This window comes from Marinomonas sp. 63XJN7_7_ISO-PGPR-S23-202, assembly GCF_056173505.1.
The window spans coordinates 2,678,120-2,734,798 of sequence record NZ_CM149677.1 but is presented as its reverse complement, the minus strand read 5'-3'; the positions used below and the strand labels follow the sequence as shown (position 1 = coordinate 2,734,798).

Sequence of the window (56,679 nt, the reverse complement as noted above, 5' to 3'; positions counted from 1 at the left end):
GCGAATGCTAACCGTGCTATGGCGGTTTTGAATCCCATCAAGGTAACGTTAACCAACTACCCAGAAGACAAAGAAGAAATCTTCACGGTTAGTAATCATCCGAAAAATGAAGAAGCTGGTACTCGCGAGGTGCCGTTCAGCAAAAATTTGTATATTGATGCAGCGGACTTTGCGGAAGTGCCCCCTCGCAAGTGGAAACGCTTAACGTTGGATGGTGCGGTTCGTCTGCGTGGTGGTTATGTGATCACCTGTGATGAGGCCATCAAAAACGAAGCGGGTGAGGTGGTTGAGCTGCTATGTCGCTACGATGAGAACACCCTAGGGGTGAATCCGGAAGGCTATAAACCAAAAGGGGTGATTCATTGGGTGAGTGCAAAACACGCTGTTGATGCAACGGTGAATTTGTACGACCGTTTGTTTATTAATGAGGCCCCCGATGCAAATTATGAAGACAAAAGCTTTTTAGATTTTATCAACCCTGAGTCATTGACCGTATTAACTAACGCAAAAGTGGAACCGTCTCTTGTTTCTGCGCAGAAAGGTCAAGGTTTTCAGTTCGAGCGTGAAGGGTATTTTTGTCGCGATTTGAAAGAAGAGGGTATGGTCTTTAACCGTACTGTAACGTTACGTGATTCTTGGGCGAAAATCGAAGCAAAAGGAAAGTAAGAGCATGTTGAAGATTTATAATACCCTAACGGGCAAAAAAGAAATTTTCAAACCCATTGTCGAAGGTAAAGTCGGTATGTATGTCTGTGGCAATACCGTGTATGACTTCTGTCACATTGGGCATGCTCGTGCGATGATTTCCTTTGATGTTATCTCACGTTTTATTCGTCACCTTGGTTATGATTTGACCTATATTCGTAATATTACGGATGTCGATGACAAGATTATCAAGCGTGCGGAAGAGAATAATGAGTCGACTCAGGCATTGACTGAACGCATGATTGCGGCTCAGCGTGAAGATGAGCTGGCATTGGGAAATAAAATGCCTGATCGTGAGCCCAAAGCCACAGAGTTCATGCAAGAAATCATTGATATGGTAAGCGTCTTAGTTGAGAAAGGTTTTGCTTATCAGGGTGCTTCCGGTGACGTGTACTATCGTGCGGCTAAATTCAAAGATTACGGAAAGCTAAACAATCGTAAGCTTGAAGATATGCTGGCCGGTGCTCGTATTGAAGTGGAGGCAGCGAAAGAGCATCCTGCCGATTTTGTTTTGTGGAAGTCCGCTAAAGAAGGTGAGGTTGCTTGGGATTCTCCATGGGGGAAAGGTCGTCCTGGTTGGCATATTGAATGTTCTGCCATGTCAACGAGTTGCCTTGGCAGTCATTTTGATATCCATGGGGGCGGACCTGACCTTAAATTTCCTCACCATGAAAACGAAATTGCTCAGTCTGAAGCCGCGACGGGTAAGGATTATGTTAACTACTGGATGCATTGTGGCGCCGTGCGTGTGAACAATGAGAAAATGTCTAAGTCATTGGGTAATTTCTTCACGGTTCGCGATGTGTTAGCAAAATTTAATCCAGAAGTTATTCGCTACTTAATGGTGTCGAGCCAATACCGCAGCCCAATTGATTATTCGGATCAAAGTTTGCAGGAAGCAAAAGTGGCACTGGAACGCCTTTACACAGCGCTGCGTCAGCAATCGGTTGCTAACTCTTACGAGCCGACAGAGTTCACTGAGCGCTTTGAAAGTGCGATGAAAGACGATTTTAATACGGCGGTGGCGGTTTCTGTTTTGTTTGAGTTGGTGCGTGAATTGAATAAAGCCAAAACGGAAGCGCCGACAATGGCACCTAAGTTAGCGGCGGAATTACGAGCATTAGCGGATTTGCTTGGGCTGCTTGGTCAGGATCCTGAGTATTTCTTACAAAACAGTACTGTTTCAGAAGGGTTAGATGAGGCCGCAATACAAGCTTTGATCGATGAACGTGCACAAGCCCGCAAAGATAAAAACTTTGCTCGCAGTGATGAGATTCGTGATGAGTTAGCACGACAAGGCATTGAGCTGTTGGATAGTCGCGAAGGGACAACGTGGACACGCCATTAGTGGTTTGATGCTTTTTTGTGATATCTGATAGATAAAAAGGCGATGTTAGATAAAAAGGCGATGTTTTTTATTAGCATCGCCTTTTTACTGGGAGCAACCCAAGTGTGGTTGGTTGGAAATATTATTCGCTACGGTGAACGCGAACTGCCAACACATCACATGGTGCACCGTGAAGTACGCCATTAGCGGTCGAGCCTAGTAAAAGAGCTAAGCCATGACGCCCGTGACTACCAACAACAATAACGTCGACTTCTTTTTCCTCTGCAATACGGTGGATTTCGCTTTCGATGCCACCCTGAGTGACACAGGTTTCTTTCACTGGTACATCGATTTGGCTTTCCAAGACTGACATGCGTTCTTTTGCTGTGTCTTTAAGTTGATTTTGTATATCTGTGATGTCAATCGGGACATCGCCTCCATAGGCGTAATTGAGAGACTCAATAACGTGTACAATGATGAGTTCGGCTCCCATGGCCTTAGACAGTTCGGCTGCTTTGTTGGCGACTTTAATGCTCTCGTCAGTTAAATCTATGGCAAGTAGTATTTTTTTGTACAGCATAGGATACCTCCAGTTTGGGTGCTGATTTTAAGTGCTTAAATGCGAATATCAGTTTCTATTTATTTTAGTCTATATGTAACGAGCAAAGTATATGAAATTAGCGATCATTATTTTTATTACATTATCCATTATAGGGGCTGCCTCATGGATTCTCCCTAGCAAACGAGAGCGTCGTTTGGGAGAGTTGCGGATGAATGCGAGACAATTAAAACTTACTGTCCAGCTTACATCAATCGGGCTACCTGACAAGTGGGATAAGTCAAAAGACATGCAGAAATTTTATGCTTATTGCTTATTTCGAGATAAACCATTTGATTTGATTGAAGAAGACCTTTGGTTGATCACTTATGAAGTATGGAAATACCTTCCTGTTGAGCCTGGCTGGTGGATGAGTAAAGAGTTGAATTTGACGGATCAGAATAAGCAGGATTTGCTGGCATTGTCCGGTTTGGCAACCGCCATTAAGGTCAATAAAGATGGGGTGTCAGTTTACTGGGATGAGGAGAAAGGGGATGAGGATACGGTCAAACTGATTGCGAAACTGGCTCATTCTTTGTCAAAGCCTTCCCTGATTTAAACAAGACTTAAGTCTGGACTTTTTCGAGCAAGTTCGCATATGATCTTGCTCGAAAAGACAGCACACTTAATGCTTAATGCTGAGTTAAGTGTGGCCGTCAGCATCCAGTTGGTTATTGATCATGTTGGCCACATCATTGTTTGATTCAATGTTTTGAATCAGTTTGCTTAACACTTCTTCTGGATTTTCGGCATCCTTAATAGCGTCTAGCTTAGGTTGCATAATGCGCTTCATTTTATCCATAACGTAATTCTGTAGTGCTTTTTTTTCTGGTCGCTCAATGGAGTCGGACTTGATATGGGATAAAATAACACCATAGAGGGTCTGAGCGACACGTAAATCGCCGCCATTAAAGTTTTTATTGGCTTGCACCATTTGTCGGTTTAACTGGACCCATAAATTCAGCCAGCGAAGGTAGTCATAGCATAATTTGTAATGAGAGTTGCTAATGCGACCTCGACGACGAAGAAAAAGTAACATTTTGGCTGTTTTCGTCAGGCGTTCTTTGTAATTGGCCTTTTGTTGAAAGCTAAGCGCTTCCGGCTCAGGGTTAAATTCAACAGGTAATGCATTACGATCTTCTTCTGCTTTGGCAATGCGTATTTCTACTTTTTCTGGATCGTCAGAATATTGTAAAAGTTCGCGAAGTGTGTCTAGATAATAATCGTAAAGCACATCGCTCACGATGGTATCCGTATTAATATCTTTTATACCTCGCAAATGGTATTCGGCACGATCTGCTCGATTGGCAAGTTGTAATTGTTTAAAACGACGTTCTGTTAACTCTTTTTCTTTCTGTTGGGCGCGCGAACCAATGACAACAGACAGAACGACTATGATCATTAAAAAAGCAATGGTGAGAATTTGAAGTGTTGCCATGATTGTCCTTGAGCAATGAATTCAGTATGTTAAATAAGAAATACTCAGTTCAGCAAGCGATAATATGCGAAACAATACAGTGATCGCTTGTCATATAAAAGGTGTTTGCTTAATATCAGCGCCCCGAAGACTAATTTACGCAAAACAAATATTTGCAGACGTACTCAAAAAGAAGGCTTATACAGTTCAATGGGAAAATCACTGGTTATCGTGGAATCGCCAGCTAAGGCGAAAACCATCAATAAATACCTAGGCAATGACTTTGTTGTTAAGTCGAGTGTGGGTCACATTCGCGATTTGCCTTCTGGTACGACAGCGAAGTCAACGCCTCAAGAACGTGCTAAGCAAGCGGCTTTGACGCGCAAGATGAGCCCGGAAGAAAAGGCGGAGTATAAGCGTCGTAAATCACAACAGCAGCTTATTGCTCGTATGGGCATTGACCCTGAAAATGACTGGGAAGCCCATTATGAAGTGCTGCCCGGCAAAGAGAAAGTGGTTGATGAGCTAAAACGCTTAGCCAAGAATGCCGATCAGATCTATCTGGCGACGGATTTGGATAGAGAAGGAGAGGCCATTGCGTGGCATTTGCGAGAAGCCATAGGTGGTGATGACAATCGCTACAAACGAGTGGTCTTTAATGAGATCACTAAAAAAGCCATTCAAGCAGCGTTTGAAACGCCCTCTGAGCTCGATATTAACCGTGTTAATGCACAGCAAGCGCGTCGTTTCTTAGACCGTGTGGTGGGCTTTATGGTGTCGCCTTTGCTATGGGCAAAAGTGGCTCGTGGTTTATCTGCTGGGCGTGTTCAGTCCGTTGCTGTTCGCTTGATTGTTGAACGAGAAAAAGAGATTCGTGCCTTTGTTCCAGAAGAGTACTGGGAGTTGCAAGCGTTACTGAAAACGCCGACTAAAGAGACCATTAAGTTTGATGCGGTAAAGTACCAAGGCAAAGAGTATCGTCCAGTTAGTAAGGCAGAGTCTGATGCCCATGTGGCTCGATTGGATGGCGCGAATTATCAGGTTAGCAATCGCGAAGATAGGCCGACCAGCAGTAAGCCTTCTGCACCCTTTATCACCTCGACGTTACAACAAGCCGCGAGCACGCGCTTAGGGTTTGGTGTGAAGAAAACCATGATGCTCGCCCAGCGCTTATACGAAGCGGGTTACATCACATACATGCGTACGGATTCGACCAACTTGAGTGTGGAGGCGGTTGAAGCGTTACGAGAATATATTTTATCGAACTTTGGTGATAAATATTTACCGAAAGAGCCACTACGTTACAGCAGTAAAGAGGGGGCACAAGAAGCCCATGAAGCCATCCGTCCATCGGATGTGAATGTACGACCTGATGATCTGCAAGGCATGGAAAAAGACTCCCATCGTCTCTATGACTTAATTCGTAGTCAATTTATGGCGTGTCAAATGACACCGGCTTTGTATACCTCTACCTCTGTTACGGTAACGAGCGGCGAATACGAATTTAAAGCCAAAGGGCGTATTTTGCGTTTTGATGGTTACACTCGAGCCATGCAGTCGTTCGCGAAAAAGGGCGAAGACAATATCCTACCAGATGTGGCTCAAGGGGAAACCTTGGCGCTTGACTCTTTGTTGCCGGAGCAGCATTTTACTAAGCCTATTGCCCGCTTTAGCGAAGCCAGTTTGGTAAAAGAGTTGGAAAAACGAGGTATTGGACGCCCTTCTACCTACGCTTCCATTATTTCAACGATTCAAGATCGTGGTTATGTACGGGTTGAAAATCGTCGTTTTTACGCGGAAAAAATGGGGGATATAGTTACCGAACGCTTAGTGGATAGCTTCCATTCTTTAATGAATTTTAGCTTTACTGCTGAAATGGAAGAGCAGCTGGATGATATCGCGGAAGGTAAGAAAGATTGGATTAAAACGTTGAATGCGTTTTATAAAGATTTCAGTGGTATGTTATCCAAAGCGGAATCACCGGATGAAGGGATGATGCCAAACGAGCCGACACCGACTGATATTGAGTGTCCGACTTGCTCTCGTCCCATGCAAATCCGTACAGCGAGTACGGGGGTATTCTTGTCTTGTTCAGGTTACTCGTTACCACCTAAAGAACGTTGTAAGGCCACGATTAACCTGGTTCGTGGTGATGAAGCGATTGCCGTTGATGATGAGGAAGGGGAATCTAAAGCCTTAATCGGCAAACGCCGCTGTAAAATTTGTGGTTCGGCCATGGACAGCTATTTGATGGATGAGCATCGCAAACTGCATGTTTGTGGTAATAATCCGGCCTGTTCTGGGTACGAAGTAGAGAAGGGATCCTTTAAAATCAAAGGTTACGATGGCCCTGTTCTAGAGTGTGATAAGTGTGGCTCCGAAATGCAGCTTAAAACGGGTCGCTTTGGGAAATACTTTGGGTGTACAAACGAAGAATGTAAAAATACTCGTAAGCTATTGAAAAATGGTGAGGCAGCGCCACCAAAAATGGATCCTGTTCCCATGCCAGATTTGGCTTGTGACAAAGTCGATGACCATTATGTATTGCGTGATGGAGCAACCGGTTTATTTCTGGCAGCCAGTCAGTTTCCTCGTAAACGAGAAACGCGTGCGCCATTAGTGAAAGAGCTGCTTCCGTTTATGGATCAAATTGATCCTAAATATCACTTTTTCAAAACGGCGCCCGTTAAGGATAATGAGGGGCGTCCTACGGTGATTCGCTACAGTCGCAAAACGAAAGAGCAGTATGTGATGACCGAAGAAGAAGGCAAACCAACGGGCTGGAAAGCGTATTATGTTGGTAGTAAATGGGTTGTTGAAGAGGGTAAGAAAAAGAAATGAGTAACGCGAGTCAAGCAAGCGTTACCAATCAGAAGTTAGACGCAGCACGACGTTTTTTGCAGCAAAGCCAGCAGTGCGAAGAGTCTTGGTTGCTCGCTGGATTAGAAGGGGCGTCTTTGTTTCACCTTCGCAGTGCTTTGAACGGTTTGCTACAAGAGATCAAAACGGCTTATAGTCTGAAATCAGAATTGGATATATTGAAATTACAACATGCAGCGAAAGAGACAGGAGTTGTGGTTCCCACATTGAGTGAGTTATCGGATCTTGCTTTACAACCCCACTCTTGGCTGAATCAATTAGAGCAAGCATTCATTGCTCAGTTGGAATGTCACTATACGTCGTTTTCTGGTATGAGTTCGGACAATATAATTGGTAAAGGATCGGATGCCGGTGCTTCAGTTGGTTTGTACTTGTCAAAGCTTGTTGAGTTGGTGTTGCGTTTTAGAGAAGAATCATCAGAGTATTAATTATGAAAGAATCTTATCTAGAGATTGTTGAACTCGATAATGGCGATATTGTATTGAGACCAGCAAGTGAAGACGGAGAGAGTGTGGAACCGCTGGCTACCTTGGTCATTTCCGATACGACGAAGTCGTATTTGAAAGAAAGGTATTTTGAATTAGCTAAGTGCATGTTCCATGCAGGCATAGACTTTGTATATTCTGACGAGTCAGCGTTTGGGGATGACGCTGAGTATTTGGAAGACATGGATATGCGCCCTAAAATCTTACATTGATCAGAATGAAACAAAAAATGCGAAGCCATGGCTTCGCATTTTTCTTGCTCGTATTTTAATGGATGGTTAGGTTGGCCTAATTTTTATCCATTAGAATACGTGCTGGATTAGCAAAGGCATTAAATCAAACTGTTTGCCTAATGACGCCGACAGATAAGCCTTCGATGGCAAATTCTTCGCTTTCCAGATCAACAAGAATATCGTCAAACTCCTCATTTTCGGGTTGTAGGCGTACTTGACTGCCTTTTTGATAGAAGCGTTTAACGGTAACTTCATCGCCAATGCGGGCAACGACTATCTGGCCATTACGAATAGTGGTGGTTTTATGGACAGCGAGAAGATCTCCTTCCATAATGCCGATATTTTTCATGCTGGTGCCGGAAACAGACAAAAAGTAATCCGCTTTAGGGGAAAACATGCTAGGTGGAACGCTCACATGTGATGCAATGTTTTCTTGTGCGAGAATCGGAAAGCCTGCCGCCACTTTTCCTATGACGGGCAAGCCAAGCTCTTCGTCATTTGCTGCTTCTACAGGGTCTTCAATTAATTGAATGCCTCGGGATGCACCAGAGAGCATTTTGATGGCGCCTTTTTTGGCAAGGGCCTTCAGGTGTTCTTCGGCGGCGTTAGGCGATTTAAAGCCTAAGCGACCTGCGATTTCTGCACGTGTTGGAGGAAAGCCGGTTTCGCTAATAAATTCGCGAATGGTTTCTAGTACGTCAGATTGTCTTTTGGTTAATTTAATCATAGGGCCATCTGGTTGTTTATACAGTAACTGTTATTATATACAGCATCACCAACGATTCTCAATAATTTAAATGCTTTCAGACGAACTAAAAACACAAATTCATCTTGCTTACCGTGCTTCTTTGGAAGCAAAACAGCATAAGCCCCGAGTTGGTCAGCGTCAGATGATCGGCGCAATTGCCCGTACCTTGGGGAATATCAAGCAAGACAGTGAAGGTAACCGACTAGACGAAAAGCACGTGGCAGTTGTTGAAGCTGGAACAGGGACCGGGAAGACTCTGTCCTATTGTTTGGCGGCTATTCCTATAGCCAAAGCCCGAGGCTTGAAACTAATCATTTCCACGGCAACCGTTGCTTTGCAAGAACAAATTTTGCACAAAGAATTGCCTAATTTGTTGGCTCATACAGAGTTAAGCTTTAAATATACCTTGGCAAAAGGGCGTGGCCGCTATCTCTGTCTAAACAATCTTGAGAGTTTTTTAAGCTCGGAAGATCAAGGTATGGAAGACATGTTTGCAGGGTTGTTTGAGCAGCACTTGCAAGCCGATGACGTGAATACGGTGTTGTACCAAGAAATGGATGTGGCGTTATCAAAGGGTGAGTGGGACGGCGATAAAGATAATTGGGAAGGGCTGATCCGAGATCAAGATTGGCGTCGTTTAACGACGGATCACCAACAATGCACGAATAGAAACTGTGCCAATTATTCAGCTTGTCCGTTTTTTAAAGCGCGGGCTGAAATTGAAGTCGCCGATGTGATTGTTGCCAACCACGACCTTGTATTAGCTGATTTATCTCTAGGTGGTGGTGCCATTCTTACACCGCCAAAAGAAACCATCTATGTCTTCGACGAAGGCCATCATCTTCCTGATAAAGCCATTAGTCACTTTCGCCATGAAGTGCGTTTACAGCAAAGTATCACTTGGCTTCGCCAGTTGGAGAAGAACTTGGTGAATTTGAAACAGGAGTTGACCGATGCCGTTAGCTTAACGGGTCAGTTGTTGCTGAAAATTCCCCAACAAATTCAGAGCATTGTGAATTTTATTCAGTATGCTCAACAAGGGTTGGCGCCTTACATACAAGGTTTGGGGTTGGATCAAGACAATAATCATCACCGCTTTGAGTTTGGTGTGATACCTGACGAGTTGCGCCAGTTGGCTTATAGTTTGCAGACCTCCTACCAGAAGCTGTTCAACAATATCGAAAGCATTCAGGATGAATGTAAGAAAACCAAACAGAATGAGGGGATGGGAATTACCTCAGAGACCGCTGAGACTTGGCAGCCGATTCTAGGGGTGATTTTAGGTCGTTTGGAGCAATGTGTTGAGTTATGGCGTCTATACTCCACGGTTGATGATCAAAACTTTCCGCCTAATGCACGTTGGTTAATGGTGATAGGGCAAGGGATGGAGCAGGATGTTGAGCTTGGTGGTTCGCCGATACTGGCGGCGAATACGTTACGCCAACAATTATGGGATAAGTGCTTTGGGGCGGTGGTCACATCGGCCACACTGACCGCGCTGAATCAATTCCATCGCTTTAATATGCGCTCAGGGGTGCCTCGGGAAAGTGAATATTTGCGAGTGTTAAGCCCGTTTGATTTTCAGAATAATGGCCTATTGGTGGTACCCAATATGGAGCATGAGCCAAATCGTGTGGATCAACATACTGCAGAGATAGTGGCTTACCTGAATAAGAATGTTCATACCGATAAAGGAAGTTTAGTGCTGTTTTCTTCCCGTCGTCAAATGGAGGACGTTGCTAAATCGCTTGCTGCTGGATTGCAGGAAATCCTTTTAACTCAAGGAGAGCAGTCTAAACGGGTTATTCTGGATTCTCACCGGGCCAAGATTGATGAGGGTAAGGGCAGTTTGCTATTTGGTTTGGCGAGTTTTGCCGAAGGGGTGGATTTGCCAGGTAAGTATTTGACCTCTGTGTACATTGCCAAAATTCCTTTTGCCGTACCGGATGATCCGGTTGAGGCAACGCTGGCTGAATGGATACAAAAACGTGGTGGGAATCCCTTTATGGAAATTACTATTCCAGATGCGTCTTTACGCTTGGTGCAGGCGACAGGACGTTTGTTACGGAGTGAAAAAGACTCGGGAGAAATTCATATACTGGATAAGCGCCTCAGGACAAAGCGCTATGGGCAACAGTTAATTGATAGTCTTCCACCGTATCGCATGGTATAGCTTTCCATCTTTTTATCCCATGACGGGGTGCGAAAACCAGTAACTTAGTAACGCAAGGGGTGATAAAAACCTATCATTTAGGTACACTCCCCGCAAAGTTTCATAAATTCAAAAATATAGAAGAATATAGATTCCAATATGGAAAACCAAACAACAGACTCCGCTCCAGAGAAAAAACAAAGACCTAAGCGTCCGCGCCGTTCTAATAAGCGCCCGAACAAAAATAGCAAATCGAACAGTGCGCCTGCACAAACAGCTTCTTCAGTGGCGGAAAAAATGGAAAATAACGGTTCAGTGTGGTCAATCGATCAATTTCAAGTGCCAGAAGTAGAAGGCAAATTACGTTTTCATGATTTGAACTTACCTGACCGTGTATTGAAATCCATCTCAGAAATGGGCTTTGAGTACTGTAGTGAAATTCAAGCAGAAACCTTGCCGATGACCATTAAGGGATATGACCTTATTGGACAGGCGCAAACAGGAACTGGAAAAACGGCAGCCTTTTTGATCGCCATGATCAGTGACTTTTTGGACTATCCGCTAACAGAAAAGCGTGCTAATCACTTTGCCCGCGGTTTGATTATCGCCCCAACCCGTGAATTGGCGTTACAAATTGCCGATGAAGCGGTGAAGTTAGCGTCAAATTGCCATTTGAATGTGGTTTCTTTGGTGGGGGGAATGAGCTATGAAAAGCAGAAACAGGCTTTAGAAAACGAAAATGTGGATATTCTTGTCGCGACGCCTGGACGTTTGCTGGATTTTGCCCGCAGCAAAAAAGTTATGTTAAATCAGGTGGAATGCTTGGTGCTAGATGAAGCAGACCGCATGTTATCGATGGGCTTTATTCCAGATGTTAAAAGCATCATTCGCATGACGCCTCATAAAGAAAAGCGCCAAACAATGTTGTTTAGTGCGACTTTCCCAAAAGATATACAGGTTTTAGCGCGCCAGTGGACATTCTTTCCGAAAGAAGTATCCGTGGTGCCAAAAGAAGCGACAAACCAGAATATTGATCAAGTGATTTATACTGTAGAGGCCGAACAGAAATGGCCTGTTCTGCAGCAGTTGATTGAAGGTAACAACAATCAGAGAACGATTATTTTCGCAAATCGTCGTGATGAAACCCGCGACCTTTATGAAAAGCTCAGAAAAGCGAATATTAATTGTGCGATTCTGTCAGGTGAAGTGGCTCAAGATAAACGTGTTAAAACATTGAAAAACTTCAAAGAAGGCATTATTCAAGTATTAGTAGCAACGGATGTCGCCGGGCGTGGTATTCACGTGGATAACATCGAATTGGTTGTTAACTATGCTTTACCTGAAGACCCAGAAGACTATGTGCACCGTATTGGTCGTACTGGTCGTGGTGGGGAAACTGGTAAAGCGGTCAGCTTTGCCAGTGAGGACGACGCCTTTTTGATTCCTGAAATTGAAAAGGTAGTGGGCGAAAGTATACGTTGTGAATATATGGTGAATACGGCACTTTAATACTTTTCTTACATTAAAGCCCATCGAAATATGCGCATAGCGAATGCCATATTGCGATGGGCTCATCAAGTGAGTACCTATGAACTTAGAGCACCACTTTGCAGGTTTGGGTGAGGCATTTTATGCCAAAACACGCATCCAGCCACTTCTTCAGCAGCGCTTGGTTGAATTCAACCAGGAACTTGCTCACTCTCTGTCTATTGACATTAAATCCTCTGAAACCAAGTCTATTTTGAATGGTGAAACGCCAATAGAACAAGCCTTAAGCATGGTTTATGCGGGACATCAGTTTGGCGGCTTTTCTCCTCAGTTAGGGGATGGCAGAGGGGTTCTGTTAGGCGAAGTGCGTGATGATCGCGGGCTCTTGCAGGATCTTCATATGAAGGGGGCGGGGCCGACGCCTTATTCTCGTCGTGGCGATGGTCGAGCGGTGCTGCGTTCTTGTATTCGTGAGTATCTGGCGAGTGAAGCAATGCATGGGGTATCGGTTCCTACTTCCCGTGCTCTGGCCTTGTTTGACAGCGAGCAGCCTGTGTATCGCGAAACGCCTGAAAAAGGCGCTATGTTATTGCGTACGGCGCAAGGACATATTCGCTTTGGACACTTTGAATTTTTCTTTTACCAACGTAGAGATGATGAGCTCAAGACGTTACTTGATTACTGTCTCGAGCATTATTATGCGCAGTGTTTAGCGACCGATGCGCCACTTGAAAATATGCTGATTGAAGTGGTGAAGCGGACTGCCAGAATGATTGCTAAGTGGCAGGCCGTTGGATTTCAGCACGGTGTCATGAATACCGATAATTTTTCTTTTACTGGCGAAACCATTGACTATGGGCCATATGGCTTTATGGAAGATTATGAACCAGACTGGATTTGTAACCATTCAGACTATGAAGGGCGCTATGCGTTTTCTAGGCAGCCAAGTATCGGCTTGTGGAACTTAAACTGCTTGATGCGTTGTTTTTCACGACTGCTTGAGCGTGAACAATTGATTGCCATTTTGCAGCATTATGAGCCTGAACTGCAGTCTCATTATGAAAGTTTGATGAAGGCGAAGATGGGAGTTAATGATACGGAGCGCTTAGAGACTCTGTTGCCGAGTTTGTTTTCTATATTGGCCGCAGAGAAAATGGACTATAGTATCTTTTTCCGTTTATTGAGCAAATTGATGCCTGATAACCGCCATATAATCCTTGATGAAGTTATTGATAGAGAGCGGATGTCTCAATGGCTTACTCAGTACCAGCAAGCTCGTGAGCAGGAAAATGAAAATTGGCAACAAGTCAGTTTGCAAATGCAACAAGTCAACCCCAAATATGTATTGAGAAACTACCTTGCTCATGAAGCCATTGTCGCTGCAGAGGAAGGGGATTATTTGCCTTTTCGTCGATTACTGACGGTCTTAAGTGCGCCATTTGATGAGCATGTGGAGAATGAAAAGCTGGCACAAAGAGCGCCAGACTGGGGCAAATCATTAGAAGTGAGTTGCTCTTCATAACAACAGGAGGGTGGACTCTTTAAGACATCATGCTAGGTCTTCTTAACATATAATTATTGGCTTTCTCAACGCAAAGTAGATCCAGCGTCTGAGAGGGGCAAACGTATAAATTGTAGGAAAAAGGATGATAAAAAAGCACTCTGTTTGTGTATTAGGTGGCGGCAGTTTTGGTACCGCTTTAGCGAATATTATGGCCAATAATGGCCATCAGGTGAGTCAGTGGATGCGTAATGAGCAGCAGGTGGAAGAGATTAACTTGACGGGCTTAAACAGTCGTTATCTTCCCGGCGCGGAACTGCACCATGAGTTATTGGCGACCAGCAACTTAGAACAAGCGATAAAAGACAGTGATACCATCTTTGTTTCAATTCCTTCTAAATCATTTGAGCAAGTGGTTGAGCGAATCGCACCTTTGTTAACGGCTGATAAGATGCTTATTAGTACCACAAAAGGCTTTAACCCAAATCGTTTTGAACTGATGAGTGATATTCTGCGTCGCAATCCAGTCACGCAACAAATTGGTGTATTAAGTGGACCCAATTTAGCGAAGGAAATTGCGTCGGGTCAAATCACTGGGTCAGTCATTGCCAGTGATGACGAGAAGGTTCGTTCTCGCGTGATTGAACTGCTGAAATCAAAGACATTTCGTGTGTATGAGAACGCTGACAGTACTGGTGTTGAGTTGGCAGGGGCGTTAAAAAACATTTATGCCATTGTGTGTGGTTTAGCGAAGGCGCTCAAAGTGGGTGAAAACACCATGGCAATGATTATGACGCGAAGCTTGGCGGAAATGAGTCGTTTTGCCGTGCATTTTGGTGCAAACCCGATGACCTTTTTAGGATTGGCAGGGATGGGGGATTTGATTGCTACTTGTTCTTCTCCATTAAGCCGTAATTATCGAGTAGGGTTTGCGATCGGATCTGGGCAATCCCTTGATTCTGCTGTAGAAGAAATTGGTGAGGTGGCCGAAGGGGTGAACACTTTGCGTATGGTGGTCGAAGAAGCAAGTAAACATCAATTGTATATGCCATTGGCGGTGGGCTTGTCCAAGCTTTTATTTGATGGTGCTAAACTGGATACATTAATTGGCTCAATGATGACAGGTGAGCAAAAATGGGATGTCGAGTTTGCGACAGATAAGGAGGCGAAACATGGCTAAACCAAGCTATACCGATCAAGGGTTCTGGTTACGATTAATTTATATGGTGTTGTATTGGATTATTTTAAACATCGCTTTGACAGTGTTCGGGGGGCTGATAGTAGTGGTTAGCGCTATTAAATTGCTCACTTCCTCAAAAGCTGAGATGTTATCTGCTTGGTTGAAAAGCGTCAGTATATTTATTCGTCAATCATGTCGCTTTTTATCGTTTGAAGACGAAGAAAAACCCTTTCCTTTTCAGCCTTGGCCTAAGGTGAATACTGATGAGCAAAACTAAACGTTTATATGTACTACGCCATGGTAATGCCCAAGCCCATGGTTTTGATAAGGATGCTTTTCGCGAACTGACGCCACGTGGAGTGGAGGAAGTCATTGCGACAGCTGGCGCGTTTCGAAAAAAAGGTGAACAGTTGGACGCTGTCTTTGTTAGCCCATATGTTCGAGCTCAACAAACAGCGCAGCATTTTTTGACGGAGTTAAATCAAGTTAACGACGACAATGGAACGTCTTTGGAGGGGCAAACTTGCTCAATGATCACGCCGAGTGGCAAGGCACTGGATGTGGCGTTATGGCTAAATGAGCAGCCCTATGAGTCTATTTTATTAGTGACCCATCAGCCATTTGCTTATCAGTTGGTTAATTTGTTGGCAGATGGGCCGCTGCCACATGACTTTTCAATGGGAACGGCATCATTAGCCGCCCTTGAAGGGGAGCTTTTTGCTACGGCGTGCTGTCAATTTCGTTGGTTTATCTCTCAGTAAGACGTTCGTCGTTAGAGGTGAAGAAAAGGCCTCTTAAATAATTTTGAATGCCGTGTTATGTAAAAGTTATTTTAAGGAGTAGGTTTCATGGGGAGTGACGTTGTTTTTAATCTAGCCCACACTAAAATTGCAGGGTTGCAGACGTTGTCATCCAATCCTTCGGCAGTCAAAGTTTTGTGTTTGCACGGTTGGTTGGATAATGCCGCCAGTTTTAATCGTCTTACTCCTTATTTGTCTGGTTTTACTTATAGCTCGATTGATCTTGCTGGGCATGGGTTATCGGATCATCGTGTGGCGGGGTCGTTTTACCATCTTTGGGATTACGCGTTAGATGTCGTTTCCATTCTGAATTTATCAAATCAAAGTACTTGGTTGATCGGTCATAGTATGGGCGGTGCTGTCGCGATGATTGTTGCAGCGATTGCGCCAGAAAAAGTACGTGGCTTGATCGTGCTGGATAATATGGGGCCTGTGACAGCGAAGCCCTCGGAGCGTGTTTCTATGTTGCAGCGAGCTATTCAGCGTATGGCGAAACACCGCGAAGGTCGCTTTGCCCGCTACGAGACTCTGGATGATATGGTCAGTGCACGCATGCATGGTTTTACCAGTTTGTCCCGTGAGGCGGCCAATGAGTTGGTTGAGCGTGGGGCGATTCTAACTGATGATGATCGTTGGGGGTGGCGTCATGATCATAAGTTGTCTTTTCCATCCCCTTATAGAATGGACGAAGACGGTGTGGCTGCGCTGATTTCAGAAATAAAATGCCCCGCTTTGTCCTTAGTTGCCAAAGATGGGGTGTATGCCAACCGGGAAGGTGAGGCATTTGTTAATGCTCGCGCTGCTCAATTTCCGTGGATTAAACTTAAATGGTTAGAAGGGAGTCATCATTTTCATCTGGAGCGTGATACGGCGCCAATGGTTGCAGAGGAAGTGAGGAAGTTCATTGATCAAAACTAACACCAATACAATGGTGATTTAGCTGGCAGGTAAGGTTCATGGTCAATTTTAAGAAATTTATAGTCGCATGTTCAATGTTGGTAAGTAGCATTGCGTTGGCGGATTTATCCAATATTGAGCCTTACCGAGGGGCTCAGCTCGTAAAAAGTGGTACTGAGGAAGCCGCTTTAATTGAAGTGCCTTTAGGGAAAATTCGTCGATCTGGTCGGGGCTGGGAGCCAGAATCAGTGATTCGGGTGAAAGGTGAAAGTAGCTACTCCTTGTATAAAATTAATCGTAATGAGCCCCTAAGTAGTGTATTGGCGTACTACAAATCCGTGATGCTTAAGGGGGATAGGCGTCTGTTATTTGAATGTGATGGTCGTAACTGTGGTAGCAGTAACGCCTGGGCCAATAACTTTTTTAAGCAGTATTTATTGTATGGCGCTGATGACAATCAGATGCTGATGTCGTTGCAGGATGGTCTTGGTCATTATCAAGTGTTGTATATTAATCAACGTGGTGCAGGCGACATCATGGTATGGGTAAGCGATATTTCTACCAATACGACGGGCAAGGCGGATTTTGAAGTCGCTGCGCAGTTTGATGTTCAGGATATTCCAAGAATTCGCCGCTTTTTGAGTGATTTATTACCAAATCAGCATGTTGTGGGATATGTCTCCAGTAAGGCAGAAGCGGGTTATAGTGCTATATCGCGAGGAGATCGGTTTATTAAGCAGATACAGCTAGGAATCGGCGAGAGATTACAGTCCAAAGTGCGTTTTATTAACGTGGCTGATATGGGGCGAACGTCGCTTGGTCAGGATCGTGTTTCCTTTGTTTATATTTTACCCTAAGGCTTGTGAGTATGAAGAAAACTGTATCTTTGGTGCTGGGCAGTGGCGCAGCAAGAGGGTATGCACATATTGGTGTCATAAAAGCGATTGAAGATCATGGTTATGAAATTATCAGTGTTTCTGGCTGTTCTATTGGTTCGATCATTGGTGGGGTGTATGCGGCGGGGCGGTTATCTGATTTTTCGGAATGGTCGACTTCTTTAGATAAAGTGCGAGTGCTTCGCATGTTGGATATGTCATTTCGAAATGGGGCTTATATTAAAGGGGATCGTTTTTTTAAGGTGATCGAAGATATTATCGGTCGTCCTACTATTGAGTCGTTGCCGATTCCTTTTACGTCTGTTGCGGTGGATCTTCTCAATCAAAAAGAGTTTTGGTTCCAAAAAGGAGATCTTATTGATGCAATGCGCGCTTCTTCTGCGATTCCTTCTATTGTGTCGCCTGTTGAACTGAATGGACGAGTGTATGTGGATGGGGGGGTGTTAAACCCTTTACCGATCATTCCAACGGTGTCGGCTGGTGCGGATTATTTGGTTGCTGTGGACCTTAATGGCCCCGCGCAAGAATTAACCTCCGAGTCTTTGGTTGAGCAGAGTAATACGCCTGAATGGTGGTTAACCTTTAAAGGGTTGTTTGGTCGTCATAAATCCGATGAGGAGGAGCCGAAAGCTCCCTCAGCAAGCTTGGCTCGCAAAAGTAATGCAACCAGTTGGGGTCGAATTCAAACCGTTAATATGATGTTTGAAACCATGCAAGAATCTTTGGCTCAGTACAAGCTGGCGGGGTACTCTCCCAATCTATTGATTTCTATTCCTAAAGATCTTTCTGGTTTTTACGAGTTCTGGCGAGCCACTGAACTGATAGAATTTGGTTACGAGGTGACCATGAAAGCATTGAAGGAACTTACCTCTGAAAACCCCATCCATTTCTCTTTCCCGAAGGGGATATAACAAGGATGTATGGTGCCTTTAGGAGTCTTGTCTCTCGTTTTTAAGCCTCATGCTTTAAGAGAAAGGCGAGACTCCGTATTGGCGTAGCATTTTACAGAGATTGATTAAAGGGAGGCCGATTAAGCTGGTAGGGTCATCACCTGCCATTTTTTCGAAGAGGGCGACGCCCAACCCTTCGCATTTAAAACTACCTGCGCAATCTAGGGGTTGTTCTATACAAACATAACGGGCAACCTCTTCTCGGCTAAGTTCCCGGAAATACACATGGTATTCACTGAGTGAATAAGAGTGTGTCATTGTGTCTGAATCTAAAACACATAACCCCGTTAAAAAAGTGACTTTTCGTCCACTAAAGTGCAATAATTGATCAATGGCATTTTCTGCCGTATGCGGTTTGCCAAGAATATGATTGTCTAATACGGCAACTTGATCAGAACTGATGATAAGATGATCGTGGCAGTTTAAGTCTTGGCAAACGGCTTGTGCTTTTTGAAGAGTTAAGCGTTTGACTAATTGTTCTGGTGTTTCCTGTTCTTTTGGGCTTTCGTCAATGTTAGGGGAACGGCACTGAAACGTTAAGTTGAGTCGTTTTAATAAGGCTTGGCGATAAGGGGATGAGGAGCCGAGAATGAGTTTTTTAGTCATAAAAAAATCGCTAGTTGGATTAGAGAAGCGTGTTATTTTACGTTTTTTTCAGCTTGAAAGTGAAAAACAGTGAAAAAAAAGCCTTAGAATGCACTTAGACTTTGACAAGACGGGCACTTGTCCATATTATTTGCCGCCATGTTGAATGACTCATTACCTAAATATTTTGACCCTCGCAAATACGCTCACCATGAGTCAGCGATTGAAGGGTACTTGCCCCTTAACCAGCTTAAGGAGCTTTGTGCTGTCTTGGCGTCTGATGAGGGTGATGCGTTTATTCATCTAGACTTTAGAGTTGATGAAGATAGGCACTACATTGCCACAGGTTCTTTAAAGACTGTTGTTCAGGTTGTTTGTCAACGTTGTATGGACACGGTTTCACAGGAGCTGGCGGTCGATTTATCGCTTGCTTTCGTTTATGACGAAGAGCACGCAAAAAATATACCGAATGATTATGACCCTGTTGTCATGACCGATGGTGAAGTAATCTTGGCAGACATGGTGGAGCAAGAAATTATACTCGCTTTGCCTATCGTCGCCTATCATGAAGAAAGTGGTTGCAACCCAACAGCTGTAAAGTATGCCTCGTCTACCGATGACGCACCGGATGACGAACAAAAACCGAATCCATTTAGTATATTGGCTAATTTTAAGCCAAGTAAAAGTTAGGAGCTCCAAAAATGGCAGTACAAAAAAGTAAAGTGACACGTTCACGTCGCGGCCAGCGCCGTTCACATGACGCTTTGACAAGTGCAACTCTATCTGTAGAACAGACTACTGGTGAACTTCACCGTCGTCACCACGTCTCTGCAGACGGTTTCTACCGTGGTCGTCAAGTTATCACCCCTAAAGGTGAGTAACTAAGATACCCATGATCAGGGTAGCTTTAGACGCTATGGGCGGGGACTTAGGTCCCCGCATTGCATTTGAAAGTGCGCTTGAGGTGCTTTCTCAGTATCCTAATGTAGAAATTACCCTCTACTACTCTTCTTATTTAACATCAGAATGTATTCCCCCAATTCGCCATAATCGGTTAATGCTTGTGTCCTGTTTGGATGAAATCCATCCAGAGGACGATATTGTTCTGTCTTTGTTTAAACGTCGGGACAGTACTCTTTATAAAGCGATTGCCAGCTTACATGATGGTGCTGATGTGGTGGTGACGTTTGGCAATACTGGTGCAGTGGTTGCTCTGGCAAGGCATTTGCTAGGTGTGATTCGCCCTAAGCTGTATCCCGCGCTAATTCGCGAGTTGCATGCTGACCCGCTGCGTTGTCTGGTGGATTTGGGAGCAAATGTTCATTGTCCGCCTTCGATGCTGGAGGGGTTTGCACGGCTTGGTGCGGCTTATGTTGAAGCGCTGAGTCATGAAGTCGCGAAAGTCGGCTTGTTAAATGTTGGGGTGGAAAGCACGAAAGGCAGTTCTGTTATTCGTCAAACGGATACATTGCTTTCTGATAAAACTTGGCCTATTTATTTAGGCTACGCCGAAGGAAGTGAGCTGTTCCATGGTGAGAAAAATGTCATTGTCTGTGATGGCATGGTAGGAAATGCAGTATTAAAAGCGTCAGAGGGGTTGTTGTCTTTTCTGATGAAGCAGCTGAAAGCGCAAGGCGGGGATCAATCGTTGTTCGAGACGTTTTACCAAACTAAGCGTCGACATGGGGCTTGCCTTGTGGGGGTGAACGGTAATTTGGTAAAAGGTCACGGAGGGTCGGATTTAGCGGCCATGATCGGGGCGATAGAGTATGGAATTGACATAGCGCAAGCGGATTTGGCTAAGGCTATCACTGCGCGACTTGATAATGAGGAATCTAAATGAGTAATGAGTTAGCTTTTGTTTTTCCTGGGCAGGGTTCCCAGCAGTTGGGTATGTTGGCAGATTTAGCTGAGAAGTATGACATTATCGGCCAGACTTTCGCTGAAGCGTCAGAAGTGCTTGGTTATGACTTATGGGACCTTGTTCAAAATGACGCAGATAAGCTAAATCAAACCGATAAAACACAACCTGCTCTGTTAACAGCCAGTGTTGCTTTGTGGCGTTTGTGGGAGCAGCAAGGGGGGGCAAAGCCTGCTTATGTTGCTGGCCATAGTTTAGGTGAATATTCCGCATTGGTGTGTTCTGGTGTTATTTCCTTTTTAGAAGCCGTGGAACTCGTTAAGCTACGTGGTGAATACATGTTGGATGCGGTGCCTGCAGGTGAAGGAGCAATGGCGGCGGTTATCGGCCTAGGTGATGACGAGGTCATTGCGGCTTGTCAAGCGGCAAAAGGGGTTGTTAGTGCGGTGAATTTCAACTCGCCAGGCCAGGTGGTGATTGCGGGTCACGTTAAGGCGGTAGAAGAGGCAATGGGTCTTGCTAAAGAGGCTGGAGCAAAACGCGCATTGCCTCTCCCTGTTAGTGTGCCTTCTCATTGTGAGCTGATGGTTCCTGCTGGCGAAAAGTTAGCTGAAAAACTTGCTTCAATCGAATTTAATGAGCCAACGTGTACTTTGGTTCAAAACTTCAGTGCTCAAGCGGTATCTGATGCTAAAGTGATTAAGGCCAACTTGGTGTCTCAATTGAGTAAGCCCGTTTTATGGACTCAATCCATTGAGTTGCTGGCCGAATTGGGTGTAAACACTACCTTAGAATGTGGTCCTGGCAAGGTCTTGTGTGGCTTGAATAAACGTATCGTTAAAGGTATGGCTGCTTCGTCCTTAGGGGATTTAAGTGGCTTTGAAGCAGCAATTTCTGCGTAACTAGGGTTGTGACAGAGTTTTTTAGTACCATATAGCAACTAAGTAAATCGAAAATTGGAGACAATGATGAGTCTGGAAGGCAAGATTGCACTGGTAACAGGGGCAACTCGAGGCATTGGTAAAGCCATTGCGATTGCTCTTGTTAAGCAAGGTGCGACGGTCATCGGAACAGCGACAAGCGAGTCTGGTGCTCAGAGCATTAGCGAATATCTTGGTAGAAATGGCAAGGGTTGGGTGTTGGATGTGGCATCTAGCGAGTCTGTTGATGCGGTAATCAAAGAAATTAACGCAGAATACGGGGCGCCTACAATTTTGGTTAACAATGCGGGGATAACTCGTGATAACCTAATGATGCGCATGAAAGAAGATGAATGGGATCAAGTAATTAATACTAACTTAACATCTGTTTTTCGTGTCACAAAAGCTTGCTTGCGTGGCATGACCAAGGCAAAATTTGGTCGTGTTATTAGCATTAGTTCAGTCGTTGGCTCTATGGGCAATGGCGGACAGTCTAATTACTCTGCAGCCAAAGCAGGGCTAGAAGGTTTTAGTCGTTCTTTGGCAGCAGAAATTGGATCCCGAGGCATCACAGTTAATTGTGTTGCTCCAGGATTCATTGAAACGGATATGACTAAGGTGCTTCCTGAAGAGCACAAAGCGAACTTGGTATCAAAAGTACCGGCTTCGCGTCTTGGTCAACCAGAAGAAATCGCGGCAGCTGTCGCATTTTTAGCGTCTCATGGCGCAGCTTACATTACCGGTGAAACATTACATGTCAATGGTGGCATGTATATGTCGTAATTTGAGTTGAATTTTATGTTTAATTCGACGAAAATACGTCTCCGGTTCATGTTGAGAATCACGCCTTTTAGTTTAGGTTGTCGAACATTATAATATTGCTCAAAATGAGCTATTAACGAGTAAAGTAGGAACTTCTAATGAGTAGCATTGAAGAACGCGTTAAAAAAATCGTATGCGAACAGCTTGGTGTTAAAGAGGAAGAGGTTGTCCCTTCAGCATCTTTTGTTGATGACTTGGGTGCCGATTCCCTAGATACTGTTGAATTGGTTATGGCTCTTGAAGAGGAATTTGATACTGAAATTCCTGATGAAGAAGCTGAAAAAATCACTACAGTGCAAGCAGCGAACGACTACATTAACGCTAACTTGTAATTTTCAGTGAATTGAGTTTCCCGAAAAGCCGCTTGTATTCGTTACAGCGGCTTTTCTTATTAATAAGTCCCTGAAGGTTTAGGGCTATTTTTGGAGGAATCCTATGTCGCGTCGTCGAGTCGTCGTCACTGGAATGGGAATGGTGACACCCCTTGGCAACAATGTAAAAGACACGTGGGATAATGTATTGGAAGGGAAAAGCGGTGTCTCTGATATTGCTTCTTTTGATGCTAGTCAATTTTCTACACGTTTTGCAGCTCAGGTGAAAGGCTTTGATGTGACTCAATATATGAGTGCTAAAGAAGCCCGAAAAATGGATCTTTTCATTCAATATGGTATTGCTGCTGCAATGCAGGCTATTGAGGATGCAAAGCTGAATGCAGAAACAGCGGATTTGACTCGCGTGGGCTGTGCTATAGGGTCTGGCATTGGTGGTTTGCCGATGATAGAAAAAAACCTCGACCTTTTAAAAGCATCTGGCCCTAAGCGTATTTCACCTTTTTTTGTGCCGGGTGCAATCATCAATATGGTTTCTGGTCATGTAGCGATACGCTTTGGCTTTAAGGGGCCGAATATTTCTATCGTTACCGCCTGCACAACGGGTACTCATAACATTGGTATGGCCGCTAGGATGATTTCCTATGGAGATGCGGATGTGATGGTGGCTGGTGGTACCGAAATGGCTATCACGCCGTTGGGTATCGGTGGGTTTGGTGCAGCAAGAGCGTTATCGACTCGTAACGATGACCCTAAAACAGCGAGCCGACCTTGGGATAAAGATCGTGATGGCTTTGTGATGGGGGAAGGTTCGGGGATTTTGGTTCTTGAAGAGTATGAACATGCTGTTGCTCGTGGCGCGACCATTTATGCCGAGTTAGCAGGCTTTGGTATGAGTGATGATGGGTATCACATTACAGCCCCTCCAGAAACGGGAGAAGGCGCGTTTGCTGCCATGAATGCAGCGATTAAAGATGCCGCTATTGCTTCTCATGAAGTGGATTATATTAATGCTCATGGCACCTCCACGATGGCAGGTGATTTGGCAGAAACGCAAGCGGTAAAACTTTTGATGGGGGCTGATGCATCAGATGTTGCGATCAGTTCAACTAAATCCATGGTTGGGCACTTGTTAGGGGCGTCAGGGGCAGTAGAATCCATTTTTTCTATCTTAGCCATTCGTGATCAAGTTGCGCCACCTACAATAAATTTAGAAGACCCAAGCGAAGGGTGTGACTTGAATTACGTGGCATCGACCCCACAAAAGCGTAAAATCGATGTGGTATTGAATAATTCATTTGGCTTTGGCGGTACAAACGGCACGCTTGTGTTTAAGCGGGTATGATTTTATTCAGGGCAGTGCAACTGCCCTGAAGTGTTTGTTAATGTCGTTGCGTTAAGTCGCCTCTGAGTACGCTAATTTCTTTTGAAATATTGTAAGTTTTGCCTTGTGAATCGAGTTCATAAAGGTGTTCCTCAAGGTGTTGATAAAGCGAAATTTCTTCATCCCCTAGGAAATGCAAGCATTCGCCTCCAACAAACCAAAGTAGCTCTCTTTTAATGAGAGGGACTAGGTTGGGGTAGCAACGAATAAAGCGTGATAGTAGCTCTTGTGCGTCAAATATATAGTCTACGTTGTTCGCTTCTATGTTGGGCTCCAATTGGTCCCATTTTTCAAGAAAATCAACTTCTTCTTCGGCCAGATCTTCTCTATTGAATGGGTCGTGCCCTGCGATGCGTTGGCGTAGTTCTGTAAAAGCGTTAAGAATGTATTGATTGCGAGATTCCACGTAAAAACCTATTTAAATGTAACGATTAAGTTGGCTATAGCCTAACGAGATATACCATTATGACATATGCAATTGAAATAAGTGATCTTAAAAAGCGTTATGAAGGTGGATTTGAAGCCCTTAAGGGAATAAATCTAAATGTTGAAAAGGGAGACTTTTTTGCCTTGCTTGGCCCTAATGGAGCGGGCAAATCCACAACCATTGGTATTTTATGCTCTCTGGTAAACAAGACCTCAGGGAAAGTGTCTATCTTTGGGGCTGATATCGATAAAGATTTTGCCAAGGCGAAACAGTACCTTGGTGTTGTGCCACAAGAATTTAACTTCAATGTGTTTGAGACCGTTTTTAATGTTGTTGTGACTCAAGCTGGTTTCTACGGTATCAGTCATCAAGTCGCTGAAGAGCGAGCTGAAAAATATTTAAAACAATTAGACTTGTGGGACAAAAAAGATGACCAGTCACGCATGCTGTCAGGTGGGATGAAGCGTCGTTTAATGATTGCTCGCGCCTTGGTTCATGAGCCTGAAGTGCTTATTTTAGATGAACCAACGGCGGGGGTGGATATTGAGCTACGTCGTTCTATGTGGGAATTTATTAAAAATCTTAATGAGCAGGGCACGACAATCATTCTGACTACCCATTATTTAGAAGAAGCTGAGCAATTGTGTCGTAATATAGCCATTATTAATAGTGGGCAAATTGTTGAAAATACCAGTGTCAAGGCGTTATTAAAAACCTTGAATCAAGAAACATTTATTTTAGACCTTGATCAACCAGTGAGTGATGACTGGCATGTTGATGGTTATGCGACAAAACTAAGCAAGGACTTATCCACTATTGAAGTAGAGGTGATCAAAGGGCAATCGATTAATCATATTTTTAAAGCACTAGATGAGGCTGGTGTTAATGTGATCAGTATGAGAAATAAATCGAATCGTCTCGAAGAGCTCTTCGTCAAATTGATTAAAGGTTAATTGTATGTCTAATTCGGAAATTTTTATCGCCTTTTATACTATTTTGCGTCGTGAAATACGTCGTTTCACTCGTATTTGGCCACAAACTTTATTGCCGCCAGCGATTACCATGTCTTTGTATTTCGCTATTTTTGGTAATTTGATTGGCAGTCGAATTGGTCAAATGGGTGGCTTTAGCTACATGCAGTACATTGTGCCAGGTTTGATTATGATGTCTGTGATTACCAACTCTTATTCGAATGTATCGTCCTCGTTCTTCTCAGCAAAGTTTCAGCATAGTATTCAGGAGCTATTGGTATCACCAACCCCTAATTGGGTGATTTTGGTGGGGTATGTATTAGGTGGCGTGGCCCGTGGCCTGTTTGTAGGCGGCATTGTGACAATTTTGTCGTTGTTTTTTACTCACCTACATTTACAAAATTTATTTTTGACGATTGCCGTGGTGTGCTTAACCGCTATTATGTTTTCCTTAGGCGGATTTGTGAATGCTATATACGCAAGAAGCTTTGATGATGTTTCTATTGTACCGACGTTTATTTTAACTCCATTGACCTATTTGGGAGGGGTTTTTTATTCGATCGACTTATTACCTAGCTTCTGGCAGCATGTATCGCTTCTCAATCCTGTTCTTTATATGGTAAATGCTTTCAGATACGGTATTCTTGGCGTTTCTGATATTAATGTATATATGGCCCTAGTGATTGTCATCATTTTTATCGTAGTATTGTTTACATTTGGTTTGCATTTGCTTAATAAAGGCAGAGGCATTAGAAGTTGAGGAAATAAATATGGGCACTTTACCCTTAGGTCAGCAAACTGTATACGTTTCTGAATACGATCCAGGGTTGCTTTATCCCATTGCTCGAGTTGATAAATGGATGGAAATGGGGGTCGCCTCTGAGCGCCTTCCTTTCTACGGCGAAGATATTTGGAACGCTTATGAAGTCTCATGGTTAAACAGTAAAGGCAAGCCGATGGTTGCGTTGGCTGAATTTCGTTTGCCCTGCGACTCACCTAATATTATTGAGTCGAAATCGTTTAAATTGTATTTAAATTCTTTGAATCAGATGCGTTATGGTTCACAAGAAGAGGTTCAGTCGGTTCTACAGAAAGATCTATCCAATGCCGCAGGTGCTACCGTGACGGTTGTTCTTCGAGAAGTCGACTCCATGTCGTCTCTTGTCGTACTCACTCCTGACTATTGTATTGATGAGCTGGATGTCGAGATTGATGAATACCACCCCAATGCCGACCTACTGACCCTCAATCATGATGCTGGCATTGTTGAAGAGCGGTTGGTCAGTCACTTGCTTAAATCAAACTGTCCTGTGACCAATCAACCCGATTGGGGATCCGTGTTTATTGATTATAAAGGACCAAAAATTGCTCATGAGAGCTTATTAAAATACATTGTGTCTTTTCGTGAGCACACGGATTTTCATGAGCAATGTGTGGAGCGCATCTATATTGATATTATGCGACAGTGCCAGCCTGAAAGTTTGATTGTGTATGCTCGTTATGTTCGCCGTGGCGGATTGGATATTAATCCATACCGCTCTTCTATGCCGTTAGTATTGGGTAATGATCGCCTGACAAGACAGTAGTTCGTTGCTTATATAGCTAGCAGATCAAAAAGCCACCTTGTTCAGGTATGACAAGGTGGTTTTTTGGGTTATGTACGCACCTGATTGTCCAATTTTTTGCAGCAACACGAAATTTTTGGTTCTTTTGTTTTGCATTGGCGATGAATTGGTTTTGGTGGTGTCATTAGACTGCTCCTTTGTGTGGATATTGGCTTTCGTTATTTATGGCTATTAGAGGGTTATGATACTTTTGGGAACCTTGAGCGTTGTTCTAAGACATCTAAGTCAATGTGGTTTCGCATATACATTTCGCTGCTATTAAAAATAGGCTGATGATCCCAGGGTGTTTTTTTGCCAATATCCATCGATTTGACAATGAGTCGGCGGCGGCGCTGACTGACTAAGACATCTTGAGTCAACTTGTCTGAATTCCAGCGACTGAGGGCTTCTTGTCTAAAGGCGTTGAGTTGTTCGCTGAAGTCAGGGAGTGTTGCTAGATTACTAAGCTCTTGTGGATCATTTTCTAAATCAAATAGCTGATCTGGATCGGCTTGACAGTAGACGTATTTGTATTGTCCACGTCGAATCATAAAGAGTGGTGCAATGGTGCCTTCGCCAAAGTATTCGCCAATCACCTCATCATGCCCACCTTCAAGCCCTTTTAAGTGGGGCATCAAGCTTTGACCTTGAATGGGCATGGCGTAGGTGTGGTCTTGGCTGTTCGTGGCGATGTCAAGAAAGGTAGGTAACAAATCCATGGTCGAGACGGACTCTTTGACACGCTTAGCACTGAAGTGCTTTGGTGCGTGAACAATCATAGGGACTCTGGCTGAGCCTTCAAAGAAGGACATTTTGTACCAAAGATTGCGTTCGCCCAGCATATCACCGTGATCTCCAGAAAAGACAATAATAGTGTTGCTGTCTAAGCCCGTTTCTTTGAGTGTTTTGAGCAACAGGCCAACCTTGTCGTCTACATAGCTAATCGCGCCGTAATATGCCCGTCGAGCATTACGTATCTGCTGTTCGCTAATGTCTTGATCGTAATAGGCATAAACTTCTTGTAGGCGTGCAGAATGTGGGTCCTGATCGGCTTTTTTAATGGTGACTGTCGGTAGGTCTATTTCTTCATCCTTGTATCGATCCCAGTATTCTTGCGCAATAGCGTAAGGATCGTGTGGGTGTGTCATAGAGACGGTGAGACAGAAGGGCCTATCTTGGTTGCTTCTTACGTAGTCAAAAAGGTAGCGCTGGGCATGAAATACCACTTCATCATCAAAATCCAACTGATTGCTTCTTACGCATGGTCCTGCTTGTGTGACAGACGACATATTGTGGTACCAGGTAGGGCGAGTCTTTAAGTCATCCCAGTTTGGAAACCAGCCATAGTCGGCCGGATAGATATCGGTTGTCAGTCTTTCTTCGAAACCGTGGAGCTGATCGGGGCCGCAGAAATGCATTTTGCCAGACAGGGCCGTTTGGTAATTCTGTGCACGTAAGTAGTGTGCAAAAGTGGGGATATCGGCAGGCAAGTCGGCGGCATTATCGTATGCTCCTATCTTGCTTGGTAACTGCCCCGTCATTAACGTGTAACGAGAGGGCGCGCAAAGGGGGCTATTACAGTAGGCGGAATCAAAGACCACTCCTTCATTGGCGAGTGCATCTAAATGAGGGGTTTTGACAATGGGGTGGCCGTATATCGACAGTGCGGATGCCGCCATTTGGTCAGCCATAATAAAAAGAATATTCGGTTGTTTTGTTGTCATAATTACCTCTAATGGAATGAATGCTAAAATGAAAGTCAATGGTCTCTCGTTACATAGGATGGCATTAGGTTGCGCTATGAAAAAACCGCTGTAAACTGACTAAAATATTATGTATAGGATAAGTTTTACTTATGTTAGTTGATTCAGAGTTGCCACCACTCCAGTGGCTTGTCGTTTTTGAGGCATCGGCAAGGTTGCTTAGTTTTACCGCGGCTGCTCATGAGTTGGGTACTACCCAGCCAGCGGTAAGTCAGCAGATACGGGCTTTGGAGACATCTCTCGGTGTGTCATTATTTGAGCGTATTTATCGTGGTGTGGTGCTAACGGATGCAGGCCATATTTTGCTAAAAACGACACAGTCAAGTTTGCGAGATTTGCGAGAAGTGCTGCAAAAAATAAAGCAAAAATCCGCGCCGCGTCGAATTACTGTGGTCACAGATTTTGCTTTTGCTGCTTTTTATTTGATGCCACGATTGCCTGAATTTCGGTGCTTGCATAAAGAGATTGATATTCGCATTCAAACATCCCAGTCAGGGACAGATTTACCATCAATGGATTCGGATGTAGCGATTTTATTTGGTGAGGGGGTCTATCAAGGGTATCAGTCGGAAAAATTATTATCTGAAAGAGTCTATCCGGTTTGTAGTCCGAAATTGTTTGAGGAGTTTTCTGGTTTTACGGCGCTTACCGATATGGTGAAAGCGCCCTTGCTTAAATTGAATGCGGACATAAACCAAAAATGGATGGATTGGGAGCAGCTTTTTCATTTGCATGGTACCCAATGGCAACCGTCCGATTCTGTGATGGAGTTTGATAACTACACGCTTTTGGTTCAAGCTGCCATTTCAGGACAGGGGATTGGCCTTGGTTGGTCCCCTCTTTTGGATGACTATATACAAAGTGGCGTATTGGTCGCTTTGCCTGATTTTACCGTGCAGTCTAATAACGGCTATCACATCGTGCAGTCTAATCACCGCGTGCCATCGGCTTCTACTGAGGCCTTTCTTGATTGGCTCAAATCCTAAAGCAACTAGCGCAATCAATCAGTTAAGCATTTATTGTTGTTAGTGCTGATGCTATGGAACGTCGTGAAACGTCCCATAGGGTAGAAAAGTATTTTAGGGATTAGTCTAAAATTTGAGCGGTGTGATCTTTTGTATTCACTTTCTGAATGATTTTACTGATAACGCCTTTTTCATCGACAACAAACGTGGTGCGAACCGTGCCCATAGATTCACGTCCCATGAATTTTTTCAGTCGCCATGTGCCATAGAGTTCATGCACTACTCGCTCAGTATCGGAAACTAAGGAGAAGGGGAGTTCGTTTTTCGCGATAAAGTTTTGGTGACGCCTTTCACTGTCTGTGCTGACCCCCAAAACTACATAGCCTTTTTCCAGCAGCTCTTCGTAATTATCGCGCAAGTTACAAGCCTGAGCAGTACAACCAGGTGTGGAGTCCTTTGGGTAAAAATATAAAATCACCTTTTTGCCTTTAAATTGGCTTAGAGTGATGTTTTCGCCGTGCTGGTCTCTTGCTAAGAAGTCAGGGGCAATATCGCCAACTTTTAGTGACATACTTTCATCTCCGATTCCGTTATGGTTAAGGTAAAAAATCGCTTAATATTATTAGCTTATCAACAGTCGAGAGAAAAATCCCCCTCAAAAATCGTTTCCTTGTAATTTACTCGTGCTTTACGTCCCTGAATGATTGTTAAACCTCAGTCTGAACGGTACTATATGCACGCTTATAATTAATTGGAGGCTCAAAATGATCACAGGCAGTTTAGTCGCTCTCATTACCCCTATGACATCAGATGGAGCGGTTGACGCGAAAAAGTTAGATGATCTGATTGAGTTTCATATCAAAGAAGGAACTCACGGCATAGTTGCAGTTGGCACGACAGGCGAGTCTTCTACATTGACTCATGAAGAGCACGCTAATGTTATCCGTCAAGTGATTGCCACCGTGAATGGCCGCATTCCTGTCATCGCAGGGACGGGGGCGAATTCCACACACGAAGCTATTGATTTAACTCGCCGAGCCAAAGAGGCGGGTGCTGATGCATGTCTATTGGTAACGCCATATTACAATAAGCCGACTCAGGAAGGGCTTTTTCAGCATTTCAAAGCCATTGCTGAAGCCGTTGATATTCCCCAGATTCTGTATAATGTACCAGGTCGGACCGCTTGCGATATGCAAAATGAAACGGTAGTGCGTTTATCTAGTATTCCCAATATTGTGGGTATTAAGGATGCAACGGGTGATCTGGAAAGAGGTAAGGCATTGATTGAAGCCGTACCGAGTGAGTTTCTTGTCTACTCAGGCGATGACCCTACGGCGGTAGGTTTGATGCTTTTGGGTGGCAAAGGTAATATTTCGGTGACAGCGAATGTTGCTCCTAAAGCGGTTGCTAAAGCGGCAGAATTGGCGATAGCAGGAGACGCTCAAGGCGCTCACGAAATTGATCAAACCATTTCACCTTTGCATATGAATCTATTTGTCGAATCCAACCCCATTCCTGTTAAATGGGCGTGTGCTCAAATGGGGTTGTGTGGTACAGGCATTCGTTTGCCTTTGACAGAACTGTCGGCAGCCCATCATGAAGCCGTAAAACAAGCGATGGTTCAAGCGGGAATCTTTTAATGAAAAATACTTCTTTTAAACTCGCCAGTGCAGGTGTACTCGCATTGGCAATGTCTGGCTGTAGCTCCATGTTGACGGATCATGCTAACGATTATCAATATGCTGTTTCCAACACGACTAAACTGCAAGAGCCGCCTGGTTCACTTCAATTGCGGGACGATTTGGTCATTCCTCATGCAAGTGAAATCCCAAATCTGAAACCAACAGGGAAATTTGTTACGCCCAGAGCGCCTTTTATCTTTTATCCAATGACTAAGATCCCCGTTTCTAACGAGTCCAATCGGATGGTCTTTGATGTACCTGCGAGTTTGAGTAAAACCAAAGAGATGGTTAAGGGATTTTTAGGGGCTTTGCATGGTCAGGGTGATGCTATTGCAACGGATAAAGACAACCAAATAATCAGTGTTCCCTTTGAATTTGAGAAAGAAGGTTTTTGGGCATCAGTTGCTAGTACCTTTACCCGCAATTTTCCTGAAAAAACAGTCTTCTCCTTTACCTTTAAAGCATCTGGAAATGACACGATTGTATCAATGCAGTATAAGCAACAAGAGCAAGGTAAAGATGTCACACCTTGGCAGAGTCCAGAGAAAGATCCTAAGCGCTATATTGATGCCATTCGATTATGGGGAAATTTAGGCCGCCAAATCAGTGAAGCGTCCGCCTACCTTTCTCAGCGGGGCGAAAACTCGCCATTTCCAATTTGGGTGGATCAAAGAGGCATTTTTGCCGTTCGTCTTAAAACCACGACTGATCTAGCGGCTCAGATAAAAGCGGCGGGATTACATTTTGTTGATGGTCAAGCAGATAGGTTGGCGATTGATAAGCAAGATGCCCAGTCTAACACGCAACTGGATAAGCAGACGTTTCCGTATAAAATACGAACCCAACGGGATGGTAAGTTTTTAGTGATCGATGCGTCTAAAGTGACTGATCCAAAATTGGCGTCGTTCCAATTGGTGCAACGCTTTATAGCGAAATAAGATTAACCCTCACAGCAAAAATCGGAGACTCTCCAATGGAAAAACGACAAGAGCTATACGCAGGTAAAGCCAAATCTGTCTTTGAAACAGATGACCCTGACAAAATGGTTCTGGTATTTCGTGATGATACGTCAGCATTTGATGGTAAAAGAATCGAACAGCTTGACCGTAAGGGTATGGTGAACAATAAGTTCAATGCTTTCATCATGACAAAGTTGCAAGAAGCTGGCATTCCCACACATTTTGAAAAATTGTTAAGCGACACAGAAAGCCTTGTTAAACGCCTTGATATGATGCCAATAGAGTGCGTTGTCCGTAACGTAGCGGCAGGCAGTTTGTGTCGTCGTCTTGGGGTGGAAGAAGGGCTTGTCTTGACGAAACCAACCTTCGAGCTTTTCTTGAAAAATGACGCCCTTGGCGATCCCATGATCAACGAGTCTCATGTTGAAGCTTTTGGTTGGGCAAAGGCCAGTGATTTGGCAAAGGCAAAAGCGCTTACCTTCAAAGTAAATGATGTCTTGAAAGCATTGTTTGCTGATGGTGGCATGATGCTGGTGGACTATAAGTTAGAGTTTGGTCTGTTTAAGGGAGAAGTTGTTTTAGGCGATGAGTTCTCTCCAGACGGCTGCCGCTTATGGGATGCCAACACCAAAGAAAAATTAGACAAAGATCGTTTCCGTCAGGGGTTAGGTGGTGTTATTGAGGCATACGAAGACGTAGGTCGTCGTATTGGCATTGATTTTGATGCCTAACACTTGGTGACGCCGTAAATGATGAGGGAGGCTTTTATGCCTCCTTCATTTTTCGTATATAAGGACTCACTTTGATTAACTTTCTTCCCGTTCTTATTGGCTTGCGTTATGCGAGAGCAAAGCGTTCCAATCATTTTATTTCCTTTATTAGCTTTTCTTCCGTTGCTGGGCTTGCTCTGGGGGTGACCGTATTAATTACGGTACTGTCGGTTATGAATGGCTTTGACCGTGAGCTGCAACAGCGAATATTAGGAATGGTTCCTCAAGCGACTTTGTGGGGCAATCCCACTTTGCCACATTGGCAAGAGGATATGAAAAAGATTGAGGCGATGCCGGGGGTTAAGGCAGTTGCTCCCCATACAGAAGCGCAAGTGATGTTCCAAGCGGGCTCAAGCGTACATGGGGCATTGCTAAATGGTATTGATCCGAAAATGGAGCAAAAAGTCTCCATTATTGGTAAGCATATGATACAAGGCTCGTTAGAAGCGCTTAATACAACGCCTTATGGTATCGTTTTAGGGTCTCAGCTGGCACAAATGTTACAAGTGGGAGTCGGTGACAAGGTTACCGCCATTTTGCCGAGGGCCAATGTATCGATTGCGGGTATTTCTCCAGAATTAAAACGTTTTACCGTGGTGGGGATTTTTCAAATTGGTGCCCAGTTGGATGCCTCTTTAGCGTACATAAATTACAAAGATGCCGCTCGATTGAAGCGTTATAAACCTAATCAAGTCGAAGGGCTGCGTATTAGTTTTGATAATTTGTTTATGGCACCCACTAAAATTTGGCAGATTGCTCGTGCTATTCCAGGAGAAAATCGCGTCAGTAACTGGACCAGCACACAAGGCAATTTATTCCATGCGATTAAAATGGAAAAAACCATGATCGGGCTGTTGTTGCTACTCATTGTTGCGGTAGCGGCATTCAATATTGTGTCTACCTTAGTTATGGTGGTGACCGATAAGCGCAATGACATAGCGATTCTGCGAACTATGGGACTGACATCTCGGCAAGTCATGTGTGTTTTTATCGTTCAGGGTATGTTTATTGGTTTAGTCGGCACCTTGATTGGTTTGGCCTGCGGCATTGCATTGGCGTTGAATGTTAGTACTTTAGTGAATTGGCTGCAGGAACTATTACATGTGCAATTTTTAAGTCCACAAGTGTATTTCATAGATTACTTACCTTCACAACTTGAATGGTCTGATGTCAAAGTGATTGTTTCCTGTGCGTTTATTATGACGGTGGCAGCGACTATTTATCCCGCATGGCGAGCATCGAAAGTAGAACCAGCCGAGGCGTTACGCTATGAGTAAAGACATTGTTTTAGAGTGCCAGAGCTTATCTAAACACTATAAAGACGGTAAACAGGTCGTCAACGTATTTGAATCCATTGATTTTACTTTGCACAAAGGGGAAGCCTGTGCCATCGTGGGAGCGTCGGGTTCAGGTAAGACAACCTTGTTAAACCTGTTGGCTGGCTTAGATCTGGCCACCAGTGGTGAAGTGAAGTTGGCGAATGTGTCTTGGGCGAGCCTTAAGGATTCAAAGCGCGCCATGATGAGAAATAAAGACATGGGCTTTGTTTATCAATTTCATCATTTGCTCCCGGAATTCACTGCGCTTGAGAATATTATGATGCCCATGTGGATTGCTGGCGTTGCAAAATCGGTTGCTATTGAGCAAGGTAAACAATTGCTTGCTCAGGTCGGCTTAGCAGAGCGTGGTAATCATAAACCCGCACAACTTTCTGGTGGTGAGCGTCAGCGGGTTGCTATCGCTCGTGCCTTAGCGAACAAGCCTGCCTGTGTGTTGATGGATGAGCCAACGGGGAACTTAGACGAAACCACCTCTCAGGAGATTCAAAAGCTGATTAATGAATTAAAAATCAGTCATAACATGGCCTTCTTAGTAGTGACTCATGACGAGAAAATGCTTGGCTGGATGGACAGCGCATTTCGTTTGTCAAAAGGCCAACTTAAACCGATTATTGGGGAAGTTGAGTCAATTTGTAACGAGTAATGTCGTGATGCTAACAAATAGACCCATTTCACTGTTATGAGTAAGCGAAAAAGCCGCTTTTAGAACTCTCTAAGCGGCTTTTTTATGATTTGGCTTTTTGCTGTGTCCAGCTAATAATTTATGTTTTGCTGGCTGATATTATGGACGGTTTACCTTGCGCTGCTTCCAGCGTTTGATAACGTGTAAACGCCACACGAACAAAATAGCAAAGTAGGCAGCGATGCCGCAGACTAGCCCAGCGGTGGCTGAGCCAACGTACAGGGGTAGCCAAATATGTTCCAGTTTGGCCCAAATCCACTCGACGGAGAGATGAAAGTTTTTTTGGCCATGTGAGCCAAGTATCCATGACCCTAATTTGTAATTAAAATAAAAGACAAACGGCATCGTCAGTGGGTTGGTTATCCAAACAAGAGCGATAGACAAAGGAATATTCGCTTTGATTGGAATGGCTACGAGGGCAGACGCAAGCATTTGAAATGGCATTGGGATAAAAGCCCAAAATAACCCATTTAAAAAGGCTTTTGCGACAGATCGGCGACTAAGATGCCAGAGGTCAGGTTCATAAATCTGACTTCCTAATAAGCCCAAGGCTTTGTTTTGTCTTAGTTTTTCAGGATTTGGGATGAATTTTTTTATATAGCGCTTTGGCATAAGCTGTCAATGTCAAGTTAGCAACGTAAGACACGGAGGTCTGATGTTACTAAGTATTATGTCAATTTTGATTGGCGCCATTGTGGTGCCGCGTGAATATTCGTGGCTGTATTCTACTCATATCATTATCTTGTGTCTCTATTTAATCCGCTATCGTCGCTTTTTATCCCTTATTTTAGTGTTAATTTCCTTTACTTCTGTCGTGATCAATGGGTTTTATTCATCGAATCCGAGCTGGCGCCCCAATACTGAGCAGCTTGTTTATGTCAATCTTAAAGAGAAAATCCTTTATACCGACCCATTACCGACTCAGCCTATTTTTGGTAAAGCAAAGGCTACCCTTGTTCTCACCATGCCAGATGGAGAACGCCAACGTGTTACGAATGTGTCAATAAAAGCCATACCATCTTCTCGTGGAGAGACGCCATTTAGTGAACAGGGAGAGGGGCAAAAGGTAGTGCCAATATTGGTTGGGAAAGTTGTCGGCTCCATATTACCGGATAAGCAAGGTGGGTGGATTGAGCGGCAGCTTTATATTGATCACCAAGTGGTTCGTCTTTCACTAGATGACGTTCATTGGTTTCACTATCAGGCAGGTCAAGCGAATAAGCGCAGTAGCCGTTTGGTTACTGAAGGGGTTTCATTAAGACAAGAGATTAATGCTTTTCTCGATAAGCGCTTTGCTGACTTTGCAAGTTGGCGCTTCACGAAAGCTCTGTTATTAGGAAACAGTGATGACTGGAGTGAGCGAGACAAATGGCTTGTTCGAGTATTGGGCTTGGCCCACTTATTTGTGGTATCAGGCTTACATACGGGTTTTGTCTATGGCTTTGGGCGTTTACTAAGTCGTGCGGCATGGCGATTGATGCCTGAGTCGCTCTTGCTGTCCGGTAAGGTGACTGCTTGGCGATTGGATGCGTTGCTGGTTATTCCCTTGTTGTTTATCTATGCATATTTAACCAATTGGGGGGCACCTGTGGTGCGAGCGGGGATTATGTTAAGTCTGTATTTGTTAACCAGAGCCTCCGTGGTTCGTTTGTCCCCTTATAAAACAGTTGGTTTCGCGTTGTGGTTGATCCTGCTCATTGATTCAAGAAGTGTGCTGGAGCCAGGGTTGTGGTTATCGTTTAGTTTGGTGTGTTTGTTGATTGGTTTTGTCCAAGGTGAGAGAAAATGGTCGCGACTGCTGCTCATGCAAATCATGTTTTCTACGGCGTCTTCGGTGCTCATTCTCGGCTGGCAATCTGATATTTCTGTCGCCACCATCCTTATCAATGTCGTCATGATTCCATTCGCTGCATTTATTTGGTTCCCGGGAGCGATCATCGCCTGTTTGGTATGTTGTTTATTCAACAGTAGCTATTGCTATGCTTTGCTTGATTCATTATTAGAACCTGTTATTCATGGTCTTGAGGCTGTGGCGTTCCACTGGCCGCTACTATCATATGAGTTGATTTTCTCTGATCTATTGAAAATTTTACTGTTGGGTATACTGGCTTTTTGGGTATGGCAAACACCGCTAAAACGCGGCTGGTTTGGGGTGGTGGCTATTTGGGGCGTACTCTTATTGCCACGTGGTTTCTTTGCTGGAACGCCATCGTTAACGGTATGGCACGTAGGAAGCTATCTGGTGGCTAAGCGCGGAGGGGAGTTATTGATGTCCGATCATTGGCATGACAATGTCTCTAGTCAGTTAATTAATCAGTGGCTTGGGGATTCCAAAGCGACTCCCAGAATATTGTTACCTAATGCGTATAAGAAAACCTTGTCAGCAAACAGTCTTATGAAAAATCACATTGACTGGGTGTTACTTAAGAAAGCCCCTTCTAAGACGATGTCGAAACGCCTCTCTGCATTGCAAGTGAAATGGATTGTTGTACCAATTGATGAGAGGTTACAGTTTCGCAATGTGAATCAGCATATTTATGTCTGGCATCAGGCTTGTTCTTTTGCTTTTTTTCTCTTTAAATCTGACACTTGCAAGCGTGTTGAAACGTTAGCGTTTGTGTTAAATTAACAAGAAATTTAGAAGGGAGTGCGCAGTGTTAACCTTTATTCAAACTGGTGGCTTTTTTATGTGGCCTTTATTGGCCTGTTCTATTTTAGCGCTTGCGATTATTCTTGAGCGTTTTTGGACGTTACGTAAGTCACAAGTTACCCCTCAGAATTTACTGTTAGAGGTGATGACGCGTCTTCGCGAAGATAAGATGAACGTCGAATTTATTCGTTCTATGCAAGCACAAAAAGGGTTAGGCTCTATTTTTGCTGCGGGTCTGCTTAATTCAAAGCATGGTCGTGTTGCCATGAAAGAAAGCATGCAAGAGGCAGCCAGTCATGTCATACATGAACTTGAACGGTTTATGAACTTTTTGGGGACCATTGTGGCCGTCGCGCCGCTTCTTGGTTTGCTTGGTACCGTGGTTGGTATGATTAAAGTCTTTTCCGTTTTGATGGAGCAGGGTGCGGGTAATATGTCTCTGCTTGCTGGCGGTATTTCTGAGGCATTGTTAACCACAGCAGGGGGGCTTGGTGTGGCAATCCCTGCACTGATTTTTCATCGTTATTTCAGTCGTCAAATCGATGTGTTGGTTGTTTCAATGGAGCAGAATTCGACTAAGCTTGTGGATGCACTTCATGGTGAAAGAGAACCGAAATCAGGAGCTAAACAGTGAAATTTCGCCGTCAAAAATTAGATGACGTGCAAATCAATTTAACGCCTTTGATTGATGTGGTTTTTCTGTTGCTGCTGTTTTTTGTTATCAGTACCACCTTTAATCATCGTTCTGAGCTGACGATTGATTTGCCCTCTTCTGAAGCAGGCGCCCCTGCATACGATAACAGTAAAGATGTTGATATTGTGGTGACCGCAGATGGTCAATATGTGATTAATGGGCGAACACTGATTAATGAGAAAATCAATACATTAGTGCAGGGCATCAAAGAGGTCGCTCATGGCGATTACTCCCGACCCTTAATAATCACGGCGGACGCTAAGGCGCCTTATGAGATGGTGCTAAGAATTTATGACGCGGCCTCTCAGCTGGGTATCACGAAGATTGCCCACACAACACAAAAAGAGCCGGCTAAGTGAGTGTAGAATCGTTATTGACTCGCTCTTGGTATGGTGAGGCAAAATGGACACAGCTTTTTTTACCTCTGATGCCTCTTGCTCGACGCATTGTGGAGAAAAAGCGAGCGGCCTTCTTAGCGAATCCTGCTTTGTCTTACACGGCTCCCGTTCCCGTTATTGTCGTGGGGAATATCAGTACGGGTGGAACCGGTAAGTCTCCCATGGTGGTGGCTTTATGTGAATGGTTAAGGGGCGAGGGCTTTAAGCCTGGTATTGTGTCCCGTGGCCACGGTGCCAAATTGTCTGTGCCAACCAGTGTGGTTGAGTCAAGCTTAGCGCAAGATGTCGGCGATGAGCCCGTTATGTTGGCTCGCCGTACCCAATGTCCTATGGTGGTTTACCCTAAACGTGCGCAAGCGGTTAAATGTTTGCTAGAGCGGTTTGACGTAGATGTTGTCATCAGTGATGATGGTATGCAGCATTATGCGTTGAATCGAAACATCGAAATTGCGATGATTGATGCCAAGCGTGGCATTGGCAACGGTTATCTATTACCTGTGGGGCCGTTAAGGGAGCCTGTCGAGCGCTTGGCGAGTGTAGACTTCATTGTTAGCATAACAGATCGATTGACGACTCAATTAAATAACTTGCCATTTCCGGTGATGCCTGCTGCCTTACAAAGTGATTGCTTGTTATCCTTGGATGGCTCCCGGTCTCTGTCTTTTGATGAAGCGTTCGTTAAGGGGGGCAAGGCTTGGCATGTGATGGCCGGAATTGGTAATCCGGAGCGATTTTTATCAACCTTAGCGTCGTTGGGGTTGGATAAAATAGACAGTGTGCATTGGTTTAACGATCATTATGGCTATCAAGCTGACGATATACCAAAGTTGGGCCCTGTCGTCATGACGGAAAAAGATGCGGTAAAATGTAAAACATTATCTCTGGTCAATAATGACTTGTGGTTTTTGCCTGTTAAGTTGGCATTGCCTGCTGAGTTGAAAGCGCAATTGCTTCAAAAATTAAATAACATTCAACAATGAGAAACACCATGAATAAAGTGCTATTGGATATCTTGGTCTGTCCTGTGACCAAAACACCGCTCACATTGAGCAAAGACGGCTCAGAGCTGATTAGTAAAGTGGGTGGGATGGCTTATCCGATTCGTGACGATATCCCTGTATTGCTTGAATCAGAGGCGCGTACATTGACGACTGATGAACGTTTGGAATCCAGCTCTTCAAAATGAAACGCATCAGAATATTAACCGTTTGTTTGGGGAATATATGCCGTTCACCCGCTGCTCAAGGCATTTTAGAGTCTTGTGCGGCTGAGTATGGTGTTGACCTTGAGGTCGATTCGGCTGGGACGGGAGCATACCACGTTGGTGACCGTCCGGATCCGCGCTCTGTTAAAGCGTTGGCTGATATTGGGGTTAATATCGCCACTCAAAAAGCCAGAAGAATCGTATTAGAGGATTTCGATTATTTTGATTGGATTCTCGCGATGGACAAAGACAACCTTAACTATTTACGTCAAATGCAACCTGATAACAGTCATGCAAAATTGGTTATGTTCGGTGAGTTTGCTGAGGGCGTCTCTTTTGGTGAGGTTGGTGATCCCTATTATGGTAAAGAGGATGGTTTTGTGAAAATGCGAGAGCGTTTGCAACTCATGTCTCAATCTTTTATTGAGCACCTTGTTGCTCGCTCCTAACTTCAATTAACAAGGCTGTAATGTCATGACTGACGATTCCCTTGAAACCTTTTTACAACCGCCGTTTATTCAGGAAAATGTCTCTTTAGCCCCCTATAATACCTTCCGTTTTGAGCATAAATCACAATATTTTGCCGAGATCGACAGCCTTGACCGTTTGGCTGAGGCATTACGCTGGGCAAAGCATGTCGATATTCCTGTGACCGTGATTGGTGGTGGTAGTAACTTACTGATTAGCGATGAGGTGCTTGGGCTTGTCTTGGTTAACCGTTTAATGGGGAAAACGGTTAAAGCATCAGGGGATAGTGTTTTTTTGCAAGTAGCATCGGGGGAAAACTGGCATCAGCTAGTGGCTTATGCGGTTGAGCATCAGTGGTATGGTATTGAGAATTTAGCACTTATTCCTGGTACAGTGGGTGCAGCGCCTGTACAGAATATCGGTGCTTATGGGGTTGAAGTTAAAGATGTGTTGACGCGTGTCCAGGTCTTAGATGTTATGTCTGAAGCGCTTGAGTGGTTGTCGGCGGAGTCTTGCGGTTTTGCTTATCGAGATAGTCATTTTAAAGGGCGTTGGCAAGGGCGATACATCATTACCGCTGTTGAAATGCAATTGCACTGTTTGCCATCTTATTCTCTCAACTATGGCGGTCTTAAGCAGCAAATCCAAGGTGAAGTAACGCTCGCGAAAGTGTTTGATGCGGTTTGTTTAGTGCGTCAAAGTAAATTGCCGGATCCCGCCAAGCTTGCTAACGCAGGCAGCTTTTTCAAAAACCCTATTGTTAGTCCTGAGCAACATGAGCAGTTAAAAAGTCGCTTTCCGAACTTGGTGTCTTTTCCTTTTGGTGAGGCATTTAAATTAGCGGCGGGGTGGTTAATCGATCAAGCTGGCTGGAAAGGGGTTATTCACAAGGGAGTAGGTGTCTACGATAAGCAGGCTTTAGTATTAGTGAATTACTCAGAACATAAAGCGGATGCATTGTTAGAGCTTGAGTCTAAAATCAAACAGTCGGTATTGGATAAATATGGTGTGTTCTTGGAGCGGGAGCCTGTTAAATTGCCAGCGGTAGATGCCATGGCAAGCATTGTTGAGGGTGGTATTCAGTGAAAATTGGCGTATTAGATTCTGGTGCAGGTGGTTTGACCATTCTCAATGTTATTCGAAAAAAAATACCGGCTTTGGATTTACTCTATTTTGCGGACTCTGCCTTTGCGCCGTATGGAGAAAAAAGCCCAGAGCAAATTCAATCTCGTTTGATTGCAATCGGAGAGTTCTTTGAGCAGCAAGGTGTTTATGCCATCGTTGTAGCCTGTAATACAGCCACCGTTGCCGCTATTGATACGTTGCGTGCTCATACTCAGTTGCCCGTTATTGGTGTCGAGCCTGCCGTGAAGCCCGCTTTTCGAGTCAGCAAAAAGCGTCATGTTGCGGTATTAGCAACGCCATTAACAGCACAAAGTCATCGTTTAAAAGAATTAATCGAATTGTGGCGGTCAGATAGTAAGGTACAAATTATGTCGAGCCCCACGCTAGCCTTTGAAATTGATCAGTGGCCCGCTTCCGAAGTCGTGGTTGATAAGTTGGTCAAAGAGCTTTGTCAGCATATGTTGGAGGCAGAAGTAGATACACTGGTTTTAGCTTGTACCCATTACCCTTTGGTAAAGCAAATCTTTATTCAGTATCTTGGTGAAAACTGCGAAATCATTGAGCCAAGTGAAGGTGTGACAGCCCAATTATATCGCCGTCTCCAAGAAACTTATCCATTAGAGGTGCAAGGATTGGCAGCGTCGGAGCATAGAGGCAGCATTGAGCTGATTAGCACAAAAGACATCGCCAAAGCGCAATCTTTACGCTGCTGGGTGGAAGATCAAACAGCAACGCTAGATGTTCGTAGCACGTCCATTGCTCCTGGCTTTTCCTCCATGGGGAAGTCTAGTCATTCAACAAGTGTCGTGGAGAGTCAACCGCTTGTTGAATGACTAGAGAAATTTACGCTTTTTCTTAAATTCCTAATTTTGATTTTACTTGGCTTAAAGCGGGTTGACCGTTATAGGTCTTTACCCCATCCAACCATTTTTTCAACACGTCAGGATGGGCTTTTATCCATTCTGTTGCGGCGGTTTTTGCTTTTTTGCCCTCATCTTTTTCGGCTAGCATAATTTCATTTTCCATCTTCACACTGAATTTCAAGTTGTGTAGAAGTTTGCCAACATTGCCACACTCCTTAGTGTAACCTTTACGTGTGATGGTCTGGACGGTTGTATTGCCACCATAGTTAGGGCCAAAATACTTGTCGCCGCCACTTAAGTATTTCAGATGAAATCTTATATTCATGGGGTGTGGTTCCCAAGCAATAAAGACAATAAATTTGTGGCGTTTTACGGATCGGGCAACTTGAGAAAGCATACCTTGCTCACTGGATGCCACTAATTGCCAGTCTCCAAGGTCATAATCTTTATTATGGATCATGTTTTGAAGGGTTTGGTTGACGGCGGAGCCAGCTTCAATACCATAAATGCGGTGATGGAATTTTTTGCTGAATTTATGTAGGTCGTTAAAGTCTTTCACTCCATCATCGTAGACATATTTTGGTACCGCAAGGGTAAACTTGATTCCCGTTAAGTTAGTGCGAATCACATTGATATCGTCTGCGTATTTTTTAATATAATGTGCTTGAACGGGCATCCAGTTACCCTGAAAAACATCGATTTTACCTGTTTTCAAACTCTCAAAAACAATAGGAACGCCCAGCAACATAATATGAGTTTTGTAGCCTAATGCTTTTAGTAGTGTTGTTGTAATGGCATTGGTTGCACCGATATCTGACCAGCCAGGATCAGCAAAGGTCACCGTTTTGCATTGCTCTGGCTCAGCCGCCGATGCGACCAAGCTTGCAGCCAACAATGTTGTGCCTCCTGCGATTTTTAACCAGTGTTTATAGTGCTTTTTCATTGTTCCTCTCCTCGTAATCTTCGACCGGAGTCTCTTGGTTTTTATTATTACTTTTTATATCAGCGCATAATTCCATGTTCTTTTTTGTATTCATCAAGTGTTTGCATAATGCGGATGAGGCATTCATCTCGTTCTTTTATCAGGTCATTTATGCTGGCCCCGTCCGCTTGATTTAAGCAACCTTGAATCATGTCCTCTTTTAGTTTCTGAGTTAACTCAGGGGCTTCAAGGCGGGTCCAGGGTTCTTTGAGAGATTCTTCGAAATGATCCAAAAGGTGAGCCATGCCACCTTGACCTCCACCCAAGTGATACGTCAGGCAGTGTCCCATAATGGCCCAGCGTAGCCCTGGGCCATAGGCGATGGATTTGTCTATATCTTCTACGCTACATTCACCATTTGCCACCATATGCAGGGCTTCACGCCATAATGCCTCTTGTAAGCGATTGCCGATAAAGCCTGGTAATTCTTTGTTCATCTTGGCCACTTTTTTCTCAATGTGCTCGTAGAAATCCGCTGTCCAGTCCACTGTTGCTTGACTGGTTCGCTCGCCGCCACATACTTCACAAAAGGGCACAAGATAAGGTGGGTTGAAGGGGTGCCCTACAACGAATCGTTCTGGAGCTTGGGTTAGCTCCGTGGTCATACTGGACATGCTAAATCCAGAGGTGCTGGAAATGACAATCGTGTCTATGGGTAAGAAGTCATCTAATGCTTTAAAGAGTGCTTTTTTTTGCTCCAGCACTTCTGGTGTGCTTTCTTGAATCACTTGAACTTGTCCTGCCATTTCTTCAAGTGTTTCAACAAAGTGCAAACGGTTTTTACTGGCGTTATTTCGTAAGCCTAGTTTTTCCATGGTTGGCCAGGTGTTTTCAATTGTGGCTAATAATTTTTCTTTCGCATTCGGTCCTGGATCGTAGGCAATAACATCCATTCCCATGCGCAAAAAGTGTAGGGCCCATGCACCACCGATCACACCGGTACCAATCACACCGACAACTGAAACTTTATTCGGGTCTACTCGTGCCATGATGTTCTCCTTATTGAATACCGCGTAAACGTAGTTTTTCGCGGGCCTCAGAAGGGGTAAGGACTCGTGTACCAAGAAGCTCTGCTAAGTGCACTGCTTTGTCGACAAGTTGACCGTTAGTGGCGAATTCGCCTTTGCGTAAATAGAGGTTATCTTCCAATCCAACACGAACATGCCCTCCTAATAATATGGCTTGAGCGGCCCAGGGGATTTGTTGGCGACCCAGGGCAAAGGAAGTCCACTGTGTTCCTGAGGGCAACATATCAACCATTGCTTTTAGCAGACTCATTTCCGGTGGTGCTCCCCAAGGAATGCCATGGCAAAGCTGGAAGAGGGCATTGTCTGGTAGTAATCCTTCTTTGGCCATTTGCAAAGCAAACCATAGGTTGCCTGTATCAAAGATTTCCAGTTCGGGGGTGATACCCAGCTCAAGAATGCTCTTCGCACCTTGACGTAACATATCTGGGGTGGAAACGTAGACTAGATTGTTGTCGCCAAAATTAAGAGAGCCACAGTCCAACGTACACATTTCAGGTTTGAGTGCTTCTATGTGGCGCAAGCGTTCTTTTGCACCAATAAGATCTGTGTCGCTGGCAAACTGGGTTGGAGCATCATCAGGTCCCAGAAACAAATCGCCGCCCATTCCAGCAGTGAGATTTATAATGACATCGCAACTGGATGATCGAAGAATGTCGCAGACTTCAGCATAAAGGTCGATACGACGAGAGCACTGTTTTGTCTCTGGGTCGCGAACATGGATATGAGCAATGGCAGCACCTGCATTCCAGGCTTCTATTGCAGCATTGGCAATTTCATGGGGGGTTACCGGGACATATGGACTGCGGTGGGCAGTATTGCCAGCTCCCGTGACAGCACAAGTAATAATCACCTCGGAATTCATATAAGATCCTCACACAAGCTAACTAGGGCAGTGTTTTTGGCGGAGCTTTCGTGTAGAAATGCAAACCGCTAAAAACACAATACCGAGGCGAGAGGAATTATTTTTAACAAAACCGAAGATAAATAGACGTATTTCGACAGTTGTCAGCGTTCATCACTGGGTTTTTTGAGGAATTCTTTTTGGTAGCAGCGGGAGAAGTGAGAGAGTGATTGAAAGCCGCAGGACTCCGCTATTTTTGTCACACTGTCATTGGTTTGCTGTAACAGACTACGAGCTAGGTTCAAGCGAATGCGTCGATAATAAATAAGCGGCGAGGTGTCTAGGTAATGTTTAAACAGACGTTCAAGTTCGCGTTCGGAGATTTGTACGTAGTTGGCAAGTTCGGCAATGGAAAGAGGCTCTTCAATGTTTCTTTCCATTAATGCAACGGCACCTAGCAAATGTTTATTACGACAATCCAAATGCTTGATAGGACTCAATTTTTGTGGACTGTGGTGCTCTCGAAGTTGCGAATAGATCAATGCATTGCTGACGTTCGACGAGAGTTGGTGTCCATGTTGTATTTTGATAATGTGCAGCATCATATCCAAGCCGGACAATGCGCCTGAACAAGCAAAACGTTTACGATCGATCACATACAGCTCTTGCACGAAATTAACATTGGGAAAGAGAGGAGGCGTTGTTTCCAAAAGCTCCCAATGAAGCGTGCTCTTATAACCATCTAGCGCTCCGGCGGCCGCTATTAAGTGGGCCCCTGTATCTTGTGCGCCAATATAAGCGCCAAATGCCGCTTGCTTACGAATAAAGCCTAATATATGACGCTGTGTATAAAGATTTGGTGACGCGCCGCAACAGATAATCAAACACTCACATCTATCTATATCCTTGATGCTGGCATGACTGCGAATTTCTATATTGTCACTGGTGGGGACCATTTCTGAAGCTTCCGAAACCAGTGTCCAGGTATAAAGTGGCTCATTGGATAAACGATTGGCATGGCGCAGTGGTGCCAGCATGGAGGTTAGACCAAATAGCGAGAAGTTAGGTAAAATTAAAAAATGAATGTGCTGAGAAAAATTATCTTCTTTGCGATTAAACACGAGCCCACCTTTTATCGAATTTACGCACTATCGTTCCTGCCAAAATGAGCGATGAATCATCGAATATTATCAAATTGCGGTGAGTAATGTTTATTAGAATAACGCTTAACCTTTCAATAAAGTAAGAAGAAAGCGTAATGGCAACAAATGCCCCCATTGTTTTTGAAGGTAAAGTTCTACCAGAATGGATTGATTATAATAATCATATGAATGACGCCTACTATGTTGTTGCGTTCAGTAAAGGGATAGACGGTTTTATGGATTTAATTGGTCTTAATAGGGATTATCGCTCAGCCCATCAACTCTCCATTTATACGCTGCAAAGTATGACCCATTATCTTAATGAGGTGTCCTTAAATGAAGGTTTGGTGATTAGACCTCATATTGTTGATCATGACGCGAAGAAAATACACTTATTATTAATAATGGAGCATGCCAGTACAGGACAGTTGCTGGCCGCAATGGAAACCATGTTATTGCATATGGATATGACAAATCATAAACCTGCTCCATTTACTGCCTTTATTTTGGATAAGATTGCGGCATTATCGATGGTTTTTGATGCTGAGGAACATCAAGGGCTAATTGGAACAAAAATTGAAATTCGTCGAAAAGTGTCATAATAGGTGGCCATTGTTTATTCTCTAAAGGGCAATATTTCTCCATCACTTCCGTGAAAAAAACAAAGAAAATAAAAATCGTAATGGCGCCAAAATATTGTAATCAGTGATAAGGAGGCTTACAAATTACAAAAAAGCCCGCTTTAAGCGGGCTTTTTCATGATTATAGACTCAAAACTTATTCCGTTTCAGATGTCTCTGTAGCGGTATTTTCTTCTGTTTGAGTGTCTTGCCTTTGAAGTCTTGGGTCATTTTTGACTCGACCAGTAGACGATCTGCGACGAGAAGATGTGCTGTTCTGACGCTTTTCTGCCAGCTCTTGCTTCATCTTTTCCTGTTGGGCAAGAATCGCTTCAGGAAGCTCAACGGGCTCTTTAGGCGCTGTAGTCGGTTTGGCTATAGCTGTTTTACCACGTCCTCGACGAGGAGTACGAATACGTCGAACAGAACCATTAGCGGTAGCGGAGTCTTCATGCTCGCTCTGCTCTTCTGGTTTAGTAGGCGCTTCTGTTGCCGTGTTGGATACCGCTTCCTCTTTGGACTCTTCAGTACTTTCTACTTGCTCTGTTGCTTCAATGGCAGTGTTTGCTTCCTCAGGTTCAGGCTCAGACGTTTTGCTTTCTTCTACTGACACTTCTTCTGCTTCGGCAGAGGGTGTCTGAGAGTCTGTCGTTACAGCATCACTATCTTCTGCTTCAGACGATTCCGGTTTTGCTTCACTTGATTCTGCTTCTGCTGTTTCAGCCGGTTGTTGTGTGGCTGCGACTGGCTCATCAGCAACAACTGGTTCTTGAGAAGAAGCGGTCTCTTCGGAGATATCAGCGGATTCCGCTTTTTCAGCCGGTTCCGTTGATTGTACTGCTTCAGATGACTGTGCCTGCTCAGTACTTTCAGTGGCTGCCATTTCAGACTGATCTGGTTGAGATGGCGTAGCACGGACATCGCCTAATTGCGCTTTCGCAGACATTTTTGGTTTGGCAGGGCGTTGCTCAGGAGCGACGTCTGCTTTTTCCTCAGCGTCTGTTGGTACGGCATTGGTCTGTTTGACTTCTGTCTCAGCTTTCTCTTCGCTCACCGTATTCGTTTGCTCGGTAGCAGTTTGCGGAGCTTGTACATCGGCAATCTCTTCAGTGGTTTCAACGGGTTGAGTTGCTTCAGACGCTTTTTCTTCTGATGCTTTTTCTTCAGATACCTTATCTTCAGATACCGTGTCGTCAGAAGTATTGCTTTCAGGAGCATTATCTTCAGATGCTTTTTTATCGAAAGAGGCTGCTTTTTCTGTTTGAGCCGGCTCTTGAGCCTCAGGTGCTTTTTCCTGTTTGCTTTCTGCCTGAGTGGCTTGCTCTACTTCACTTTCTTCGTTTGTGTTGCTGTCCTCATTTCTGTTAGCAGGCTTACGAGAACGGCGAGAACGGCGAGAGCGACGCTGAGGCGTACCATCTTCGTTGCTGGCTTCATCATTACGACGTGTTTCTTCTGCTTGAGCAGCGGCTTCGACTAAAGCAGCATCTTCTTGCTCTTTTAGTTTTTCGGCTTCAATGGCTTCCTCTTTGAGCTTGCCGCTACGACGGATGTTTTCATTTTTCTCGCGTTTACGCTCGACAACTTCTGGAACAAACTTCTCTTGACGTGGTGCCTTAGTAGAGGTGTCTTTCCTTTCAGATTTCGCCTCTTGAGAATCTTGTTTGTTATTTGTGCGCGTGTTGGTGTTGTTGCGGCTACCTTTTGCGCTGGCTTCCGCTTGCTCGCGACGAGATTGACGAGTCGAACGACTATTTTCTTTACTCGACTCAGCTGCATTATCTCGATCAGCATTTTGATGTTTACTGCGTTTGTTGCGATTATTACGGTTCGCATTTTTACTGGCCGGGCGCTCATTATTACGATCACGGTCAGTATTTCGGTCACCGTTATTACGCTCAGTTTTGGCAGCAGGCTTGCTGGTTTGCGCTTTGCTTGCGGGTGTTGTTGATTTCGCGACAGGAGTAGGCTCTGGTTCACCAAATAACGCGGTTATAATGCGCTTGAGTAAGCCTGGTTTTTGTGTTGTCACGCTCTTCGTTCTTTGTTCGGCCGGAGAGGGTGATGCCGTAGTGTGAGCGGGCGCAGGGGATTTAGGGGCAATGCTGGTCACTGCAGCCTGTGGTCGAGCGCTTTCTTTAACCTGACGAGGTTCGTAAGGTGGTTGCTCTGGGGTTTCAACTAGGGTGTAGCTGTTTTCATTTTGAGAGACAACGGAGCTGTCATCACGAATACGTTCAACTTCGAAATGTGGCGTCTCCATGTGCGGGTTGGGCACTAAGATAATATGGACGCTATTACGCTTCTCAATTTTCGCAATGTTAGTACGCTTCTCGTTTAGCAAGAAGGTTGCCACAGAGACAGGTAATACGGCACGAATCTGAGCCGTACGCTCTTTAGAGCACTCTTCTTCAATAAGGCGAAGTACTGATAAAGCCAAAGACTCAACATCACGGATGAAGCCTTGACCATTACAACGAGGGCAGACAATGCCGCTGGTCTCACCTAGGGAAGGACGCAAACGTTGACGTGACATTTCTAATAAGCCAAAGCGTGAAATACGGCCAAGCTGGACACGGGCACGATCCGCTTCCAGTGCATTTTTCATGCGGTTTTCGACTTCTTTTTGGTTGCGAACCGGGGTCATATCGATAAAGTCAATAACCACTAAGCCGCCAATATCGCGAAGACGTAATTGACGAGCAATTTCGTCAGCGGCTTCTAAGTTCGTTTGTAGTGCCGTTTCTTCAATGTCACCGCCTTTTGTGGCGCGAGCGGAGTTAATGTCGATAGACACAAGGGCTTCTGTTGGGTCTATAACGATAGAACCACCTGACGGCAAACGGACTTCACGTTGGAAAGCCGTTTCGATCTGGGTTTCGATCTGGAAACGGTTAAATAGTGGGGTAGAATCCGTGTACATTTTGATGCGCGATTTGAAATGCGGCATGACTTGCATGACAAAGTTGATGGCATCTTGATAGGCGCTTTTTTCGTCGATCAACACTTCGCCGATGTCTTCACGAAGATAGTCGCGAATCGCACGAATGACAATGTTACTTTCTTGATAAATTAAGAACGGAGCGGGTTTTTCCGATGCGGCTTTGGTGATGGAGCTCCATAGGGTGTCTAGATAATCCAAATCCCATTGCAGTTCTTCTGTTGAGCGGCCAACACCGGCCGTACGGACGATCAAGCCGCCATTTTCTGGTGTATTAAGACCTGACATGGCTTCTTTGAGCTGTGAGCGATCATCACCATCGATGCGACGGGAAATACCACCAGCGCGGGGATTGTTTGGCATCAATACCAAATAACGGCCAGCCAAGCTAACAAACGTGGTTAGCGCAGCACCTTTGTTACCTCGTTCCTCTTTATCGACCTGTACGATGACTTCTTGGCCTTCACTTAACACATCTTTGATATTGATGCGGCCGTCGTGGTTCGATTTTTTAGAAAAATAGGTTTTGGATATTTCTTTTAACGGAAGAAAGCCGTGACGTTCCGCGCCGTAATCCACAAATGCGGCTTCTAAACTGGGTTCAATACGAGTGATGCGACCTTTGTAAATATTGGCCTTTTTCTGTTCGCGTGAACCAGATTCGATATCAAGATCATAAAGACGCTGTCCATCGACAAGGGCGACTCGCAACTCTTCTTGTTGAGTTGCATTTATTAACATTCTAATCATTATATGTGTGAACTCTGTTAGCTGATGCGAACAAATGTCCAGTGAAAGAGAGCCACAGTTAGATGCGCTGACCCAAGTCTTGAGGTGCTATTTCGTTGTATTTAGCAAAGGAGTGCGCGGTGCGTTTATTAAAATAAAACGTTTTTATGCGGTCGCCGCCAAATCAATAACAAAAAGTCTCTATACCAGTCTCGTTTTTTGCGTTTTACCAAACGACGCGAACGCGCGGCCGTGCAACTAATGAGAAATTCTTCCACTGAGACAGAATTATCCGAATCATGCGGTTTATTATTTAAGCTTAACTGTTACAGAGGTAAGATAGGGGGCCGAAGTGTCGCTTCGGCTATATATTTCATTTCCAGCGTCTTATCTTCGAGGTGTTTTGTTGCCTCTTACCCTCTGCGAATGTGAATATAGCAGTAAAAACTAAGTGCTTCAATTATAAAGGAAACCAATCTTTGGTTATGTCGGATTCAGAACAAAATTCAACCCCTCGTCCAGCGGTTCGTTATGTCACTATTGATGGCAATCATTCCGGTCAACGAATCGATAACTTCTTGGTTACCTTACTAAAAGGTGTGCCAAAGGGAAAAATTTACAACCTACTTAGAAAGGGTGAAATCCGCGTTAACAAAAAACGTACAAAACCCGATTATCGATTGGTTCATGACGATATCGTTCGTATTGCGCCTATTGTTGTCGCACCGGAGTCAGAGAAACCCACATTACCAGATCGCTTAAAAAATGATATTGAGTCGCGCATTGTCTACGAAGATAAGGGGTTGATCGTTGTCAATAAACCATCCGGCTTAGCCGTACATGGCGGCAGTGGCCTCAGTTTTGGTTTAGTGGAAGTGATTCGTCAGATGCGGCCACAAGAAAAATTCATTGAGCTTGTTCATCGATTGGATCGAGATACCTCGGGTTTGATCATGATCGCTAAAAAACGCAGTGTTCTGAAAGAATTGCATACAGCACTGCGGGAAAAAGAAGGTGTGCAGAAAACCTATTTAGCACTGGTTTATGGAAGTTGGCCCAAGCGCAAGCTTCAAGTGAATGCGCCGTTGCTGAAAAATGAACTTAAATCTGGTGAGCGGATTGTTAAAGTTCATACTGATGGCAAAGAGAGTTTAACGCGCTTTAAGTTGGTCAGACAATTTGAAGGGTATAGTTTAGTGGAATGTGAGCCCGTTACAGGACGAACACATCAAATTCGTGTGCATACGCTTCACGCAGGTTATCCCATTGTCGGTGATGACAAGTACTCGCCTTCAGAGCGCTTAAAAGAAACTAAAGCGTTGGGCTTTAAACGCTTGTGTCTACATGCAACACGCTTAGACATTATGCTAAATGGTGAGCGTATGTTGTTTGAGGCACCTCTAGATAAAGAATGGCAAACCTTAATGAATGAAAAGCTCGAAGCAAAGTTTGGCTAATGTTTAGCTTGAATTAATAGAAAGGATTGGTCAATACCAGTCCTTTTTTTATTTTTATGCATCATATTGACCAAACAGTCAGTAATTTTAGTTACATAAGTATCTAAAGTGTCAGAATTCATACAGTTGAATTTCTCCATGCTAAAATCGCGCCGACGTCTCACTCTGGAGTGGGAGCTTATCGATTTTGGGAGGAGTTGAGATGAAAGTTGGCGGTATCAAGATTATACCTGGAATCATTTCAGTAGTGCTGACGCTGCTGATTTGGTTTGTTATCCCTGTGCCAGAAGGTGTCTCTGCGAATGCGTGGCATTTGCTTGCTTTGTTTGTCGGAACCATTGCGGCGATTATCGGTAAGGTGATGCCAATCGGTGCGATTGCGATAATGGCGATTGCTCTGGTAGCTTTGACTGGTGTGACGAATTCGAATCGATCTATTGCGATTAAAGATGCGCTAAGTGGTTTCTCTAACTCTTTGATCTGGTTGATTGGGATTGCTGTTATTATCTCGCGTGGTTTAACCAAAACAGGGTTGGGGCGTCGTATTGGCTACGCCTTTATTTCTGTTTTTGGCAAAAAAACCATTGGTGTCGGTTATGCCTTAGCCTTGTCCGATTTGGTTATCGCCCCAGTAACCCCAAGTAATACCGCCCGAGGTGGGGCCATTATTCACCCCATTATGAAATCCATTGCGGCAGGCTTTAACTCCTCTCCAGAGCAAGGGACCTCTCGCAAAATTGGCCACTATCTATCCTTGGTCAGTTATAATGCTAACACCATTACGTCAGGTATGTTTATCACGGCGACTGCGCCTAATCCGCTGATTGTGAAATTGATTGCCGATGTAACGGGGGCGAAGATCAATATTACTTGGGGAACATGGGCATTAGCCGCTTTATTGCCTGGTTTAGTGTGCATTCTTCTTTTACCATTGATTATTTATGCGCTGTACCCGCCAGAGTTAAAAGAAACGCCTGACGCTAGCCAGCAAGCAAAGGCGAAATTGGCAGAAATGGGGTCAATGTCTTATGGTGAAAAAGTCATGGTTGGTGTGTTTGCTATGTTGCTGCTGTTGTGGGCAAACATTCCAGGGATGATTTTTGGTGAAGCTTTTTCTGTTGACACAACAACAGTGGCTTTCATGGGGCTCTCTGTGTTGTTAGTTACCGGTGTCTTGACCTGGGAGGATGTGCTCCAAGAGAAATCTGCTTGGGATACCATTGTCTGGTTCTCCGCTTTGGTCATGATGGCAACTTATCTACACAAGCTAGGTTTAGTGCAATGGTTCTCTCATGTCATTGAGGGCAACATTGCAGGTTTTGGTCTAGGTTGGGAAGCGTCTGCTTTGATTCTTGTCTGTGTCTATTTGTATTCCCATTACTTTTTTGCCAGTTCAACGGCTCATGTGACCGCCATGTTTGCTGCTTTTTATTCTGCAGGGTTAGCGCTAGGGGCGCCACCATTATATCTTGGTCTTCTACTTGCGGGGGCTTCTTCTATTATGATGTCATTGACACACTACGCAACGGGAACCTCGCCAATTATTTTTGGGTCTGGTTACGTTAGCATGGGGGACTGGTGGAAAGCGGGTTTTTTGATGAGCGTGATCAACTTAGTGATCTGGGGCGTAGTGGGCGGCCTGTGGTGGAAGGTGCTTGGTTATTGGTAATAATGGATTGAGTGGCGCGAAGAGGTTGTCTAAATACTCTTGCGCCTGATAGAGAAAGAGTGGCTCTAGCTTTTTCCTGTACTGTTTTGCCTTAACTCTTGCTTGGGTGTGGGGGTTAAGGCTTTTTATTTTTCTGTATGCTGCGTTGGCTGATTAAACAACGGGATGTCCTCGCCGATGATGTATTTTTTGCGCAAGAGTTCTGAGGCTTTGTCCATGAGCATTACTAATAAGACGAGAACCAGTGTAATAAACATCACCACGTCCCAGTTCCAAAGTCGCATATTTTCCGCGTAGACCAATCCTATTCCTCCAGCACCCACGAAACCAAGAACCGCGGCCGAACGGGTATTGGACTCTATTTGATAAAGTGTTAGGGCTAAAAATTGCGGGAAGGACTGGGTAAAGATACCAAATCGGTGCTTTTGTAGGTGGTTTGCTCCTAAGGCGCTTAATCCTCGACTGGGGCGCTTATCAACCGCGTCGTGGCTTTCAGCATACAATTTACCCAGTAGCCCGGTATCTTGAATAAATATCGCCATGACACCAGCCAGGGGCCCCATACCCACTGCACGAATAAAAATCATCCCCCAGATTGCCATGTCTATCCCTCTCATAATGTCAAAAAGACGTCGTATGACAACGGAAATAGAGGCTAAAACAAACGTGTTCATCACCCTACGAGAGGCTAAAAAAGAGAGAGGCAGGGCGAGTAATGTTGCTGTGAAAGTGCCAGCGAAAACAATGCCTAATGTCACTGCAATTTGTGTGAAATAGTAGCCGAATGGCCACTGACTGACATTGCGCCAAATAAACATTCGAGCAAAATATTGCCCCAGTTTATCAAGCCCTTGAAACATCTGTTCTGGTGTTAATCCATTGAAATAGAAAAAGAAGATATAATAGAAGAGGATAATCAGACCCAGACTGAAGGTGATCACCATATGTCTTCTTCGGCTGGCATAGATTGCAGCATATTGCTGCTCATTATTAGAGCGCTCTGATGTTGAGATTGTATTGCTGTGATTTATCATACTGACATCTCTTTTAATAGGCGATGACGTAACTTGCCGGATATAAAATCCAGTAATGAGACAACGAGAATAATTTGTATGAGTACAATGCTGACCTGATCGTAATGGTCGAGTTTAATTGACGTCATTAGCTCTTGGCCGATACCCCCGCCGCCAACTAAACCCAAAATAGTGGATTGACGAAAATTGGTTTCTAGGCGCATAAAGGTATAGGACATAAAGGTGGGTGCTACCTGAGGCCACAGTCCATAACGCATTCGCATTAATCGGCTGGCCCCTAAAGCACGAAGGCCGCGGACGGGTTTGTCAGAGGCAACTTCCACGGTCTCATAAAACAATTTTGTTTGGCATCCAAAGCTGTGAAGAAATAGGGCAAAAAAGCCTGGAATGGGGCCAACGCCAAACGCCATGACAAACATGACGGCCCAAGCAAGTTCCGGCATTGTTCGACAAAACGCGGCAATAGAGCGTAAGCCATAACGTAGTGACCAATGTATTTGTGTGTTATTGGAAGCAGGAAAAGAGGCAAAGGTTGCCATTAAACTTGAAAATAAAGTTGCGGCAATGGCAATGGCAATAGTTTGTCCTAATAGAGGAATCTGAATATTTAAGCGATACCCCCAATAGGCGAAAGACCCCTTGGTGTGACCATCGGCAAATAAAACAGGAAAATGTAGAGTGGGCAGAATATCTGACAGATAGTCAAAAAAATGCGGTATGCCTTGCCAAACGACTGATAGACTAAATTCGGATAGATAACCTGAATAAAAATAGACGATTAAAATTCCGATAGACCAAAGTAAACTCTCACGTTTTTGACGTTGTCGAATACGTTGATAATAAGATTCAAATGTTTGGCTTGGCATATCCCGCGTTTCTCTTTTAATGGCTGCGTTTGGTCTTTGCTGTTTCTGCTGGAATTAACGATTACCTTGCATAAGCTCACGTTTTAGATCGATTATGTTTTGGTAATCTTTGACCGAAGCTGGAACCATATGAACCATGCCGCCTGCTGATTTTGCAAAGCAGCTATGGTCATTTTTATCGAGATCATAAAGCGCCTGAGTTAATTCTTTTTTGAATTTAGTAGGTAGGTCATGACGGATAATCACTGGGCCATTTGGAATTAATGGGGATTCCCAGATAATGCGAATTTTTTTCATCAAATCAGGCTGGTCTTCACGCATTAAACGTCTGAAAGCACCGGCGGTGTAACCTTTATTATAATCGCCGACCATGGATGTCCAAGTCACGGCGCCAGCAAACTGTTTATTTAATACGCCCAAAATATCTTGTTCATGACCGCCAGAAAAAGTCGTTGAACTGAAAAAATGGTTGTAGTTGTTGTCTTTGTTGCCACCAAATTTTTGTTTAAAAACATGGTTCGGTATCAAAAATCCCGAGGTTGAATCTGGGTCAGCAAAACCAAAAGAGTGGCCTTTTAAATCTGCCAATTTGTGATAAGGGCTATCCGCACGAACGAGGACAACAGAGTGATAACCTTTAGATTGAT

58 protein-coding genes (2 of these 58 only partly in view) are annotated in these 56,679 nt (G+C 44.3%); 42 read left to right on the top strand and 16 right to left on the bottom strand.

Translation table 11 applies throughout. From position 1 onward, the window contains the following. Together AC0VYG_RS12680 and cysS are read left to right on the top strand one after the other, a co-directional pair. Nucleotides 1-666, top strand: the 3' end of a protein-coding gene (locus AC0VYG_RS12680) for a glutamine--tRNA ligase/YqeY domain fusion protein (protein WP_475428365.1). Its footprint begins 1,008 nt before the window's first position; only the last 666 of its 1,674 coding nucleotides appear in the window; its start codon lies beyond the left edge, outside the window; it ends in the stop codon at nt 664-666. Nucleotides 667-670: 4 nt separating this feature from the next. After that, nucleotides 671-2,053, top strand: a complete 1,383-nt coding sequence (gene cysS, locus AC0VYG_RS12675) for a cysteine--tRNA ligase (protein WP_475428364.1) — start codon at nt 671-673, stop codon at nt 2,051-2,053. A gap of 121 nt (nt 2,054-2,174) precedes the next feature. On the opposite strand, the gene AC0VYG_RS12670 is transcribed toward cysS, so the two are convergent. Then, entirely contained in the window at nt 2,175-2,612 is a 438-nt protein-coding gene (locus AC0VYG_RS12670; protein ID WP_475428363.1) for a universal stress protein, read from the bottom strand. A 91-nt stretch (nt 2,613-2,703) separates the two neighbouring features. On the opposite strand from AC0VYG_RS12670, the gene AC0VYG_RS12665 reads away from it, so the two are divergent. Beyond that, nucleotides 2,704-3,189 (top strand): hypothetical protein, encoded by a 486-nt coding sequence (locus tag AC0VYG_RS12665; protein ID WP_475428362.1) that lies wholly within the window; start codon nt 2,704-2,706, stop codon nt 3,187-3,189. A gap of 84 nt (nt 3,190-3,273) precedes the next feature. Here AC0VYG_RS12665 and AC0VYG_RS12660 read toward each other — a convergent pair whose 3' ends face one another. Further along, nucleotides 3,274-4,068: a DNA topoisomerase I gene (locus AC0VYG_RS12660; protein WP_475428361.1), complete on the bottom strand. Its 795-nt coding sequence runs from the start codon at nt 4,066-4,068 to the stop codon at nt 3,274-3,276. A gap of 189 nt (nt 4,069-4,257) precedes the next feature. Between AC0VYG_RS12660 and topA the strand changes: the two genes are divergently transcribed. From topA to AC0VYG_RS12645, 3 genes are read left to right on the top strand one after another with little or no spacing between them, the layout of a single operon-like run. Then, entirely contained in the window at nt 4,258-6,888 is a 2,631-nt protein-coding gene (gene topA, locus AC0VYG_RS12655; RefSeq protein ID WP_475428360.1) for a type I DNA topoisomerase, read from the top strand. Continuing rightward, nucleotides 6,885-7,355: a DUF6586 family protein gene (locus AC0VYG_RS12650; RefSeq protein ID WP_475428359.1), complete on the top strand. Its 471-nt coding sequence runs from the start codon at nt 6,885-6,887 to the stop codon at nt 7,353-7,355. Before topA ends, AC0VYG_RS12650 begins: the two co-directional genes overlap by 4 nt. A gap of 2 nt (nt 7,356-7,357) precedes the next feature. Next, nucleotides 7,358-7,624 carry a hypothetical protein gene (locus tag AC0VYG_RS12645; RefSeq protein WP_475428358.1) on the top strand — a complete coding sequence of 89 codons (267 nt, stop codon included), beginning with the start codon at nt 7,358-7,360 and terminating at the stop codon, nt 7,622-7,624. A 124-nt stretch (nt 7,625-7,748) separates the two neighbouring features. Here AC0VYG_RS12645 and lexA read toward each other — a convergent pair whose 3' ends face one another. After that, the gene (gene lexA, locus AC0VYG_RS12640; protein ID WP_475428357.1) at nt 7,749-8,372 is read right to left on the bottom strand and encodes a transcriptional repressor LexA; all 624 of its coding nucleotides are present in this window, start codon (nt 8,370-8,372) and stop codon (nt 7,749-7,751) included. A gap of 70 nt (nt 8,373-8,442) precedes the next feature. On the opposite strand from lexA, the gene dinG reads away from it, so the two are divergent. From dinG to AC0VYG_RS12595, 9 genes are all read left to right on the top strand, one after another. Beyond that, nucleotides 8,443-10,566: an ATP-dependent DNA helicase DinG gene (dinG, locus tag AC0VYG_RS12635; RefSeq protein ID WP_475428356.1), complete on the top strand. Its 2,124-nt coding sequence runs from the start codon at nt 8,443-8,445 to the stop codon at nt 10,564-10,566. A gap of 138 nt (nt 10,567-10,704) precedes the next feature. Beyond that, on the top strand, nt 10,705-12,054 hold the full coding sequence (locus tag AC0VYG_RS12630) for a DEAD/DEAH box helicase (RefSeq protein ID WP_475428355.1): 1,350 nt from the start codon (nt 10,705-10,707) through the stop codon (nt 12,052-12,054). 79 nt (nt 12,055-12,133) lie between these two features. Further along, nucleotides 12,134-13,555, top strand: a complete 1,422-nt coding sequence (locus AC0VYG_RS12625) for a protein adenylyltransferase SelO (RefSeq protein ID WP_475428354.1) — start codon at nt 12,134-12,136, stop codon at nt 13,553-13,555. 124 nt (nt 13,556-13,679) lie between these two features. Further along, a complete protein-coding gene (locus AC0VYG_RS12620) occupies nt 13,680-14,714 on the top strand; it encodes an NAD(P)H-dependent glycerol-3-phosphate dehydrogenase (protein ID WP_475428353.1) in 1,035 nt (344 codons plus the stop codon). Beyond that, on the top strand, nt 14,707-14,991 hold the full coding sequence (locus AC0VYG_RS12615; protein WP_475428352.1) for a DUF4389 domain-containing protein: 285 nt from the start codon (nt 14,707-14,709) through the stop codon (nt 14,989-14,991). Before AC0VYG_RS12620 ends, AC0VYG_RS12615 begins: the two co-directional genes overlap by 8 nt. Beyond that, entirely contained in the window at nt 14,978-15,475 is a 498-nt protein-coding gene (locus tag AC0VYG_RS12610) for a SixA phosphatase family protein (protein ID WP_475428351.1), read from the top strand. Before AC0VYG_RS12615 ends, AC0VYG_RS12610 begins: the two co-directional genes overlap by 14 nt. An 87-nt stretch (nt 15,476-15,562) precedes the next feature. Next, a complete protein-coding gene (locus AC0VYG_RS12605; protein ID WP_475428350.1) occupies nt 15,563-16,432 on the top strand; it encodes an alpha/beta fold hydrolase in 870 nt (289 codons plus the stop codon). Nucleotides 16,433-16,506: 74 nt separating this feature from the next. Beyond that, on the top strand, nt 16,507-17,268 hold the full coding sequence (locus AC0VYG_RS12600; RefSeq protein WP_475428349.1) for a DUF4892 domain-containing protein: 762 nt from the start codon (nt 16,507-16,509) through the stop codon (nt 17,266-17,268). Nucleotides 17,269-17,279: 11 nt separating this feature from the next. After that, nucleotides 17,280-18,218, top strand: coding sequence for a patatin-like phospholipase family protein (locus AC0VYG_RS12595; protein ID WP_475428348.1), 939 nt, complete (start codon nt 17,280-17,282; stop codon nt 18,216-18,218). A 54-nt stretch (nt 18,219-18,272) separates the two neighbouring features. Here AC0VYG_RS12595 and AC0VYG_RS12590 read toward each other — a convergent pair whose 3' ends face one another. After that, a complete protein-coding gene (locus AC0VYG_RS12590; RefSeq protein WP_475428347.1) occupies nt 18,273-18,863 on the bottom strand; it encodes a Maf family protein in 591 nt (196 codons plus the stop codon). 117 nt (nt 18,864-18,980) lie between these two features. Between AC0VYG_RS12590 and AC0VYG_RS12585 the strand changes: the two genes are divergently transcribed. From AC0VYG_RS12585 to fabF, 7 genes are all read left to right on the top strand, one after another. Beyond that, nucleotides 18,981-19,532 carry a YceD family protein gene (locus AC0VYG_RS12585; protein WP_475428346.1) on the top strand — a complete coding sequence of 184 codons (552 nt, stop codon included), beginning with the start codon at nt 18,981-18,983 and terminating at the stop codon, nt 19,530-19,532. An 11-nt stretch (nt 19,533-19,543) separates the two neighbouring features. Then, the gene (rpmF, locus tag AC0VYG_RS12580) at nt 19,544-19,723 is read left to right on the top strand and encodes a 50S ribosomal protein L32 (RefSeq protein WP_013661159.1); all 180 of its coding nucleotides are present in this window, start codon (nt 19,544-19,546) and stop codon (nt 19,721-19,723) included. Between the two features lie 11 nt (nt 19,724-19,734). Then, complete coding sequence (locus tag AC0VYG_RS12575; RefSeq protein ID WP_475428345.1) at nt 19,735-20,685, top strand: fatty acid synthesis protein; 951 nt, start codon at nt 19,735-19,737, stop codon at nt 20,683-20,685. Beyond that, nucleotides 20,682-21,605, top strand: coding sequence for an ACP S-malonyltransferase (gene fabD / locus AC0VYG_RS12570; RefSeq protein ID WP_475428344.1), 924 nt, complete (start codon nt 20,682-20,684; stop codon nt 21,603-21,605). The genes AC0VYG_RS12575 and fabD overlap by 4 nt, the downstream gene beginning before the upstream one ends. 66 nt (nt 21,606-21,671) lie before the next feature. Next, nucleotides 21,672-22,406, top strand: coding sequence for a 3-oxoacyl-ACP reductase FabG (gene fabG, locus AC0VYG_RS12565; RefSeq protein ID WP_475432539.1), 735 nt, complete (start codon nt 21,672-21,674; stop codon nt 22,404-22,406). 137 nt (nt 22,407-22,543) lie between these two features. After that, entirely contained in the window at nt 22,544-22,777 is a 234-nt protein-coding gene (gene acpP / locus AC0VYG_RS12560; protein WP_067017871.1) for an acyl carrier protein, read from the top strand. A gap of 103 nt (nt 22,778-22,880) precedes the next feature. Next, a complete protein-coding gene (gene fabF, locus AC0VYG_RS12555; protein WP_475428343.1) occupies nt 22,881-24,119 on the top strand; it encodes a beta-ketoacyl-ACP synthase II in 1,239 nt (412 codons plus the stop codon). Between the two features lie 37 nt (nt 24,120-24,156). Here the strand turns inward: fabF and AC0VYG_RS12550 are convergent, their stop codons facing one another. Then, entirely contained in the window at nt 24,157-24,564 is a 408-nt protein-coding gene (locus AC0VYG_RS12550) for a PA2817 family protein (protein ID WP_475428342.1), read from the bottom strand. A 59-nt stretch (nt 24,565-24,623) separates the two neighbouring features. Here AC0VYG_RS12550 and AC0VYG_RS12545 point away from each other — a divergent pair, with 59 nt between their 5' ends. The 3 genes from AC0VYG_RS12545 to queF are packed head-to-tail and all read left to right on the top strand — an operon-like array spanning nt 24,624 to nt 27,142. Further along, a complete protein-coding gene (locus AC0VYG_RS12545) occupies nt 24,624-25,538 on the top strand; it encodes an ABC transporter ATP-binding protein (RefSeq protein ID WP_475428341.1) in 915 nt (304 codons plus the stop codon). A gap of 4 nt (nt 25,539-25,542) precedes the next feature. Next, nucleotides 25,543-26,316 (top strand): ABC transporter permease, encoded by a 774-nt coding sequence (locus AC0VYG_RS12540; RefSeq protein WP_475428340.1) that lies wholly within the window; start codon nt 25,543-25,545, stop codon nt 26,314-26,316. A gap of 10 nt (nt 26,317-26,326) precedes the next feature. Next, nucleotides 26,327-27,142, top strand: a complete 816-nt coding sequence (queF, locus tag AC0VYG_RS12535; RefSeq protein WP_475428339.1) for an NADPH-dependent 7-cyano-7-deazaguanine reductase QueF — start codon at nt 26,327-26,329, stop codon at nt 27,140-27,142. 218 nt (nt 27,143-27,360) lie between these two features. Here queF and betC read toward each other — a convergent pair whose 3' ends face one another. After that, nucleotides 27,361-28,884, bottom strand: coding sequence for a choline-sulfatase (gene betC / locus AC0VYG_RS12530; RefSeq protein WP_475428338.1), 1,524 nt, complete (start codon nt 28,882-28,884; stop codon nt 27,361-27,363). A gap of 131 nt (nt 28,885-29,015) precedes the next feature. On the opposite strand from betC, the gene AC0VYG_RS12525 reads away from it, so the two are divergent. After that, nucleotides 29,016-29,909 carry a choline sulfate utilization transcriptional regulator gene (locus tag AC0VYG_RS12525; protein ID WP_475428337.1) on the top strand — a complete coding sequence of 298 codons (894 nt, stop codon included), beginning with the start codon at nt 29,016-29,018 and terminating at the stop codon, nt 29,907-29,909. 100 nt (nt 29,910-30,009) lie between these two features. On the opposite strand, the gene bcp is transcribed toward AC0VYG_RS12525, so the two are convergent. Then, the gene (gene bcp, locus AC0VYG_RS12520; RefSeq protein ID WP_475428336.1) at nt 30,010-30,459 is read right to left on the bottom strand and encodes a thioredoxin-dependent thiol peroxidase; all 450 of its coding nucleotides are present in this window, start codon (nt 30,457-30,459) and stop codon (nt 30,010-30,012) included. A gap of 193 nt (nt 30,460-30,652) precedes the next feature. On the opposite strand from bcp, the gene dapA reads away from it, so the two are divergent. The 5 genes from dapA to AC0VYG_RS12495 all read left to right on the top strand — a co-directional run bounded on the left by dapA (nt 30,653) and on the right by AC0VYG_RS12495 (nt 35,282). Continuing rightward, nucleotides 30,653-31,528, top strand: a complete 876-nt coding sequence (gene dapA / locus AC0VYG_RS12515; RefSeq protein WP_475428335.1) for a 4-hydroxy-tetrahydrodipicolinate synthase — start codon at nt 30,653-30,655, stop codon at nt 31,526-31,528. Beyond that, on the top strand, nt 31,528-32,508 hold the full coding sequence (locus AC0VYG_RS12510) for a hypothetical protein (protein ID WP_475428334.1): 981 nt from the start codon (nt 31,528-31,530) through the stop codon (nt 32,506-32,508). The genes dapA and AC0VYG_RS12510 overlap by 1 nt, the downstream gene beginning before the upstream one ends. A gap of 35 nt (nt 32,509-32,543) precedes the next feature. Then, on the top strand, nt 32,544-33,260 hold the full coding sequence (gene purC, locus AC0VYG_RS12505) for a phosphoribosylaminoimidazolesuccinocarboxamide synthase (RefSeq protein WP_475428333.1): 717 nt from the start codon (nt 32,544-32,546) through the stop codon (nt 33,258-33,260). 71 nt (nt 33,261-33,331) lie between these two features. Beyond that, nucleotides 33,332-34,576 carry a lipoprotein-releasing ABC transporter permease subunit gene (locus AC0VYG_RS12500; protein ID WP_475428332.1) on the top strand — a complete coding sequence of 415 codons (1,245 nt, stop codon included), beginning with the start codon at nt 33,332-33,334 and terminating at the stop codon, nt 34,574-34,576. Then, on the top strand, nt 34,569-35,282 hold the full coding sequence (locus tag AC0VYG_RS12495) for an ABC transporter ATP-binding protein (RefSeq protein ID WP_475428331.1): 714 nt from the start codon (nt 34,569-34,571) through the stop codon (nt 35,280-35,282). The genes AC0VYG_RS12500 and AC0VYG_RS12495 overlap by 8 nt, the downstream gene beginning before the upstream one ends. A 138-nt stretch (nt 35,283-35,420) precedes the next feature. On the opposite strand, the gene AC0VYG_RS12490 is transcribed toward AC0VYG_RS12495, so the two are convergent. Continuing rightward, nucleotides 35,421-35,933 (bottom strand): DUF2062 domain-containing protein, encoded by a 513-nt coding sequence (locus tag AC0VYG_RS12490; protein ID WP_475428330.1) that lies wholly within the window; start codon nt 35,931-35,933, stop codon nt 35,421-35,423. Nucleotides 35,934-35,976: 43 nt separating this feature from the next. Between AC0VYG_RS12490 and AC0VYG_RS12485 the strand changes: the two genes are divergently transcribed. Genes AC0VYG_RS12485 through murI form a run of 8 tightly spaced genes read left to right on the top strand, consistent with a single transcriptional unit; the run spans nt 35,977 to nt 42,693 of the window. Continuing rightward, nucleotides 35,977-37,950: a ComEC/Rec2 family competence protein gene (locus AC0VYG_RS12485; RefSeq protein ID WP_475428329.1), complete on the top strand. Its 1,974-nt coding sequence runs from the start codon at nt 35,977-35,979 to the stop codon at nt 37,948-37,950. A gap of 25 nt (nt 37,951-37,975) precedes the next feature. Next, nucleotides 37,976-38,605, top strand: a complete 630-nt coding sequence (locus AC0VYG_RS12480) for a MotA/TolQ/ExbB proton channel family protein (RefSeq protein ID WP_475428328.1) — start codon at nt 37,976-37,978, stop codon at nt 38,603-38,605. Further along, entirely contained in the window at nt 38,602-39,024 is a 423-nt protein-coding gene (locus AC0VYG_RS12475) for an ExbD/TolR family protein (protein ID WP_475428327.1), read from the top strand. Before AC0VYG_RS12480 ends, AC0VYG_RS12475 begins: the two co-directional genes overlap by 4 nt. Next, a complete protein-coding gene (gene lpxK / locus AC0VYG_RS12470) occupies nt 39,021-40,043 on the top strand; it encodes a tetraacyldisaccharide 4'-kinase (RefSeq protein WP_475428326.1) in 1,023 nt (340 codons plus the stop codon). Before AC0VYG_RS12475 ends, lpxK begins: the two co-directional genes overlap by 4 nt. Before the next feature lie 8 nt (nt 40,044-40,051). Further along, the gene (locus AC0VYG_RS12465; protein WP_067017837.1) at nt 40,052-40,249 is read left to right on the top strand and encodes a Trm112 family protein; all 198 of its coding nucleotides are present in this window, start codon (nt 40,052-40,054) and stop codon (nt 40,247-40,249) included. Continuing rightward, nucleotides 40,246-40,716, top strand: coding sequence for a low molecular weight protein-tyrosine-phosphatase (locus AC0VYG_RS12460; RefSeq protein WP_475428325.1), 471 nt, complete (start codon nt 40,246-40,248; stop codon nt 40,714-40,716). The genes AC0VYG_RS12465 and AC0VYG_RS12460 overlap by 4 nt, the downstream gene beginning before the upstream one ends. A 25-nt stretch (nt 40,717-40,741) precedes the next feature. Then, nucleotides 40,742-41,821, top strand: coding sequence for a UDP-N-acetylmuramate dehydrogenase (murB, locus tag AC0VYG_RS12455; protein WP_475428324.1), 1,080 nt, complete (start codon nt 40,742-40,744; stop codon nt 41,819-41,821). After that, nucleotides 41,818-42,693 carry a glutamate racemase gene (gene murI / locus AC0VYG_RS12450; RefSeq protein ID WP_475428323.1) on the top strand — a complete coding sequence of 292 codons (876 nt, stop codon included), beginning with the start codon at nt 41,818-41,820 and terminating at the stop codon, nt 42,691-42,693. Before murB ends, murI begins: the two co-directional genes overlap by 4 nt. Nucleotides 42,694-42,715: 22 nt before the next feature. On the opposite strand, the gene choX is transcribed toward murI, so the two are convergent. From choX to AC0VYG_RS12430, 4 genes are all read right to left on the bottom strand, one after another. Further along, nucleotides 42,716-43,666: a choline ABC transporter substrate-binding protein gene (gene choX, locus AC0VYG_RS12445; RefSeq protein WP_475428322.1), complete on the bottom strand. Its 951-nt coding sequence runs from the start codon at nt 43,664-43,666 to the stop codon at nt 42,716-42,718. A gap of 59 nt (nt 43,667-43,725) precedes the next feature. Further along, nucleotides 43,726-44,694: a 3-hydroxyacyl-CoA dehydrogenase NAD-binding domain-containing protein gene (locus tag AC0VYG_RS12440; protein WP_475428321.1), complete on the bottom strand. Its 969-nt coding sequence runs from the start codon at nt 44,692-44,694 to the stop codon at nt 43,726-43,728. Nucleotides 44,695-44,704: 10 nt separating this feature from the next. After that, nucleotides 44,705-45,595: a beta-keto acid cleavage family enzyme gene (locus AC0VYG_RS12435; protein WP_475428320.1), complete on the bottom strand. Its 891-nt coding sequence runs from the start codon at nt 45,593-45,595 to the stop codon at nt 44,705-44,707. 143 nt (nt 45,596-45,738) lie between these two features. Next, nucleotides 45,739-46,695 carry a GlxA family transcriptional regulator gene (locus AC0VYG_RS12430; RefSeq protein WP_475428319.1) on the bottom strand — a complete coding sequence of 319 codons (957 nt, stop codon included), beginning with the start codon at nt 46,693-46,695 and terminating at the stop codon, nt 45,739-45,741. Nucleotides 46,696-46,832: 137 nt separating this feature from the next. Between AC0VYG_RS12430 and AC0VYG_RS12425 the strand changes: the two genes are divergently transcribed. After that, complete coding sequence (locus AC0VYG_RS12425) at nt 46,833-47,318, top strand: thioesterase family protein (RefSeq protein ID WP_475428318.1); 486 nt, start codon at nt 46,833-46,835, stop codon at nt 47,316-47,318. Nucleotides 47,319-47,493: 175 nt separating this feature from the next. Here the strand turns inward: AC0VYG_RS12425 and rne are convergent, their stop codons facing one another. Next, entirely contained in the window at nt 47,494-51,027 is a 3,534-nt protein-coding gene (gene rne, locus AC0VYG_RS12420; protein ID WP_475428317.1) for a ribonuclease E, read from the bottom strand. Between the two features lie 464 nt (nt 51,028-51,491). On the opposite strand from rne, the gene rluC reads away from it, so the two are divergent. Continuing rightward, nucleotides 51,492-52,463: a 23S rRNA pseudouridine(955/2504/2580) synthase RluC gene (gene rluC / locus AC0VYG_RS12415; RefSeq protein ID WP_475428316.1), complete on the top strand. Its 972-nt coding sequence runs from the start codon at nt 51,492-51,494 to the stop codon at nt 52,461-52,463. Nucleotides 52,464-52,665: 202 nt separating this feature from the next. After that, nucleotides 52,666-54,132 carry a DASS family sodium-coupled anion symporter gene (locus tag AC0VYG_RS12410; RefSeq protein ID WP_475428315.1) on the top strand — a complete coding sequence of 489 codons (1,467 nt, stop codon included), beginning with the start codon at nt 52,666-52,668 and terminating at the stop codon, nt 54,130-54,132. A 125-nt stretch (nt 54,133-54,257) separates the two neighbouring features. Here the strand turns inward: AC0VYG_RS12410 and phnE (AC0VYG_RS12405) are convergent, their stop codons facing one another. The 3 genes in view from phnE (AC0VYG_RS12405) to phnD are tightly spaced (at most 54 nt apart) and all read right to left on the bottom strand, a layout consistent with a single transcriptional unit that may run on beyond the window. Further along, complete coding sequence (phnE, locus tag AC0VYG_RS12405; protein ID WP_475428314.1) at nt 54,258-55,166, bottom strand: phosphonate ABC transporter, permease protein PhnE; 909 nt, start codon at nt 55,164-55,166, stop codon at nt 54,258-54,260. Then, nucleotides 55,163-56,032: a phosphonate ABC transporter, permease protein PhnE gene (gene phnE, locus AC0VYG_RS12400; protein WP_475428313.1), complete on the bottom strand. Its 870-nt coding sequence runs from the start codon at nt 56,030-56,032 to the stop codon at nt 55,163-55,165. The genes phnE (AC0VYG_RS12405) and phnE (AC0VYG_RS12400) overlap by 4 nt, the downstream gene beginning before the upstream one ends. A 54-nt stretch (nt 56,033-56,086) precedes the next feature. Then, on the bottom strand, nt 56,087-56,679 hold the 3' portion of the coding sequence (gene phnD / locus AC0VYG_RS12395) for a phosphonate ABC transporter substrate-binding protein (protein ID WP_475428312.1). It continues 337 nt past the right edge of the window; 593 of the gene's 930 nt are visible here — the last part of the coding sequence; its start codon lies off the right edge, out of view; its stop codon occupies nt 56,087-56,089.

What these genes read in the sequence shown, in the direction of transcription:
- AC0VYG_RS12440 (WP_475428321.1), bottom strand. Translation starts at nt 44,694, where the DNA reads ATGGCACGAGTAGACCCGAATAAAGTTTCAGTTGTCGGTGTGATTGGT.
- AC0VYG_RS12600 (WP_475428349.1), top strand. Translation starts at nt 16,507, where the DNA reads ATGTTGGTAAGTAGCATTGCGTTGGCGGATTTATCCAATATTGAGCCT.
- cysS (WP_475428364.1), top strand. Translation starts at nt 671, where the DNA reads ATGTTGAAGATTTATAATACCCTAACGGGCAAAAAAGAAATTTTCAAA.
- phnE (WP_475428314.1), bottom strand. Translation starts at nt 55,166, where the DNA reads ATGATAAATCACAGCAATACAATCTCAACATCAGAGCGCTCTAATAAT.
- AC0VYG_RS12490 (WP_475428330.1), bottom strand. Translation starts at nt 35,933, where the DNA reads ATGCCAAAGCGCTATATAAAAAAATTCATCCCAAATCCTGAAAAACTA.
- acpP (WP_067017871.1), top strand. Translation starts at nt 22,544, where the DNA reads ATGAGTAGCATTGAAGAACGCGTTAAAAAAATCGTATGCGAACAGCTT.
- AC0VYG_RS12425 (WP_475428318.1), top strand. Translation starts at nt 46,833, where the DNA reads ATGGCAACAAATGCCCCCATTGTTTTTGAAGGTAAAGTTCTACCAGAA.
- dinG (WP_475428356.1), top strand. Translation starts at nt 8,443, where the DNA reads ATGCTTTCAGACGAACTAAAAACACAAATTCATCTTGCTTACCGTGCT.
- dapA (WP_475428335.1), top strand. Translation starts at nt 30,653, where the DNA reads ATGATCACAGGCAGTTTAGTCGCTCTCATTACCCCTATGACATCAGAT.
- betC (WP_475428338.1), bottom strand. Translation starts at nt 28,884, where the DNA reads ATGACAACAAAACAACCGAATATTCTTTTTATTATGGCTGACCAAATG.
- rne (WP_475428317.1), bottom strand. Translation starts at nt 51,027, where the DNA reads ATGATTAGAATGTTAATAAATGCAACTCAACAAGAAGAGTTGCGAGTC.
- AC0VYG_RS12435 (WP_475428320.1), bottom strand. Translation starts at nt 45,595, where the DNA reads ATGAATTCCGAGGTGATTATTACTTGTGCTGTCACGGGAGCTGGCAAT.
- AC0VYG_RS12660 (WP_475428361.1), bottom strand. Translation starts at nt 4,068, where the DNA reads ATGGCAACACTTCAAATTCTCACCATTGCTTTTTTAATGATCATAGTC.
- AC0VYG_RS12650 (WP_475428359.1), top strand. Translation starts at nt 6,885, where the DNA reads ATGAGTAACGCGAGTCAAGCAAGCGTTACCAATCAGAAGTTAGACGCA.
- AC0VYG_RS12410 (WP_475428315.1), top strand. Translation starts at nt 52,666, where the DNA reads ATGAAAGTTGGCGGTATCAAGATTATACCTGGAATCATTTCAGTAGTG.
- rpmF (WP_013661159.1), top strand. Translation starts at nt 19,544, where the DNA reads ATGGCAGTACAAAAAAGTAAAGTGACACGTTCACGTCGCGGCCAGCGC.
- AC0VYG_RS12460 (WP_475428325.1), top strand. Translation starts at nt 40,246, where the DNA reads ATGAAACGCATCAGAATATTAACCGTTTGTTTGGGGAATATATGCCGT.
- AC0VYG_RS12575 (WP_475428345.1), top strand. Translation starts at nt 19,735, where the DNA reads ATGATCAGGGTAGCTTTAGACGCTATGGGCGGGGACTTAGGTCCCCGC.
- AC0VYG_RS12630 (WP_475428355.1), top strand. Translation starts at nt 10,705, where the DNA reads ATGGAAAACCAAACAACAGACTCCGCTCCAGAGAAAAAACAAAGACCT.
- AC0VYG_RS12595 (WP_475428348.1), top strand. Translation starts at nt 17,280, where the DNA reads ATGAAGAAAACTGTATCTTTGGTGCTGGGCAGTGGCGCAGCAAGAGGG.
- AC0VYG_RS12670 (WP_475428363.1), bottom strand. Translation starts at nt 2,612, where the DNA reads ATGCTGTACAAAAAAATACTACTTGCCATAGATTTAACTGACGAGAGC.
- rluC (WP_475428316.1), top strand. Translation starts at nt 51,492, where the DNA reads ATGTCGGATTCAGAACAAAATTCAACCCCTCGTCCAGCGGTTCGTTAT.
- AC0VYG_RS12665 (WP_475428362.1), top strand. Translation starts at nt 2,704, where the DNA reads ATGAAATTAGCGATCATTATTTTTATTACATTATCCATTATAGGGGCT.
- AC0VYG_RS12545 (WP_475428341.1), top strand. Translation starts at nt 24,624, where the DNA reads ATGACATATGCAATTGAAATAAGTGATCTTAAAAAGCGTTATGAAGGT.
- lexA (WP_475428357.1), bottom strand. Translation starts at nt 8,372, where the DNA reads ATGATTAAATTAACCAAAAGACAATCTGACGTACTAGAAACCATTCGC.
- AC0VYG_RS12625 (WP_475428354.1), top strand. Translation starts at nt 12,134, where the DNA reads ATGAACTTAGAGCACCACTTTGCAGGTTTGGGTGAGGCATTTTATGCC.
- AC0VYG_RS12510 (WP_475428334.1), top strand. Translation starts at nt 31,528, where the DNA reads ATGAAAAATACTTCTTTTAAACTCGCCAGTGCAGGTGTACTCGCATTG.
- AC0VYG_RS12620 (WP_475428353.1), top strand. Translation starts at nt 13,680, where the DNA reads ATGATAAAAAAGCACTCTGTTTGTGTATTAGGTGGCGGCAGTTTTGGT.
- purC (WP_475428333.1), top strand. Translation starts at nt 32,544, where the DNA reads ATGGAAAAACGACAAGAGCTATACGCAGGTAAAGCCAAATCTGTCTTT.
- AC0VYG_RS12610 (WP_475428351.1), top strand. Translation starts at nt 14,978, where the DNA reads ATGAGCAAAACTAAACGTTTATATGTACTACGCCATGGTAATGCCCAA.
- bcp (WP_475428336.1), bottom strand. Translation starts at nt 30,459, where the DNA reads ATGTCACTAAAAGTTGGCGATATTGCCCCTGACTTCTTAGCAAGAGAC.
- queF (WP_475428339.1), top strand. Translation starts at nt 26,327, where the DNA reads ATGGGCACTTTACCCTTAGGTCAGCAAACTGTATACGTTTCTGAATAC.
- fabF (WP_475428343.1), top strand. Translation starts at nt 22,881, where the DNA reads ATGTCGCGTCGTCGAGTCGTCGTCACTGGAATGGGAATGGTGACACCC.
- AC0VYG_RS12525 (WP_475428337.1), top strand. Translation starts at nt 29,016, where the DNA reads ATGTTAGTTGATTCAGAGTTGCCACCACTCCAGTGGCTTGTCGTTTTT.
- AC0VYG_RS12590 (WP_475428347.1), bottom strand. Translation starts at nt 18,863, where the DNA reads ATGACTAAAAAACTCATTCTCGGCTCCTCATCCCCTTATCGCCAAGCC.
- AC0VYG_RS12645 (WP_475428358.1), top strand. Translation starts at nt 7,358, where the DNA reads ATGAAAGAATCTTATCTAGAGATTGTTGAACTCGATAATGGCGATATT.
- AC0VYG_RS12465 (WP_067017837.1), top strand. Translation starts at nt 40,052, where the DNA reads ATGAATAAAGTGCTATTGGATATCTTGGTCTGTCCTGTGACCAAAACA.
- AC0VYG_RS12615 (WP_475428352.1), top strand. Translation starts at nt 14,707, where the DNA reads ATGGCTAAACCAAGCTATACCGATCAAGGGTTCTGGTTACGATTAATT.
- AC0VYG_RS12540 (WP_475428340.1), top strand. Translation starts at nt 25,543, where the DNA reads ATGTCTAATTCGGAAATTTTTATCGCCTTTTATACTATTTTGCGTCGT.
- fabG (WP_475432539.1), top strand. Translation starts at nt 21,672, where the DNA reads ATGAGTCTGGAAGGCAAGATTGCACTGGTAACAGGGGCAACTCGAGGC.
- AC0VYG_RS12605 (WP_475428350.1), top strand. Translation starts at nt 15,563, where the DNA reads ATGGGGAGTGACGTTGTTTTTAATCTAGCCCACACTAAAATTGCAGGG.
- phnE (WP_475428313.1), bottom strand. Translation starts at nt 56,032, where the DNA reads ATGCCAAGCCAAACATTTGAATCTTATTATCAACGTATTCGACAACGT.
- murB (WP_475428324.1), top strand. Translation starts at nt 40,742, where the DNA reads ATGACTGACGATTCCCTTGAAACCTTTTTACAACCGCCGTTTATTCAG.
- AC0VYG_RS12495 (WP_475428331.1), top strand. Translation starts at nt 34,569, where the DNA reads ATGAGTAAAGACATTGTTTTAGAGTGCCAGAGCTTATCTAAACACTAT.
- choX (WP_475428322.1), bottom strand. Translation starts at nt 43,666, where the DNA reads ATGAAAAAGCACTATAAACACTGGTTAAAAATCGCAGGAGGCACAACA.
- topA (WP_475428360.1), top strand. Translation starts at nt 4,258, where the DNA reads ATGGGAAAATCACTGGTTATCGTGGAATCGCCAGCTAAGGCGAAAACC.
- AC0VYG_RS12485 (WP_475428329.1), top strand. Translation starts at nt 35,977, where the DNA reads ATGTTACTAAGTATTATGTCAATTTTGATTGGCGCCATTGTGGTGCCG.
- fabD (WP_475428344.1), top strand. Translation starts at nt 20,682, where the DNA reads ATGAGTAATGAGTTAGCTTTTGTTTTTCCTGGGCAGGGTTCCCAGCAG.